The organism is Salinibacterium sp. G-O1 (assembly GCF_030063305.1).
Lineage (GTDB): Bacteria > Actinomycetota > Actinomycetes > Actinomycetales > Microbacteriaceae > Rhodoglobus.
This window is the reverse complement of record NZ_JASISV010000003.1, coordinates 282,789-339,135: the sequence shown is the minus strand read 5'-3', so window position 1 is coordinate 339,135 and position 56,347 is coordinate 282,789. Positions and strand designations below refer to the sequence as shown.

Below are 56,347 nucleotides of genomic sequence, written 5' to 3'. Positions count from 1 at the left end.
GATGTCTTCCTCACTCGAGCGTCCCTGGGCCTGCACAAGATCACTGAGGGTCGACATGCTTTCAGATTAGCCCGTGGCCCGCGCCCGCCCGAACCGATGGCGCAGGCTTCTCGGCAACGGCGGGGCCTCCGGCAGCAACCGCGAGGTCACCATCGACCGAATTGCCGCGCGCGCTGGCGAGCGCGGTGCCGAGTCGGCGAGCGTCCTGCCGCTCAACACCGCTCCGTCGAGGCCGCCCTGGTCATACGGCACCAACGCCGGCGACTCGATGCCGCCGAACCGCGACAACGTCTGGGTCACCTGAGCGTTCGGGTTCAACCCGATTGCGGATGCCCGAATCCGGTTCATGACGACCGTCACGTCGTTGGTCGACGCCGTCTCGACCATGTCGACGTGAGCCCTCAGGAATCGTGACAACCCCACCGGGTCGGCCGAGCCGACGGCCACGATGCTGTCGGCGTCGTGCACCGCGGTCACTGCGGCGGCGTTGCGACGCGGGGCGAACAGGTCGCTCGAGATCTCTTCATCGTTTTCGAGGCTCGAACTCGTGTCGAGGATCGTGTACTCGACCCACGAGCGGCACTGTCTGATCGTGGCCGCCACCCGCTCCCCCGACAGCTCAGGCCACCGGCTCGGTCGCCCGATGCCGGTGAGCACCCAGAAGCCGCCGAGAGGCGATTCGTATCGCTGGGCGATACGTTCAAGTTCCCGGTGCGTGAGCGTGTCGTTTCCCGCGAGGCGGCAGGCCGCGGCAAACCCGGGTGCCTCGTCGAGCATGCCCAGCGCGGGCGCGATGGAGGCACCGTGAGTGTCGACATCGGCAAGCGCCACTGAATGTCCGAGGGCGGCGAGTTCTGCGGCGATGCTCGTTGCGATGGTTGTGCGCCCGGGTGAACCGGAGGGGCCCCAGACGGCGATCACGGTTCCCCGCGCGGCCTCGGGCTGCGCAAGCGTCGGCTCGCGGCCAGAGCCTGTCAGCGCTGCCTCGATGTCTGGCCAGGGAGACGCGGCATCCATCGCCTCGAAGATGCCCAGCGTTGCCGCGTACCTGCGACCCGCATCGTCGCTGGCCAGCGCGACGAGCCGAACACCGGCATCGTCGCAGGAGGCAAGAACACGATCCGTGAGGTACCGCGCCTCGGAGGCCACGATCACCACGTCCGGTGCGAGCGGGCCAACGAGGGAAGCAAGCTCGAGCGCGCTCACGCATCGGCCGACGATGTCGTGGCCATGCCTCACGGCCTCGTCCGTCACCCGGTCTTCGAGCAACACCGGCAGCGCGATGACGATCCGTGCCATCTCAGCCCCGCCCCGGGAGGTCGGCGGGCACGATCGACATGGCATCGGAATTGGAGACCGCCTCGAGCACTCTCGCCACCCTGGCCTTCGGCACCAGCACCTCGACACCCACCGATTTACCCCCGGTCATGATCGTGTCGGACGTCACCAGCCGCACCACCGTCGCCCCAGACACGATCACGACGGGTGGCCCGAACTGGCCGTTCGAGACCTCTCTCGCCGACCACACGTCGACCGTCGAACCCGGCGCAATGGATGCCGCGAGCGCCCCATCCACATCGAGCACGAGTGAGGTCAGCCTCAGCCCGCTGACACTGCCGACCGCGGACGCCGGGATCAGCTCCCCCTCGTTCACCGCACGAGTCAGCACAAACCCGTCATCGGGGACGTCACCCGGCAGCAGGTAGAGCACGTCGACACCAGATAGCCTCACGCTGCTGGTGTCGAGGTCTGCCAACTGGATGCGATCGCCGGGGCTGAGGGGCGAGCGGGCGGAGTAGACCTGCACGGTCTCGTCGGCTGTCGACACAATCGCCACCACACCAGCGACCGACCCGACCACCAGAACGAGCCCGATAAGGAGCCTGGGGTCGACCGCGATGCCGCGGCCCCGCCGTGATCTGGTCTTCATCCGTCAACTCCCTGCGGCGATCCGACTGGCGCCTCGGGTCTATCGTCGCGAGTGCGCGATATTCGTGGCAAAAGTTATCCACATGTCTCCCACGGCGAGCCCTCCGGTTCCATACTCGACGAATGGATGACGCGACTTCTGCCGGGCACCTCGGGCGCTTCCTGACGCTCGGTGACACGGCCGAACTGCTCAACATCTCGGCGAATCAGGCGTACGCGCTGGTGCGATCGGGCGAGCTGCCGGCGATCAAGGTCGGTGCGAGCGGCCAGTGGCGCATCGAACGCACCGTACTCGAGTCGTACATCGCCGCGATGTACGAGCACACGCGGCGCATGAATCTCTGGCATCAGGCCGACTACTCCAACCTCACCGAGGTGGCGTTCGGCACCTCCAGCGAAAGCTGATCGGCTCAGAGCTTCACCATCATCACCGACACGAGCGGGATGAGGCGAAGCTCAGTCACCTCGGATGCGCGTCGCGGCGTGCCCGGCTCGTGCATCGCCAAGTCGACATGGTCCTTCCCGACCCTGTCGATGGTTCCGTGCAGCGAGCCTGCCGCGGTCACAATTTCGATCGCGCGGCGGCGGCGACACAGGTCGCGCAGCACGAAGGCGAGCCCCAGTCGGGCAGAGAGATCCGGATGACGGGCATCGTCGCCGCCGGCCAGGCTCGCTCGAACCAATGCGGGCGGCAGGCTGACACCCGTCACCGACTCGAGCGGGATGATGCACTGTCGTTGCTGGGTGGAGTCATCGATCACATCGGCCGAAAACCAGTCGCGTCCGATCAGCACCGGACACACAGTGATTCTCTTTCCGTCGGCGAGGATCAGCCCAAGGGCGGCGTGAGCTGCGGGCGTCACGGAATGCTGCAGCGCCACCAGCCGGTCGCGAAGGGAGAGCCTCCCGAGCCGCAACCGCTCTTCCTCGGCGTCCACGTCGCTCTCTTCGACCGAGATTTCGCGCTCAAGTTGACTCTCGAGGTCGTCGAACAAGCTGTCCCAGCGCATGAGCGCGACGCTACCCATCCTGAGCCGTCAGCGCGGACGTTATCCACAGTTGAAAAAAAGTCATGGACACGGAGGCTTGCCTACTGCTTTAGTATGCCTACCCCCGAATGGGGGTGGAAAGATTCGCATCTCCACAGATCGACTGATTGGGGCCGGGCGTGAGCGCAGCAGCACAACCTGATGAGCTCGCAATCGACCCCTCGTCGGCCTCAGCAACGGCACCGCCATTGCGCGTGATGCGCCAGCGGTTCGTGCCAGACGAGTTCTTCGGCCAGCAGCCCAGCAGCACATCGTCGCTTCCCGATCCGTCACCCCTGATCGAGAATCTCACCCGCGCTGTGATCGAGATCCTCGCGGGCGCCCGTGACCTCGAACAGATTTCACGCTGGGTCACCGACGACGTGTATCGACACCTCTTGAAGCGAGTCGTGCTGAGCGCGCGAGCCCGTCAGGCCACCGGCCGCAAGGCCACCCGGCCCCACTTCACGATCGGGTCGATCTCACAATTCGAACCACGGGATGGCGCGGTCGAAGCCGTCGTCATCGTGCACAACCGCGCGCGCACCAGGGCTGTCGCCCTCAGGCTTGAGGGTCTCGACAGCCGCTGGCGCGCGACAGCGATCAACGTGCTTTAGAGCTCGGGTCAGGCCTTGGCGCTCACCGTGGCCGAGGCGTTCGACTCGTACGACGTGTTGGTCGACTCGAAGAAGTTCACCAGCTGCAGGGTGTCGTTGGCTGCTGCCATCCACTTGGCGGGGTTCGACACGTTGTAGTGCGCGTCGAAGCCCAGCTCCTCGAGCCTGCGGTCGGCCAGGTACTTCACGTACTGGTTGATGTACGTGGAGTTCAGGCCGAGGATGCCGTTCGGCAGCAGGTCGCGGTTGTACTCCTCCTCCATCTCGACGGCATCCACGATCATCTGCTTGATCTCGGCCGCGAACTCTTCGGTCTGCAGGTCGGGGTTCTCTTCGAGAACCGTCAGGATCAGGTTGATTCCGAACTTGAGGTGCAGGCTCTCGTCGCGCACGACCCAGTCCATGAGCGAACCGAAGTTGCGCAGCAGGTTGCGCTGGCGGAAGCTCAGGGCGACCATGAAGCCCGAGTAGAACCAGACCCCCTCAAGGATGACGTTGTACGCAACGAGGTTGCGCACGAAGTCTTTCTTGCCCTCGGTGGAGTTGATGTCGAGGGTCTGCTCCGTCATGCGACGGATGTACTTGAGCTCGAACTCTTCTTTGCGCGCCATCGAGGGGATGTCGACGTGTGAGTTGTACGCGGCCTCCCGGTCGATCGGGAAGGTTTCAAGCACGTATTCGAAGCTCATGCAGTGGTTGGCTTCTTCCCACATCTGCTTCGCGAGGTACAGCGAGCACTCCGCGGCGGAGACGTAGGGGTAGACGCCGAACGCGAGAGCCTTGTTGACGAGCAGCTCGTTCGGGTTGAAGTAGCTCATCAGGAAGGTGACGGCGTGGCGCTCTTCGTCCGTCATCTTCTTGAAGTCGGCGATGTCTTCGCCGAGCTGGATCTCGTTGGGGAACCAGGTGTTGGCGACGGCCTGGTCATACAGGTCCATGGCCCACTGGTACTTGATCGGTTTGAGCAGAAGGCCGTCCTGCAGGCCGGTTCCGAGAATTCCCATTATTGGCAGCTTTCACATTGGAGGTCGTCCATCGGATCGACCGGTACGTAGTATTCGTCGGTTGCTGTGGCGGTCCGTGGCAGCACAGCTGCCCCGGCGCTGGCACGGCCTGCGGCCTGCTGCAATTGCTGCGCAATCTCCATAGCTCCAGCGCGCATCAGGCACCTGCCTTGGGTGCGAGTCCACCGAAGCCACGGCGGGCGGGCGCGGCTGACGACGCGGTAGCCGCGCTTGCGGCGGGCGCCGCGTTCGACGTCGAGATGTCTTCTGACTTGTTGACCTTCACCGTCGACTGCTCGGCGGTGTGGCGCGGCTTCATGTGCAGGTAGTAGGTCGTCTTCACGCCACGCTCCCATGCAGCGAAGTAGATGTCCATCATGTCTCCGAGGTCACGCGTCTCGAGGTACATGTTGCGGCTAATGGCCTGGTCGATCCACTTCTGGGCGCGGGCAGCCACCTCGAGGAAGGCGTACGGCGACAGCTGGAAGCTGGTCTTGTAGACCTCTTTAAGGTGGTCGGGGATCGCTGCCACATTCTGGATGTCGCCCTGGCTGCGCAGGATCGCCTCGCGGGTCGACTCCCAGATTCCGAGCTTCTGAAGGTCGGTCACGAGGTTGCGGTTGACCTCGAGGAACTTTCCGTTCGAGGTCGAGCGGCTGAAGATCTGCGAGAACTGCGGGTCGAGACCCGGGGTGGTTCCGGCGACAAGACCAATGGATGCGGTGGGCGCGATCGCCATGAGCGTCGCGTTGCGCATTCCACCCTTGACCTTGACTCGCAGGGCATCCCAGTCGAGGCGGGTCTTGCGGTTGACCTTGATCTCCATGCCACGGTCGGCCTCGGTGAGCGCGATCGAGTCGAGCGGAACGAGCCCCTCAGACCAGCGGCTGCCCTCGAAGTTCGCGTACGAGCCGCGCTCTTTCGCGAGCTCCGTGGATGCCTCGATCGCGGCGTACGAGACGTGCTCCATGATCTCGTCGATCAGGTCGTACGCCTCTTCGCTCTCGTAGCTGATGCCGAGCTTCTCGATGACATCGGTGAAGCCCATCACTCCGAGGCCGACGGCACGGTTCTCCTTGTTGGAGAAGTCGGCCTCCGCGACGCTCGAGCGGGTGATGTCGATGAGGTTGTCGAGCTGACGGACGGCCAGTCGCGCGCTCTCGGCGATCTTGCTGAAGTCGAGTCGACCAGCGTCGTCCAGGTGCTGCGACAGGTTGATCGACGCCAGGTTGCAGACCGAGACGTTGTCTTCGTCCTGCGGCAGGGTGATCTCGGTGCAGAGGTTGGAGAGGTGGATGGTTCCCGTGTTGTTGTTGAGGGCACGGTTGTTGATCGTGTCTTTCCAGGTCAGCCACGGGTGGCTGGTGGTCTGCAGAGAGATCAGGATCGACTTGAACTGCTCACGAGCGGTGATCTTCTTGAACATGCGCATTTCGCCGGCCTCGGCCATGGCGACGTACTCGTTGTAGCGGGCCGAGAAGGCTTTGCCGTAGAGCTCGTTGAGGTCGGTCACTTCGAGCGGGTCGAAGAGGTACCAGTCGTCGTCGTTCTGCACGCGCTTCATGAACTCGTCGCTGATCCACACGGCGGTGTTGGCGGTGCGGGTGCGGCGGTACGGGTCGCCGGAGTTGTTGCGGAGTTCGAGGAACTCCGGGAAGTCCATGTGCCAGTTCTCCATGTAGAAGCACAGCGCCCCGAACTTCTTGCCGCCACGGCTGACCGCGCGCAGGATCGAGTCGATGGTGTGCATGAAGGGGATGGGGCCGGTCGACGAGGTGTTGTTCGAGCGGATAGGCGAGCCCTGGGCGCGGAGTTTCGTCACCGAGAGCCCGATTCCGCCGGTGCCCTTGGTCAGCCACATGACATCGCGGGTGGTCTTCGCGATGTGCTCCATGTCGTCCTGCATCTCCATGACGAAGCAGTTGGCGAGCTGGGGATACACGGTGCCGGCGTTGACGAGCGTCGAGCCTGCCGCGAGGTATTCGAGGGTCGACATCTTCTTGTAGAAACCGAGCGCGGCCTGCGTGGGGTCTGCCTCATTGAGCGAGAGGCCCATGGCGATGCGCATCCAGAAGTACTGCGGAACCTCGAGCGCGTCACCGTTGCGGCCCTTGATGCCGTAGCGGTTGTTGAGCGTGACGACACCGATGTACTTGAGCAGCTCGTCATGGGCTGGCTCGAGTTGCGTCGAGAGGAAGTCAAGGTCGAACAGGTCGACGAGTCGTGAGTCGAGCAGGCCCTCTTCCACACCGCGAGTCACGTTGGCGGCGAAGTGCTGCTGGTGGAGATCTTTGAGCTCGGTCTCGGTCGTGTAGTCGCCGAGCACGCGCTTGTAGATGGTCTTGAGAAGAAGCCGCGCGGCGACGACATCGAAGGCAGGGTCATCTTTGACGTTCTGCAGTGCAACCTGGATGACGGCTTCGTCGAGTTGCTGCGTGGTGATGCCGTCGAACAGGGTCAGTTCGAGCTCCGAGGCGATCTGAGTCACCCAGGTGATGTTGTCGTCAAGGCCAACGGTCGCGGCTTCGATCGCGAGGTTGATCTTGTTCGCGTCATATGGCTCCCGCTCGCCACTGCGCTTTACGACTGTAATTCCCACTGAAATCTCCCTCGAATGCTCTCAAAAACCGAAGCCCGTGGCCCCAATAACGACTTTTTATCGCGACCCCCGGCCCGGCGGCTTCACCACTATATATCGTGCCACCGACATGGCGCCAACACCATATCTAGTGGGCGTGTCATCCACAGCTGTGCATAACTTCGCGGACTTATGCACAGCCTGTGGGGAACCTGGCTGGCCCTCGATACGCTCATGAGTTCGCCTCACTCGGCGCTAAGCTTGTGCTCTTGTGAAGAGCTACGTTGACCTCCTGAAAACCCCCGGTGTGGCCCGTATTATTGCGGCGCAGCTCACCGCGCGGTTTCCCGGTGGGATGCTCTCGCTCGCGTACCTGCTGCACGTCGAGCACATCTTCGATTCCTACGCCGCGGCCGGACTCGTCCTCGCCGCCACCAGCATCGGCCAGGCCATCGCCGGCCCGCTCACCAGCCGCTGGATGGGCGCGTGGGGAATGCGGCCGGTACTGATTCTGACGACGGTGGCGGCAGCGATATCCATGGGGATCGTCGCGTTCGTCGCCATGCCGCTCGTGGGCTACATGATCGTCGGGTTTCTCGGCGGCCTGAGCCAGCCACCCATTCAGCCCGCGGTGCGCACCATCTACCCCAAAATGGTGAACTCACGTCAGCTCACTCCACTGTTCTCACTGGATGCCTCTGCACAGGAGATCATCTGGATCGCCGCTCCCGTGCTCGTGACCTTCGTCTCGATTCAGATCTCGACCGTGCTCGGAATCGTCATCGCCATGGTCTTTTTGATCGGTGGCGGCGCGTGGTTCATTTCAAGCCCCGAAGTCGGGCGCGTGCGCATCCCGCGCAGCAAGCGCAAGCTTGGTGTCGTGCTGGGACGACCGCCAGTGTTGCTTGCTACCGTCGTGGGCTTCCTGCTCGTTGGCTCCTGTGCCGCGATCGAAACCGGCGTCGTCGCCCGCTTCGGCGAGGATGGCCCGCAGGCTGGCATCATTCTCGCGTTTTGGGCCGTGGCGTCGCTCGCGGGCGGCCTCACCTTCGGACATGTACCCGTCGGACCGTGGGCGCTTGCACGCCGCATGGGAGTCGTGTTCGCGGGCTGCGCGCTCGCTCTCTTCGCCTGGGACTTCTGGTCGCTGGCGCTCACTCTGCTGATTGCCGGGCTGTGCATTGCCCCCGCGCTTGCCGTGATGTTCGCCATCGTGTCAGCAAGCGTGAAGTTCAGCGACACGGCCGAGGCCTACGGCTGGGTTGGCACCGGGCAGCTGATCGGTGCCGCGATCGGTTCTGCGGTCGCCGGATTCCTGATCGACGCGAACGGGCCGATGGGCGGGTTTGTGACTGCGGCGATTTTCGCCGCGCTTGGATTCATCGTTCCGCTAGTGTTTCGACGGGCCCACCCTGACCTCCGCGGCAGGGACGCCAGCCCCATCCCGGACACCGAACCCGTTCAGGTTCAGCCCAGCTGACCCACTGACCTAGGCAGGCATCATTCTTCGCGCTCTCAAGTGGATCGTCTTCGTCATCATCGCGGTTCCCCTGGCGTTCGTGGCGGTCGGGCTGCCGCTCTATGTCGTTCCCTCCGTAAACACCCCCGAGAAGACCGATGTCATTTACATCATCGGCCCCCCAGACCCGTCCAGGATCGAGTTCGCGCTTACCCTCATCGAGCGGGGCATCAGCGACTCCCTGATGGTGTCGACGCCTGATCCCGATGACTATGCCGTGTGCCGTGAGCCTCAGACCTTCACGGTGTACTGCAAGCGCCCGTCCCCCTTCACCACGCAGGGCGAGGCGCGCGATCTTCGCGATCTCTCGGCGGAGCAGGGATGGACCAGTGCGACGGTCATCACCATGGTGCCCCACGTGACCAGGGCACGCATCGTCATCGAACGGTGCTTCACTGGCACGTTGTTGATGGTGCCGGACACGACACCGATGTCGATCAACAAATGGGTGGAGCAATACGTCTATCAGACCGCGGCTTTCGTCAAGGTCGCAGTCAACCAGGACTGCTAGAGCTCGTCGCGCTCGCGAGAGTGTCGCAAGATAGAGCTATCCGGGATTTTCTTCCGCCACCATTCACGAGGGAGCATGACATGACCAACACACGATCAGTCGCCGACACCGCACTCGCGTTGACCTTCGACACCGCCGCCAACCTCCAGCATGTGGCGAGCGATCTCGCGCTCACGGTTTCCGACACCTATCGCCTCAAGCCCCTGAAATTCTGGGGGCTGGTGGGTGCGGCTGTCGTCGCCATCGCGGCCACCGTGGCCGTCGCAAGACGCTAACATCCGACTGCCGTGCGGGGCTGGTGACAGTACCCCAATAACGTCGACCGGGGTACAGGAATCCTTGATTTCCGGGCCGTAGAGGGCTATAAAGGGTTGAGGAAATCGCATAATTACCCACCCGCAACCTCCTCGCCCCGAATCAAGGATTGGTCGCATGTTCCGTCGACCCCAGCACAACAGCACGCGCTTCAGCAGCGCTGTCACTCGCCCACTTTCGCGATGCGATCAATCCCGTGAAAGCTCGCTCGCCGAATTCTGCGGATAGCTGGTGCCGCCGTGAAGGTGATCGGCCGCAGGGCCGAGCTCGATCAGATAGCCCACATGAGCTCATCTCCCCATGAGAGTGCTCTGCTCGTGCTGGGCGATGTGGGCGTCGGCAAGACCAGGCTGCTCGAGGCAGCGGAGGAAGAATCCGGAATTGAGGCCGTTCTTCTCCGCATCAACCCGGCAGACGCCGGGTGGCCGCTCTCCGGATTCTTTACTGTCCTCGCCGCGATCAATAGCTCCAAGGTGCTCGACATCGGAACGAATGTCACTCTCTCAACGATGGAACCCGGCCAGTTGTTCGCCGCCGCCAGAGAAATCCTGTCGCTCATTCGCGCACTCGCGCTTCCACCCATGCTGCTTCTCGTCGACGACATTGACGCCATGGATGAAGCGAGCCAAATGCTCGTCGGCTTCATGGTGGGCAGGCTGGGCGGCACCGGCATTAGGTTCGTCGCTACATCCACCGGCGCAGACACCGGCGGCCAGTTCGGCGGACTGCCGCGCCTGCGCCTCGATCCACTAAACCGGCAGATGGCACTCGACCTCGCGCTTGCTGCACGGCCGGACTGCCGCCCGACGGGCACCCTCGGCATTGTGGTTGCCCAGACAGAGCGAAACCCCCGCGCCATTCTCGAAAGCCTGAAGGGGCTTTCGATCGAGCAGCTTGAGGGTCTTCATCCTCTGACACTGCCTCTCACTCCCGGCGCGACGGCCCGAGCGTACGCACGAGCGGTCTTGCCCACCCTCACACCAGCCCAATTGCTGTTGCTCGAACGGCTCTCTGCTGCGCCGATGCTGGATGTCAGCACGGCGACCCGCGGTGGGGTCAGCGATGAAGACGCATTGCAGGATCTGATTTTTCTCGGCATCGTCGAGGTGCGAGGGCGCGAGGTGAAGGTCAAGAGGCCGCTACTGCGGTCACACGTCTACTGGTCGATGACGTCCAGGGCGCGGCGCGAGCTGCATCTCGCGGAAGCCGAGGGGGCGTCGTCACGCTGTGCTCTGTGGCACCAGAGCTTCGGGCCGGCCGACCCCGAAATGGTGGATCGATTGCTGTCTGCAGCAGTGTCGTTCGTGCGGGAGGGGTCGACCCGAGTCGCGATCGAATTCGCAGACCGCGCACTCACCCTCAATGGCAACGGGCGGACAGAGCTCACAGGCATCTCTGAGCTCGCGCGAGTCTTGTTTGAGCGGGGCGAGTTGGCCCTCGCCACCCGCTATGCCACGGGCGGTCTGAACATCACCAGCAGCGACAGTGTTCACCTCAAGCTGACTCTGCTACGTCTTCTCATCGATTTCATGGATGACCAGCACTTGCCCGATAACGACCTCGACGCCTGGGAGGCGATGTACTCGGCGAAGTTCCCCGCGGAAACCGCAACAGTGCTCGCGGTGGCGGCACTGTGCCGGGCATTGCGCTGGGAATTGCCGACAGCGCGCAAGCTGCTCACGCGCGCAGATGGCATGGAGAGCCCGCCCTCCGGCCGGGCACGTAGCGTGTGCGACCTCGCCAACGAGCTCGTGGCAGCCACCGATGGGTTGGGGAGCGACGATGAGAAGCCGAAAACGCGTCATGCAGCCGACAGACTCGCTTCCCTGCCGACCATCGACCTGCTGATCGATGCACGCGCGCACACCATGCGCGAGGAGCATTTCGAAGCGAGTCGGCTGTGCGCGATCGTCCTGAATCGCCGACCTCAACCGGTCTGGGCGGATGCCGCGCGCTACCTACTGGCCGACGCCGACATCAGGTCTGGCGAGTTCGCTGCGGCGTGCACCACGATCGTCGAGTGGAAGGCACAATGCATCCCGGGCGCCCGCGCCGCGTTCCACTCGTACCTCGACTCGTGGCTCGCCTACGCCGAAGATCGACTTCCCGAGGCTCTGTCGATCATCGCTGCCGAGCTGGACGGCAACCGCCGCGACAGAAGTCCCGCGCTGGCGGCGAGCCTGCTCACCCTGAGGGGTGAGATCGGTCTGATCGACGGAGACGTCGAGGGTTCGCGCCGAGCGCTCATGATGGCGCACATCATCGACGGTCAGTTCGAGCACCCGGCCCTCGTTCGGCACGCTCCCGACCTCGTGGAGGTGCACCTTCTGGCTGGACGCCGGCGCGAAGCACGGGCCGTGCACGACAATTTCGCTCGTAAGGCGCACAACCATCCCTCTCGGTGGGCCAGGGTGGCGCTGTCACATACGACCGCGCTGATCACCGACGACAACAATTCCGCCCTCCTTCTCTTCGATGACGCGCTGAACTCACTCAGGCCAGGCGATTCCCTCATCCAAATCGCCCGAATCCACACCGCGAAGGCATCGCGACTGCTCGCGATGGGTCGCGCGATTGATGCCAGTGAGCCGCTGAGTGCGGCGCTGGACGCATTCGAGACTGCCGGTGCGCGCGCCTGGGTGAGGAAGGTCACAGCCATGATTACCGCACTCACCCCCGACACGGTGGCGGCGGAGGCCTGGCCGATGCTGGCGGGGCTGCACGTAGACGAGCGGGCGGTGGTGGAGCTGGTGTTGAAGGGATACCGCAATAAAGAGATTGCGGCAGAACTCTTCATCTCGCTGCGGACAGTGGAGGCGCGGCTCACCCACATCTATCGAAGCGTCGGCGCCAGCTCACGTTCGCACCTCGTCTCCATGATGTCTTAGGTTGCGGAAGCCGCCGCAGTCACCGACCGGCGGCTGGGGCTGGTCCACGTGCCCGACGTGGAGTGGCTGAATGCCCGCCCGAGGGCGCGCAGGCAAATAAAGGAGTCCACGATCCGCAGGGCTAGGAACGCCAGCCCCAGCACGAGCATCTCTGGCTTGCGCGACACGATCGCGGCAAAAACGGTCATGAGGTAGTCAGGCACGAAGACTCCGAGCAACACAGCGAGGGGCGGGATTGCCGCCACGGTCAACGAGGCGATGGTGGGCGCCGCACCGTCCAGCGAATCGACGACGACCAGCGTCAGCAGCGTCGCGACCAGGGGAACGAAGAGCAGCATCACCACGCTGGAGACGATCAGTTCGAGAACGAAGAAGAACAGCGCCGTCCAGAACCTGCCGACGTGCATCCCGTGGCGGCGAACCGTCTGCCACATGCCGAGGCTCCAGCGACTGATCTGTTTCGTATAGTCGAGCATCGTCGCCGGATCCTGGGTAAGCGCGATTGCCGCCCTGGGGTGGAACGCGATTCTTCCGAGTTTTTTGGCATGCACCTCGAAGGTCATGTTGTAGTCCTCGATGGTCAGCCCTGGCGCATCGATATCGATCTCAGACAGGATTCTGCTTCGATACATGCTTGCGAAACCCGGCACGATTGACACCACGTTGGCGCCCCGGGCGGCCTGCCCAAATTTGTGAAGGTACTGCACTGTGACGTACACACGCTCGCGGTAGGCCACCAGGATGCGACCGATGAGGGATGTTTCGGCAACCTCGGGCAGGCTGGTCGCCCTGCCGGCGACCGCCACGACACCGTCATCACTGAACAGCGGTAGCCCGGTATCGAAATAATCGGGAGCGAGCTGGGTGTCGGCATCGAGCAACAGCACCACCTCGAACCGCGAGGCGAGGTCGAATTCTTTGATCAGCGTCGACAGCGCCCCGGCCTTGCCACGGTTCGGATGAAGGTCGAGCACGGTAGCCCCAGCATCCATCGCGATCTCACTGGTCAGGTCGGTTGAGCCGTCGGACACCACAAAGATGTTCTCTAACGGCAGCAGGGCGGCCGCGGAGCGGATCGTGGTCGCAATGACGAGCTCTTCGTTGTGAGCGGCGACGATCACCGCCACATCGTTGCGCGTCGGAACGTTCGGTGCCACCTCCGGCTGTCGCTGAAGCCACGCCGTCATGACTCTCATCATGCCGACAGACGTCCACACGAGGGTATTGATGCCCACGACAACGAGCACAGCAATGATGAAGGTGGTCATCTGGTCTTTGCTCCCTCCGAGCCAACGGTAGTGCCCGAATCGGACGTGTCACCAGCCACTTCCGCAGAGGAACCGCAGTGTCGATGCGGTTAACCACACCGACCCGCGAGAAGTGCGGGTCGACCCGCACACGAGCCTGCGATCGCTTGACCGGCCGCGCTGACAGTTCGACAGTGGAGTTCCCGAATCCCCCGAACGGTCCGTCAGCGCCCCCGCGGCTGACGTCCCCAACTCTTTCAGGAGACACTGTGACGACCACAGATGCAACAAGAATGCCCGTGATCACCCGCGCACCTCGAACGGCTTTCGCTCCCGCACTACCCAGCGCCCAACTCGGAACGCCAACCGTGCCCGTGCAGATCGACTTCGACTATGACGTCGCGATCGTGGGTCTCGGGTACGTCGGCCTTCCCACTGCTCTCGCATTTCACCACGCCGGCAGCCGCGTTTTGGCGCTCGACAATTCCGCACAGCGCATCGATACCATCCGGGCTCATTCCGCAGACCTGCTCGATGACGACCGGACGCGGCTACTCTCAGCCCTCGACCATCCCGGCTTCGTGCTCACTGCAGATGAGGAATTGCTCGCCCGAGCCGAATCCGTGATCATTTGTGTGCCGACCCCCGTTGACGAACACCTCGTCCCCGATCTGACGATTCTGCGGGCGGCCTGCGCGATGGTGGTGGCAAACGCGGTCGAGGGCCAGCTCATCCTGCTCACCTCGACAACCTATGTCGGATGCACTCAGGACCTGATCGTCGACGCCTTGTCGAAGCGCGGACTCGAAGCCGGCCGCGATCTCTACGTCGCGTTCAGCCCCGAGCGAATCGACCCAGGAAACGCCGCAGTCTCACACGACGACGTACCTAGGGTCGTCGGCGGTACGACGCCGGAATGTGAAGTAAGAGCAGAGGCGCTGCTGAAGCGATATGCACGCAGCGTCCACGTCGTGCATTCCCTTGCTGCGGCCGAGATGACCAAATTGCTGGAGAACACATTCAGGGCAGTGAATATCGCGCTCGCCAACGAGTTCGCCGATATCTGCCGCGCGCTCGACCTCCCGATCACCGAGGTGATCGACGCGGCATCCACGAAGCCGTATGGCTTCATGAGGTTCATGCCGGGGCCAGGGGTAGGGGGGCATTGCATTCCGTGCGACCCGCACTATCTGCTCTGGCAGCTCAAGACGAAGCATGTCGAGGCGCCGATGATTCGCCAGGCGATGACCGAGATCGCTGGTCGACCCGGCCGGGTGGTTGATCGTGCTCGAGACGTCCTGTCAGATGCCGGACGCGGTTTGGTCGGCGCGCGGGTCGTCGTGGTGGGTGTTGCGTACAAGCCCAACGTCGCGGACCTGCGTGAGTCGCCCGCTATCGAAATTCTCGCCGGCCTTCGGGATCACGGTGCCGAGGTTGCGTATGTCGATGCATTGATCCCCTCGATTCGCATGCCCGGGGGCGGCATTCTCACAGCGACGTCAGATCCGTCGTCGTTCAATGCAGATCTGGTGATCATCCACACCAAGCACGACTGGGCCGATCTCTCCTGGATCAGTCCCAGCGCGATGGTGCTGGATACGACCTACCGCGAGTTGAGCATTCCGAGACGGATCCTCCTCTGATGAACGCCCATCAAACAAAAACTGTCGTCACCGGCGGCGCAGGCTTCATTGGCAGCCATCTGATCGAACGCCTGCTCGCCGCTGGTGACGATGTGGTCACACTCGACAATATGTCGACGGGAGACGCGCGAAACCTCGACGACGCCAAGGCCGTCAGCGACTCCGACGATGGTGGCACGCTCACGATTGTCGACGGATCCATTCTCGACCGCCAGACGCTCGATCAGCTGATCGATGGTGCAGACCGGGTGTTTCATCTGGCGGCGGCCGTCGGCGTTCGCCTGATCGTCGATGAGCCCCTCGCGGGCCTGCGCACGAACATCCACGGGACGGAGAACGTGCTCGATGCATGCCTCGCCCACGGTGCTCAGTTGCTGCTCGCCTCCACCAGCGAAATCTATGGCAAAAACACCTCGGACAGCCTCAACGAGGACTCCGACCGCATTCTTGGCTCACCGCTGCTGTCGCGGTGGACCTATGCGGCGGCCAAAGGCATCGACGAGGCGTTCGCGCACGCGTATTTCACCGAATTCGGGTTGTCAGTCTCGATTGTGAGGCTCTTCAACACCGTCGGTCCGCGCCAGACCGGACGCTACGGAATGGTCGTGCCCCAGCTCGTCGGTCAGGCGATGCGCGGTGAACCATTGACCGTCTACGGCGACGGCATGCAGACCCGGTGCTTCTCGGCCGTGCAGGATGTCGTGCCCGCGATGATCAGGATCCAGGAAAATCCTGAAACGGTCGGGCGTGCCTTTAACCTGGGCGGCGCGCACGAGATCTCGATCTTCGAGCTCGCCGAGCGCATCATCCATCTCGCTGGGAGCGAAAGCGAGATCAGGCTGGTTCCCTACGAGGAGGCATATTCCGCTGGGTTCGAAGACATGCGACGGCGGGTTCCCGACAATTCTCGCGCCCGCTCTGTGATCGGATTCGAGCCGACCACGAGCATCGACGAGATCATCCTCGGCGTCATGAACTACCTGAGCGGCCGGATCCCCGCAGTGGGTGCTTGATGTGCGGCATCATCGCGTGTCGAACAGCGTCGCCGGCGGCGCCGTTTCTGGTGCGCGGGCTGAGGCTGTTGGAGTACCGCGGCTATGACTCCATCGGGGTCGCGGTGCTGACCTCGGGCGGCTCCACAGCCGTCATCCGCTCGGTCAACCGGGTGGATGATCTCGCGAACATGGTCGACGGGTGGTCGGGCCAGCCACTCGGCGGGATCGGCATCGGGCACACCCGCTGGGCGACCCACGGTGCCGTGACTATGGCCAACGCGCATCCTCATCTGGATTGCACCGGCCGGGTTGCGGTCGTGCACAACGGCATCATTGAGAATGCGGATGAGCTGCGCCACGAGCTTTCCGCTGGCGGGCACGAGTTCGCCTCCGCCGTGGATTCCGAGGTCATCAGTCACCTGCTCGAAAATGAGCTGGAAACCGGGAAAGACCTGAACAAGGCGATGCAAGCGATCGTGCTCAAGCTGGCAGGGACGTGGGCGATGGTCGCGATGGACAGTCGGGACGGCCGGGTGGTGGGTACCGCGCACGGTTCACCGTTGCTGTTGGGCCACTCCGCGCACGGCGTGTTCTTTGCCAGCGATGTCTCTGCGATCGGCGACTGGGTCGACCAGTTCCAGGCGTTGGACGATGGTGACATCGTCGAACTTGCCGCCGAGCCGGTGTGGATCAGGAGCGGAGCCGCTCCACAGCCACCCCGGCTATGGAGCGCGGATCGTTCGACGCGTCAGGGTGGCCTCGACGGGCATCCGGACTACATGCATGCAGAGATCGATGAGCAGCCCGAGGTAGCTGCTCGCATTCTTGATGAGCTCGCCAACGGCATACCCACCGGATCTCTGTGGAGAAATCTGGATGGGCCCGCTTTCGAGCGCATCGCGGTTATCGGTTGCGGAACATCCCTAAACGCGGCTGCCGTCGTCGCCCAGGCGTTCGGGCGCCTGGGCGGCTTGTCGCACCGGTCGCTTGTCGCCAGCGAGGCGGTGAGCGCTGTCATCGAACCGGGAACGCTCGTGCTCGTGTTCAGTCAATCGGGAGAGACCGCAGACATCATGCGTGCGGTCGATCATGTGCAGACCTTCGGCGCCTCGATGCTCGCTGTCACCAACAATCCGCACTCATCGTTGGCGCGTCGATCCGACTCGGTCGTCACGTGCCAAGCCGGGCCGGAGATCGGGGTCGCCGCCACCAAGACCTTCACCGCGCAGGTGATCACCGGGGTATGCGTCGCGCTCTCTGCCCTCGTAGCCCAGGGGCGCCTCGATCGATCTCGCGCCAGGGAGCTCGCGGATGACCTCCGCCACCTTCCGGACATGCTCGCGCAGGCGCTCGTCGTGTCGAAGGATGTCATTCCCTCTCTCGTCGGGGACCTTGTCTCAGCAAGTGGTTTCCTCTTTCTTGGCCGCGGCCCCGGTGTCACCTTCGCCGAGGAGGGTGCTCTGAAGCTCAAGGAGCTCACCTATCGCTGGGCCGAGGCTTACCCCGCCGGCGAGTTGAAGCACGGCCCGCTCGCTCTCGTCGAGTCAGGGACCCCGGTCATCGTGGTCGACAACGACGATCGCCGGCTGCGAGGCAACGTCGCAGAGGTCGAAGCGCGCGGCGGCCGTGTGATCCGCATCGGGTCATCAGGCAGCACCATTCCCGCGCTCGGTCGCAGCATCGACTTGCCGTTGGCCGGCGGGATGGATCAGTGGGGGCCCCTCGAGTCAGTAATTCCGATGCAGGTACTTGCCCGAGAGTTGGCACTCGCTCTCGGTCGGGATGTAGATAAGCCCCGAAACCTCGCTAAATCCGTCACCGTCGACTAGAAAGAAACAGGAAAATGAAGCGCAAAATATTGCCAGTTGCGGTGATCCTTGCAGCGATAGCCATCGTTGTTGCCGGCATCCAAGGGCTACCATTCGACAGCACCGTCGCAGAACAACCCGTCGCGACGCCGGCCGCTCCGGCCCCGGCTGCGAAGGATCAGACAGAGCAGAAGGACCTTCCGACCGAGGCGCTGCCCCCTGCAGCCGCTCCAGTGGTGGAGGCCCCGGTCGTTTCTGCGCCAGGACCGGTCGTCGAGGCGGTAGCCAAGAAGGCCCCGCAGGCATCCAAGGCTCCGAAGCCAGAAAAGACGCCTAAGCCGCCGAAGAACCCGACTCCAACACCCACCCCTACGGTGACGGCAACGCCGACACCGACGGCGACACCCACGGCGACACCGACACCGACGCCGACACCCACGCCGACTCCAACGGCAACGCCGACGGCAACGCCGACACCCACGCCGACCCCAACGGCAACGCCAACGCCAACGCCAACGCCAACGCCAACACCTACACCCACACCCACGCCCACGCCCACGCCCACGGCAACGCCAACACCCACGCCGACGCCGACTCCGACGCCGACGGCAACGCCAACCCCGACGCCGACTCCGACCCCAACGCCGACACCATCACCTCGGCCGCAGACCATCGTGAGTCTCACGTTTGACGATGGCAACGCCGACCAGCTGGCCGGGGCGACGATCATGAACAACAACGGCATTCGTGGAACGTTCTATGTGGCATCCGGCAATATCGGTGTCCCCGGATTCCTCACGCAGGCTGACCTGCTCTGGCTGGCCGGTTCCGGTCAGGAGATCGCCGGTCATACTGTGACCCACGCTGACCTGCCGTCACTTCCCCTCGACGAGGCAAAGCGGCAGGTGTGCAACGACCGCGTCACTCTCGCCAACTGGGGATTCCCAACGCGCAGCTTCGCGTACCCGTTTGCTGAGAGCACCCCCGCCATTGAGGCGGTTGTCGCAGAATGTGGTTACAACTCGGCACGCATGCTGGGCGACATAAAGTCGCGATTTGGATGCTCAAGCTGTGCCTATGCGGAATCGACACCCCCGTCGAACCCGTTCTACACCAAGGCGCTCGACCAGTCTGAAATCACGTGGACGCTGCAGGACTACAAGGATGCCGTGACCAACGCCGAGACCACAGGAGGCTGGGTGCAGTTCACGTTCCACAACGTCTGCTCCACCTCGTGCGGCCAGCTCGCGGTGAGTCAATCCGTGTTCTCCGAGTTCGCCGCCTGGTTGGCGCCACGGTCGGCCACCATGAATACGGTAACGATGCCGGTGGGCGATGTCATTGGCGGGGCCGTCAAGCCGCTGGTGAACGGGCCGGTAGGTTCGCCGGTCACCGAGGTGCAGAACCCTGGGCTTGAAACCCCCGGCGCTAACGGGCAACCGCAGTGCTGGTTCCAGGGTGGCTACGGAGACAACGTCCCAGTGTTCTCGACGGTATCGCCCGGACACACAGGGTCGGTCGCGAACAAGATCACCATGACGAGCTACGTATCAGGTGACGCTAAGTTGCTCCCCACATTCGACCTCGGGTCGTGTGCCCCAGGAGCGAGCGAGGGCAGTACCTACAGCCTCGGCACCTGGTACACCTCCACGGTCGTGACCCAGTATGCGGTCTACCTACGAACCGGAACGGGGTCGTGGCAATACTGGACCTCGAGCCCGTGGTTTGCAGCTGCGAGCGCCTGGACACTGGCCGAATGGACAACTCCGCCGATACCAGCCGGGTACACCGGGATCAGTTTTGGTCTCAGCATCTTCTCCAACGGAGAACTTGTGACAGACGACTACTCGATCACTGAGGGTGTCGCAGCGCCGGCGCCGGTAGCCGCCGTCGTGACGGAGCCACCGGCCGAACCAGCCGCAGCGCCAGCACCCGAGGCAACGCCCACCGAGGCTCCACCCGCGGAGACTGCGCCAATCGAGGCTCCGCCGGCAGAAACTCCAGCGGTAGTAACTCCACCCGCGGAGCCGGTACCGGCGGAGCCGCCCGTCACGGCGCCTGTGGCTGAGGTCATCCCCGTGGCTCCCGTTGTGGTGGAGGTCGTAGCGCCGACACCGTGACCCAACGCACACCCAGACCGAGAGCAGCGCGCACCCGTCATACGGTGAGCGCTGCTCTTGGGGTGTGCCTGCTCGCCGCTCTCGCAGGGTGCGTGGGCGCACCGTCTGCACGGGAAGCATCCACCGCTCCCCCCAGGCCCACCACATCTGCACCGACCGCCACACCGACACCGACACCCCTGCCGCCGCCACCCGAGGAGCCCATCGTGCCCGCACCACCGGTGTCGTCGTATCCGTGGCACACAGGCATCGTGTCAACGACCTTCTGGGTGGGCGAAATCTTCGACGCGAGTGCCGCCGACGGCAGCCAGGAGTTGTCGACCTTCGACTCAAACTGGCTGGGCAGCTACGGCGGCTGCGACGGCAGGGTCGTCAACGGTGGATGCGAGACCGAAGCTCGCACCGCCGCCAACGGCTACTTCCCGACGTCGATGACACCGCTCGAGAACCCGTTCTATCTCGACCTGCCCTACGACGACATCAACGACAGCACGGGGTTCGCAAATCGCGATTCGGTCATACCGTGGGCCCTGGAGCCTGCATACTCGCTTCACCGCGGAGACAGTAACTTCAGCTACCTCAAGAATCGCTGGGTCGAACTGCACCGCGAGGGCCACACCTGCTACGGCCAGATTCAGGATGCCGGCCCCGGCGAATACCACGACTCCGCGTACGTCTTCGGCTCGGACGACGCGCGTCCGGTGAACCAACGCTACGGTGGCGCCGGTATGGATGTCTCACCGGCGATCACCGGATGCCTGCACTTTCCCGACATCAATGGCGAGACCGGCGGCATCAGCTGGCGCTTCGTTGACGCCGCGGACGTTCCGGCCGGCCCGTGGCTGTCAGTCGTGACGACGAGCGGGGTGCGTTAGCTCAGCGTGTTACCAGCGCTCGTGAACCTCGGCGCGGAAGTACCGGTCGTACAGCTCGCGAATCTGCGGAGTGAGGTCGAGCGGTGCGACGGCGCCCGCCGAGGCATTCGCCTCAGCCTGCGCAACGTTTCGCGCCCCGGGAATCACCGTGGTGACGCCGGGCAGCTGTGACAGCCACGCAAGGGCTGCGACCGGAGCGGTAAGTCCCGCCTCCTCTGCCAGCGCCGAGAACTCCTGCGCGGCAGCCACGCCCTTCTCGAAATCGACCCCCGAGAACGTCTCCCCCACATCGAAGGCTTCACCGTGGCGGTTGTACGTGCGGTGATCGTCGGCGGCGAAGGTCGTGTTCTTGGTGTACTTGCCGCTCAGCAGGCCCGAGGCGAGAGGCACCCGCGCGATGATTGCCACACCGGCGTCGATCGCGGCCGGCAGCACGGCATCCAATGGCTTGAGCCTGAAGGCATTCAGGATGATCTGCACGTTGGCCACGCCGGGGCGGGCGATCGCCGCGAGCGCCTGGGCCGAGGTCTCCACGCTCACGCCGTAACGCGCGATGACGCCGTCGGCGACGAGGGCGTCGAGGTTGTCGAACACGGCGTCGCTCTCGATGACGGCACTCGGTGGGCAGTGAAGCTGCACCAGGTCGAGGGTGTCCATGCCGAGGTTGGTGCGCGAACGGTCGGCCCAGGCCCTGAAATTTTCCATCGAGTAGTTCTCAACGGTCTGCTCAGCGCGGCGACCCATCTTGGTGGCGATAAACACGTCGGGGTGCGACTTTGCGAAGCGGCCGATGATCTGCTCGCTACGTCCGTCACCGTACACATCGGCAGTGTCGAAGATGGTCACTCCAGCGGCGACCGACGCCTCGAGGATTGCCGTGGCATCCGCCTCGCTGACGTCGCCCCAATCGGCGCCGAGTTGCCACGTTCCGAGGCCGATCGCTGAGACGGGACGGCCGAGCCTGGTGACGGGTGTTGTGCGCATCCCCCCACCATACGACGCCTGGCAGCCCCTATAGAATCGACGGGTCTGGTGAGCAGCCGGCGGGCTTCCCCGTCTTCGCCGGACCAGGAATGGACTCTCACTCGTGACCCGACGGTTGGTTCGCCCCTATCTCGATATTCTCGCCACCCCCGGCGCCTGGCGGTTCTCGCTGGCCGCGTGGTTCGGCCGCATCATGCGCTCTACGGCAGGGATCGGTGCCATCCTGCTCATCGCCGACAGCAGCTCCAACTACGCGCTGGCCGGAGCGGTCTCTGGCTGCGTCGTTTTGGGCGCTGCCCTTCTCAGCCCAATCTGGTCTCGCGTGGCCGACGCCAGGGGCCAGGGTGCCGTGCTGCCCCTCGCGATCGTCACCGCCGTGGTCTCCGCGGCCGGCCTCATCGCCGTGGTGCAGCTGGGCGCGCCATCGTGGACGTGGTTCGTGGCAGCGTTTCTCGTCGGCGCGAGTTCTGTCGACGCCGGCACGCTGGCCCGCGCCAGGTGGGTGCACCTGCTGCGCTCACCCCACGACAAGCACACGGCACTCGCACTCGAGTCGGTCGGCGACGAGTTCACCTTCGTGATCGGCCCACCCGTAGTCACCCTGTTGGCGGGTCTGATCTCGCCGGCGTTCGGTCTGGCGACCGGGGTTGCCATCTCGGTGACGGGGCTCGCTGTGCTGCTGGCCCAACGCTCGACCGCCCCTGCAGCGGTGCGCTCACCGCAGCGTCGGCGCGGCCTTCTGCCGGCGGGCATCGTGGGACTACTGCCCGCCTATGTCGGCGTCGGGCTCATGTTCGGCTCGGTCGACCTCACCGCCGTCGGGGTGGCCCGCGAGGCCGGCAGCCCGGCGCTTGCGGGAGTCTTGCTCGCGGCGCTTGCGGTCGGCAGTGTCGCCTCCGGGCTGGTGTTTGGAGCGATCAGCGGGGCGTGGTCGCCCATCAGACGCGTGCTGTTCGCCTCCATCGCCTTCGGCCTCGTCGTTCCGCTGCTGTTGGTGGTGCGTGACATTCCGACGCTCGCCGTCATCAGCTTCGCCGCCGGACTGGTGACGACCCCCGTGCTCATCTCCGGCTCATCGTTGATCGAGATCATCGTCGACCGTTCCGAGATCACCACGGCGATGGCCTGGCCGAGTGTGGCACTGTCGCTCGGTGTAACCATCGGGGCGACGGTCTCGGGTGAGTCGATCAACCAGGGCGGCGCGTGGGCGGGACTTCTGGTGTGCGGCGCCGCGGCCGTGCTGGTCGGCGGCTGCGGCATCCTGAATGCGATGCTGAGGCGGCCACATGTGGTGCTGCCCGACCCGACGCGGGTTACGGAGCCCGTCGACAGTTAGGTGACGACCGTCGCGACGGCGGTGGCGAGCCGCTTGCGCACGAGGTGATCGTTCAACTCGACCCTGTGCATGGTGACGTGCCTCATCTGCTCGATGATGCCCATGGTGTCTGGGTTGATGAACGGGTCGAGCGTGCCGTACACGACATCGATCGGCACCCTGACCGCGGCGATGTCGCTCACGGTGGTCTGAGACTCGATGCAATTTTGCAGGCTCAGGATGAACGGGGTCCAGTTACGCTCGGACACCTCCAGCACATCCTCCAGCTGGAAGAAGCTCGCGATTCTCTCGGTGCTTCCGATCGTGAACTCCTTGTTCGACCGCATGAACTCGTAAACGCGCAAGTACCTGCCCGCCCTCCGTCGTGAACGCGGATCCCCGATTTCGGCGGGTGACAGGTACACCGGCGGGCTGATGAGTACCAGCCGGGAGACGTGTTCGGGATGCACTGCCGTGTATCTGGCCGAGAGCAGGCTTCCCAGGGAATGGCCCATCAGAAGGAAGGGCGCCTTCAGCCGCAGGGAGCGGATCGTGCGGTGGATCGCCGCGACGTGCTCTTCGACCGTGTAGGTGGCGCGGGCCGGGGCGGGCGAGTCGCCGAACCCGAGAAGCTCGATCGAGATGCAGCGGTAGCGGTCAGACAGCAGGGGCACGAGTCGTTTGAAGGTGGCGGCCGAGGAGGCGATGCCGTGAATCAGGATGATGACGGGGCCATCCCCCACGTCTCCGGCGATGTTGAGCATAGGCGCCGTGGCGGGGCGCACCTTCTCGACCACCGTGCTCCACCAACCCATGAGCACAGCTTAACGATGAAGCCTCACATGAGGGTGGGAGCCACCCTGAGGCAGCTCCCACGGTCACACCAATCGCCTGCTAGTCGCGCAGGTTCTCCTTGAAGTCGTTCTTGGCGTGCGTGACATCCCGCTCGGCTTCTGCGCGCTTGACGTCACCCTCGGCGCGCCTCACCTCCGCGTCTGCCTGCACCTCGTCGACTTTGTCGCTGATGCGCTCCTTGGTGTCATCGGCCGCCTCGCCGATCTTCTTGCCGGTGGCTTCGGCTGCATCTTTGGCGTCATCCATGAATCCCATGTCTATCTCCTCAAATGTTGACTTCAGTGGTGTCGCGAGCAGTGGCTCGCATTTCCACCATAGGTCGGGCATTTGAGTGCCCGCGAGGGCTTGACAGTGGTGCTTTCGGGCACGACAAAGCCCCGACCTGGCACCCTGGGTTCGGGAGCGCTCGATCGGGGCTGATGTCTAGAAAAGCAGTTACGAGGCGTTGTTGCTGCGACGACGCGAGATCGTCATGACCAGCACGAGTGCGACACCGAGCGCGAGGGCGCCAGCGCCGACCCAGATGGCCAGGGTCGGGATCTCGGCGCCCGTGTTCGGCAGGGCTGAGCCGCTGCCGGTTGCAGCGTCTGCTGCCACGACAGTGAACGTTGCGACTCCGACGGTGCCCGAGGTCTGCCCGGTGGCGGTGACGCGGTACGAGCCGGCAGCTGCGCCGGTGACCGTGAAGGCCACGGCGCCGGTGGCGGAGGAGGTCTTCGTGACACTGCCCTGTACGGCGGTCTTAATGATCGCGATCGTGGCAGGCGAGTCGGCGTCTACTGTTCCGGTGACCGGCTCAAGCGAATCGAACGCGAGGTCGGTGAACGTGATGGTGACGGGCTCGCCCGGAGCTGGCGTGGAGTCACTGGTCTCGACCTTCGCCGGGTCGACCTAAGGGTCTGCTGCTACTGCGGCGAACGGCAATGCGAGCACTGTTGCAGTTGCGAGAACGGCAACCACCAGAGCTTTCTTGAACATATGAACCCCTTGCTGTGAGCCAAACTATGGCTGAAATTGATTTCAGGAATGGTGAAGCCACGCAACTGAGCGACATGACACTGACTCACTATAGGGGCAAATCAGCACGTCATGAGCATTTGTGATGTTTCGGGCGTATTAATTCCCGGAGTAATAACCGCGGCAACCTCTCCCGCGAACCTGGCCGGAGCCAGCATCGTCGTCGTCGCGGTGACACTCTCGCCCGGCGCGAGGTCGATCGTAAAGATCGTGACGGGGTAGGTGTCGTCCTCGGCCAGATACATCGCGAACCCTTCGGCCGGTGAGGTGGCGCCGAGGTTCACCGAGCCCGGTGGGCCGTAAATGCGAACGACGGTGCGAATGATGCCGGGGGGCACTCCGAACGCTCCTGCCCCGGTCACATACCCGGGCAGAGACGTGGCGGCGTCGGCCGGCGCGGTGCTGGTGAGTGTCAGTTGGGTGGCGATCGTGACTAGGCCATCGTTACGGCAAACCGCCTGCCCGACCTTTAGCTCAGGCGTTAGGTAGTAATCCATCTTCGAACCGGTGCCGTCGTTGAGGTAGACCCCGAAGTGCTGTGTGTCACTGTCACTCACGGGCAACTCGCCGGCGAGCGTGGTGCCGGCCAGCAGTGTCTGTTCCTCCGGGCGGGCGCTCCAGATGAGCGCACGACCCTCAGCGCCGGCGCGTGTCACAGCGGAAATCAGTTTCGGGGCATCCAACTGTCCGCTTGACAGCTTCGAGAACACGGCGGCCGCCGCGGCCGCAAAGAACGCGTCCTGGTCTGACGGCACTGTGTACCGCGCATAGACATCGCTCAGCAGCACCCGCACCGCATTCTCTGAGGTGAGTTGCTCGCCCGCGCCGACGTCCACCGGACCAGTGGCTTCCAGAAGATACGCAAGCATCACCGGGTCTGCCGACAACACCCCATCGACGTCGACCCCGAACTGGCGTTTCCACATCTCCCGCGCAAGGTCTGCCGTGATCGGGAAGCGTGGCGTGAGGGTCACATTTTGGATGTACTGCCCGATGGTGTCTCCGTAGATCCCGCGGGTGTCGGTCGGCACATCAAGCACCGGGGCCTCGAAGGCAGGGAAATCGGTGGACGACGCCTGTTGCACGAGATCGATGCGCCCGCCATCGGTGTGCACCAGCGCCAGAGCTCCAGGTATTCCGCCGCCGGAGCGCAACTCTGCGGGATTTTGGAAGAGCACGAGGTAATTTCGCGCGCCGTCGGCGCCCAGCATGGCGGGAAGAAGTTGCACCGCGCGGTCGACGCTCAAGGCCACCTCGTTTGCTTCGAGTACCGCATCCTGAAGCTGCACGGCAGCCGCCTGCAACAGCGGGATGCTGGCCGACGCGTCGATCGCCACGACCCGGTCGTTCGCGCTGGCGAGGGCCTCCGCGGCAGCGCTGATGTCGGGCGCCGCATCCATGAGCGGCTGCAACTGAATTGTGCCGTCGACGGGTTTGAAGCTGCCGACGTCAAGGTGACCAGCAGCACTAACGAGCGGCTTGATCGCCTGTCCAGACACCTGATTGACGACGCTCGCAAGCTCCCGGACAACGGTGAGGTTGGGCCCCACGAAAGGCACAATTTCGCCGAATCGCCAGATCGGATCACTTGTCAGAGAGGCGGCCGCGCTGGCGTGCTGGTCAAGGCTTGCGAAAGTTTTTTGTGCGGCTGCGGCATCACCGGCGATGAGCTCGCTCTGAACCACTCCCGCGAGGGGGACAGCAGCCTCCAACTCGCCTTTAGCGAGGAACCCGCGAATTCCGATCCACGCAGTGATCGCGACCAGTGCAACGGCAACCCCAACGACAATCGGCACCCACATCTTGGCACGGCGACGGCGACGAGACCGGGAACGCGTTCTGATCGGTGTCGTATGACTCGGCATTGATCCTCTTCAGTGGGCAGTGCGTGCTGACGCTTCGCAGCGAGCGGTCCAGTTGCCGATAATAGCGCTCCCCCGACGCGGCGCTGCCCCGCTAGTAGGCGCCTGCTCGACCCAGCACGGCACGTGCCGTGCGCCACAGGATCATCAGGTCGCCCGTCATCGACCAGTTTTCTACGTAGTAGAGGTCGAGACGAACAGTGTCTTCCCATGACAGGTTGGAGCGGCCGCTCACCTGCCAGAGCCCGGTGATACCCGGCTTCACAAGGAACCTGCGATGCACGTGATTCTCATAAACATCAACCTCCCGCGCGAGAGGTGGACGAGGGCCGACCAACGACATGTTGCCGCGGAACACATTGAAGAGCTGAGGCAGTTCGTCGAGGCTGAACCGACGCATGAACGCACCGATCGGTGTGACACGGGGGTCATTCTTCATCTTGAACATGACACTGTTGCCTGCAGCGCGGTCCTGATCCCGCAAAGCCTCCAGACGCTCTTCGGCGTCGGTGACCATGGATCTGAACTTGAGCATCGTGAAGGTGGTGCCGCCGATGCCCACCCTCTCCTGGCGGAAGAGAACCGGGCCGAAGGTGCCCAACCGCACGGCCACCGCGATGCCCGCCAGGATCGGCGACCCGATCGCGATGAGCAGCGCCGAACCCACGATGTCGAACGCGCGCTTCGCGAAATTTTTGAAACCTTCGTACCGCGGCGTTTCGACATGGATGAGCGGAAGGCCCGCCACCGGGCGGGTGTGGATGCGGGGGCCACCGACATCCGTGAGCGCCGGGGCCATCACCAGATGCTGGCGGCCGGGCTCAAGCGACCAGCTGAGTTCGCGCAGCTTTTGCGGAGGCAGTTCTGCGCTGCTGGTGATCACAACCGTGTCGGCGCCACTCGCTGCCAGCGCGTCGTGGAGGCTGTTGACATCGCCGTACACGGGGACGAGCGTGCCCGGCAGAGTATCGGCGAGTTGTCCCCGTGGCACGCAGGCACCGACGACCCGATACCCCGCCCGCGGATACCGAGCCAGCTCCGTTGCGAAGTGCAGCGCAGACGATTCAGACCCGATCAGCAGCACGGTCGACGAGTAGTTGCCATCCGCGCGCTGGGCGCCCAGCCACTGCCGCCACATCCAGCGGGAGAACATCAGCACGAGGAGCCCCATCGGGAAGGCGATGAGAATGTAGCCGCGGGCGAACTCGACTTGAAAAAGGAATGACACGATAGCCAGCAGTCCGAACAGGCGCAGGGTGGCATCGGCGATCAACTTGTATTCGGTGCTGCCGGTGCCCACCACGCGATAGCCACGCGTTCCGTACATGCTCAGCGCGAGCATCCAGCAGCCGATGATCGCCACCGACACGACGGTGTAGTTGAGCGCAACCTCGTGAAAGTCGCCTCGAAATTGCACGTCGGCGACGGTGATGCCGAACCACGCGATCTGCACTCCGAAGACGACCCAGATCAGCACGAGCGCGTCGGTGATGACCAACCGGTATGCGTAGCGGTCACGCCAGTCGCGCGCCACACGCGACCTGCTCACCCGCACCTGCTCGGTCATCTATTTCCCTGCTCCATCTGATGGACAGGGCCGCCCTGACCTGAGGAATCCACTATACCGGGCATCGCGAGCGTTGCTCAGCTCCAGCTCGCTCCACCGTCTGATGACACAAATACGCGGTCACTGGTCCAGAGCCAGACGTCGCTCCCCGCCTGCGCGACGCTTACCTGCGTTGGCGCGACCTCCAACTCGACGCATCCCACCGCTGCGGGCGGACCTGTTCCAATGGGGGCCGGCAGGGTCTTGATCGACACACCGGCGCAGTCGGCATCGCCGGACACTGCCAGCGTGTAGCCAGCATCGCTCACTGTGACACTCAGCAGTCCGGGCACGGCCGCAACGGACCAGTCGGCGTTGGCATTAGGTTTCTCAAACAGTTCGTTATCGCAGGCAGCAAGTATCGCGTCATCGCGCCGCTCGACCTCCTTTATCGCTGCGCACGGCGCGCTCACCGAACCTCCAGGAGTCTGCACAGACGCGGGCTCGGCGGGATCGAGATACGTGTAGCTGGCAATCTCATCGGGGTAGGACTTCCAAAACTGTCCTCCAGTGAAGCTCTTGAGCACCTCCAGCGCACAGGCATCACCCGTTTTCGCCACGACCGTGACCAGCGAAGCGTTGGCCGACAAATACAACACCTCGTGTACACCGGGCGGGTTTACGTGCTTCCAGGTTGCGCCACCGTCGTTTGTTGACTCCACGGCCGCGCTTTGCCCCTGGCAGGTGCCTGTAGTGGACCGCCACCCAGCGCTCGCACCTGTGACCACGAGGTGGCGAGGCTCGGCCGGTACTGCCACTGGGTCGGCCGTCGGCGTTGGTGCGGTGGTGTTCGGATCGGACGAGCCGTACGTCGGGATCGGGCCGGGCGTTGCACCGGGGCTGGGTGGGTCGCTGCGCATGACGGCATAGCCAATGAGGGCGACGTCGACGATGACGAACATCGCCACCACGACCGCGATCACCACGGCGCGGGGCCTGCGCCGGCCCTGCCCTTCCCGCGATCCGCTACGTGCCATCGTCGCGCCTTCTTGCCCTATGAACCGGCGCCAGCAGCCCCTTCGCGATGGTGGTGATCGCGGCGTCGATGGCCACTCCAGCTTTGTCGTATTCCTGCTGCGGTCGACGGTACGGGTCCGCGATGTCGTCGTGTGCCGCATCGTCGGGGGGCGGCAGATACCCTCGCTGGTCCGCGGCATCGGCAGTCGCCCCCATCAGCAACTCTCTGATCGAGACGGCTGGCGGGCGGACCGGCTGGGCTGCGGCCGCATCCCCCTCGAGCGAGCGGATGAGACGTGCAAACTGTTTCAGCGTGAAAGTCGTTCGCGATGCTTTGGGCGCGAGGGACACAACCTTTGCGCGGTGCTCGCGCTCGGCCGTCAGAATCAGATCAGCGGCAGCTACCAGCTCGGCGGTGAGTGGATGGGCACGGTGGCCCTCGGGGTCACCGCCATAGCGAATCGACACCCGCTCGGCCTCGACCGGCATGCGATCACCCTCTGTTGCCATCGTGCCGGCACCGATGATCGCAATCCCCGCACCCAGCTCGGCCAGGCGCACTCTCAGCAGTTGGGCTGCCACCGCCGACCGCACGAGATTTCCCGTGCACACCACCAGAATGCGAAACGGCTCGTCCTCGCTCATGTCTTCACTCCCATACTCATGCGTCTGGCCGAGAGGCACGGCTAGGCGCGTTGTGTGGTCTTCTTGTCGGGGGTTTCGTATGTGTAGCCATAGTGGCCGTAGCCGTAGGCGTCTGGCCCCTTAACGGGCAGCATGGTGAGCACCACGCCAGAGACACGCGCGTCGACATTTTGCAGGGCGGCGAACGCCCCAACCACCTGGTTCTTGCGCGTGTAACCGGCGGCAACGACGAGAATCACGCCGCCCGCACGCTTGGCCAGGATGGCGGCATCGGTCACCGGCAGCAGTGGCGGCGAATCGAAGATCACGGCGTCGAACTCTTTTTCAACTGTGACAACGAGCTGCTGCATCGCTTTGGATCCCAGCAATTCACTCGGGTTGGGCGGGATCTGCCCCGCGGGCAGCACATACAGGGATGCGCGTCCCCAGCGCTGCACGGTGTCGCCAAGAGTCGCCTGCCCGATGAGCACGTCTGTCAGCCCCACCGCGCCCTCAAGGTCGAGATATTGGGCCACCTTCGGACGGCGCAGGTCGGCGTCGACGAGCAGCACCCGCATGCCTGCATCCGCCATCGCGATGGCGAGGTTGGTGGCCGTGGTGCTCTTGCCTTCACCCTGGATCGAGGAGGTGACCACGAAGCTGCGCGCGCCGTCGATCTCCAGAAACTGCAGGTTGGTGCGCAGCGTGCGGAATGATTCTGCGCGTGGGCTGCGGGGGTCAACCTGCACAATCAGAGGGCGTTCGGCGGCCTTGGGGTCGAATACGATCCCGCCCATGATGGGCGTGTCGGTCAGCTGTTCCATGTCCCGCTCGTTGCGGATCCGGGTGTCGAGAACCTCCCGCAACACGGCCAGCCCTACTCCGATGGCAAGTCCGACCAGTGCACCAAGGGCGATGTTCAGCGGAATGTTGGGGCTGACCGGGATGGTGGAGACCGTCGCATCTTCGACCCTCGTGAGCTTTACCGGCGAGCCGGTGCTCCCCTCGGTAGTTTCGATTTTGGACACAACGGCCGTCAGGCTCTGCGACGTGGCATTGGCAATGTCCGCCGCGACCACGGGATCTTCGTCGGTCACGTTGATCTCGATCAGCGTGGTGTCGAGTTGCGCGGAGGCGCTCACCCGTTGCGCCAGCTCTTCGGCCGTGACATCCAACCCGAGTGAGGCGATGACGGGCAGCAGCACGATCGGCGTGGTGACCAGCGAGGAATAGGTCTTGACCCTGGACTGGGTGAATGAGCTGCCCTGAAGCAGCTCCGTGGTCGAGTCGGCGGACTGACTGGAGACGAAAACGCGCGTCGACGCGCTGTATTCCGGGGTCTTCACTATCGAATAGACGGCGGCGGCTGAGACTGCAACGAGCGTGAGAAGCACGATCAGCACCCAACTCTTGCGGAGGATGCGGATGTAGTCGCGAAGTTCCACGCGGCTGCCTTTCAGAGTCATGGGAGATGCCCACGCGGTTACCGGCGTCAGGCTCGCGACCATCGTGTCATAGATATTTATCTGTTCAGGGCGAGGAGGAGCGTTTTCCGACAAAAACTCGCTCACTCGCCGCGCTCCCCTATTCTCGAATGATGCAACGCACCGAGGCTGAGACCGCACGCCCGGCGAATAGCCCCCGCGCCGTTGCGGTGGCCCTGCTGGCGTTGGTATCAGCGGTTCTGCTGTCGGCCCTTCTTACTGCGCTGCACAGCTCAAGTGTGGTGACCGACCGATTCGCGATCGAGTCGCTCAGCTACCTCGTGTTCTGGGCGCCTCTCGTCATAGCCATTGTGATTGTGGGCCGCACGGGGGCTGCGATCCCATTCCGGTTTCGTTGGATCGACGGGCTGTGGGGACTTAGCGTCGGCCTTCTGGCGCGGGCGATCTCAACCGGGATCGATCTGACGGTGTACGGGACGACGGGATCCAGCTACCTCGGCAGCCCGGCAGATAACAGCGCCGGCGCTATCGTCTTTTTCGCATTGACTGCCTTCATCGCACCGCTCGTACTCGGGCCTGTGATCGAGGAGATGTTCTTCCGGGGCACCGTTCTCGGTGCCCTCCGAGGAGACACAGCAACCTCCAAGTCGATTGCGGTGGTCATCAGCTCGCTCGTTTTCGCCCTGATGCACGTCCTCGGCACCTCGACGGCCGCGTCAGCTCTTACCATCGGCTTGTCAACGTTCCTGTTCGCGCTCGGAGCGGGCGCTCTGGCAGTCACCACCAATAGGCTCGGTGGCGCGATCACCGCACACGTCGTCTTCAACGGCTCGGTTATCGCGCTCGCTCTGGCCGCCTAGCGTCACGGCGGGCCATCTCGCCCCGACAGGTGACGCTCGAATCGGCAAAAACGTTGGGTAGTACCTTCCGCGCCGCCTCAGTACGGTGATGCCATGAGGCGAATACTGATCTTCCCAGCAGCAGCAATCCTGGCCACTCTTGCCTTGGCGGGGTGCACAGCAAACTCCGGCGCCAGCGACCAAAGCGGCGGCTCGATGTCGAGCGAAGGCGCGCCCATGATCTCCGTCGAGGGCGACAAGATGGTGTCAGACTCGATCGCAGAGTCGCCCCGCCAGGTCATCACCACCGGATACGTCACCATCACGGTCGATAAGCCGGTGGATGCCGCGGCAGAGGCCGTGCGCATCGTCGAGCAGTCTGGAGGCCGGGTCGACGGCCGCTCCGAATCCGCTCCCGTCAACGGCAACGCCGGCAGCGCCACCCTCACCCTGCGCATCCCGTCGAGCACCCTCACCGCCACCCTCGACAAGCTGAGGGCACTGGGCGCCGTGCAGGAGGTGTCGCTGAACTCCGCGGATGTGACCATGGAGACCCAGGATCTTGACGCCAGGATCAAGGCGATGTCGGCATCCGTCGACCGCCTGCTCGCCCTGCTGTCGACGGCCACCGACACCGAGAACCTGATCACCCTCGAGACCGCGATCTCAGACCGGCAGGCCCAGCTGGAGAGCATGGAAAGCCAGCGTCGCTATTACGCAGACCAGGTCAGCCTCTCGACGATCACGGTGAACCTGATCTCGGAGTTCATCGCGCCCACCCCTGATCCCGACAACTTCTTCGATGGGATCGCCGCAGGCTGGGCATCATTCGTGGCATTCTTCGCCGGTCTGCTGGTGGCCCTCGGTGTGGCGCTGCCGTGGCTGGTCTTCCTGGGGCTCATCGCCCTGGTCATCGTGGTGATCGTCAGGCGACGCACCAGGAAGGCCTAGGCCAGCATGTCTTTGACCATCGGGATGACCTTCGACCCGTAGAGCTCGATCGAGTGCATCATCAGCTCGTGCGGAAGGGTGCCGGCGCTGTACTTGAGGTCGAAGCGCTGGATGCCGAGAGTCGAGATCGTCGTCGCCAGTTTGCGGGCGACGGTCTCGGGTGAACCGAGGTACAGCGAACCATGCTCGATCTCGCCCGCGTACTCGGCTGTGCTCGTCTCCGGCCAGCCACGCTCGGCACCGATGCGGTCGCGCATGACCTTGTGGTGCGACCAGTACTGCTCGGCCGCCTCGTCGTCGGTGTCGGCGATGAAGCCGGGCGAGTGCACGGCGATCGGCAGGTCTGGCTTCTCGAGCTGGGCGAGCGCACGGTGGAACAGGTCGACGTATGGCGCGAAGCGGGCGGGGTCTCCCCCGATGATGGCCAGCACCAGCGGCATGCCGTAGCGCGCGGCCCGCACCACCGATTCGGGGCTGCCGCCAACTCCGATCCACGTCTTGATGTGACCACCCTCGGTACGCGGGTAGACGTTCTGCTCGGTGAGCGGCGGGCGCAGCTCGCCGCTCCAGGTGACGGGTTGCTCTTTCAGCAGCTCGGAGAACAGGTCGAGCTTCTCCTCGAAGAGCTGCTCGTAACGGCTGAGATCGAAGCCGAACAGGGGAAAGGACTCGGTGAACGATCCGCGCCCCAGGATGACCTCGGCGCGGCCGTTCGAGAGCGCGTCGACGGTAGCGAAACGCTGGTACACCCGGATCGGGTCATCAGAACTGAGCACTGTGACGGCCGACCCGAGATGGATGTTCTTTGTGACGGAGGCGATGGCGGCGAGCACGACCTCGGGGGCCGAGACCGCGAAATCCTGCCGGTGATGCTCACCGAGCCCGATGAAGTCGATGCCGAGTTCGTCGGCCAGCACCGCCTCAGACACCAGATTTCGGATGACCTGCGCCTGGCTCACCGCGGCACCATCCAGGTCCATCGTGACGTCTCCGAAGGTGTCTAATCCGAACTCAATCTGCTGTGCCATCGTCGCTCCCAAAGTTTCTATGCAAATGTATCGTTCCTGACAACCGCGGAGGCCGCTCCCCTATTCCACACGACGAAGGCCCCGACCCGCGTGAGCGGGCCGAGGCCTCCTGTCATCAACCGGCCACCACGACCGGCTGAAGGTTAGTACGTAACCGTCAACGTGTTCGTGACCGAGATGATGGTCACGATCGCGGCGTTGATGAAGCCCGCGATGTACGGGTTTCCGGTGACGCGGTAGAGCTTGCGCGAGATGACGACCGTCAGGATCAGGATCAGGATGACGGGGAACAGCCAGATGCTGAAGATGCCGCCGAAGCCCGGGATGGTCTGACCCGTGATGAAGAACGTCATGTACTGCACGATGACGAGCACGATCGCCGCGAGAGCGGTAAACAGTGCGATCGCCGCCGTGTTGCCCCACTCCTTGCCACGAATCGTGAACCGGTTGAAGACGTTGACCGCGACGGAGCTTGCCACGAAGTACGCCAGGAAGAACGGCACGTAGAGCAGCGCGATCCACAGCTTGTCAGGACCGAACGCCTTGATCGCGATAACCCAGAACCGGAAGTCGGTCTTGAAGAAGTAGTCGACGATGAAGACGAGGCTGAACGAGGCGGCCACCACCACGGCGGCGAGACCGATGCCGTGGAAGAACGTGCGCCATCCCGGCAGCAGTCCGGCAGCGCGCAGATCCATACCGTTCTTGCGGCCGTACGCGAAGTACGAGACCGCGAGCACGATGGCCACTGCGACGGCGTTGATCAAGGCCCATAGCGCCACGAAGAACACGGCACCCTGGGTGAAGATGGTCGGCGTCGCGTTGAACGCGATTCCCTGAATCCACGGCGTCTGGCTCATCAGCACCCAGCTGGCGCCCGAGATGAAGGCGAGAACAACCAGACCGCCCCAGAACCAGGTCAGGCCCTTGCGGGTGTTGGCGACGATGGCGCGGGGTTCTGCGATCCGCAAGCCGGCGAAAGCGCGCGTGTGAAGCATGGCGCGAGCGAAGGCGAGCACGAAGATCCAGAAACCGATGATTCCCAGGGTCGTGAAGGCTTCCTTGACCTGCCAGATCTGGCTTCCGGACGCGATGGGGTTCGGCGCACCGAACGCCTCGTTGAAGAACTCGATCTGGCTGGCGACGGTCGTCTTCGAGATGGTTCCCCACGGGTGAGTTTCGGCCGGGGTGTAGACGACGCGGAATGCATCCTTGCCGTCGACCTTGTCGTCGTAGAACGTGCCGGCCTCGCGGGTCTCTGTGCCCTCGGCGCCGAAGTTCAGGAACGACTGGGCGTTCGGGGTGTCGATGTACTCGCGCGGCGGGGTGAGAACCGCTCCCTCAGGGCTGTAGCTGCGGAAGAAGAACTCGTCGTACTGGTCGGCGACGATTCCGACATCGCGGGTGCCGTACACGTTCGTGTACGCACCGTCGGCGTCGGTGTAGACACCGTCGTTGTCGACGAGCAGCACTGCGGCGATGAGCGGCTTGTCTGCCGCGTCATCCAGCGGGATCGAGAAGTTCGCAGCACGCGCACCGTTCGAGTGACCTGAGACACCGATCTTGTCCTGCTCCACGTACGGCAGGTTTGCGACCAGCTTGACCGCGTCGTACATTCCGGTACCACCGGCGGTGATATCTGAGTTCACCAGGTAGTCGGAGTCACCGTGGCCGTACATGTCGATGGAGACCACGACGTAGCCGCGACGAGCGAGCTCGACGAAGTTGGCATCCTGCATCTCCTTGTTGTTCCACCACCCGTGGGAGACGATGATCGCGGGGGCAGGGTTGTCGGCGGACACGCCATTCGGCTTGTAGAGCAGCGCGCTGAGCGACTCACCGGTGGAGGTCTCCCAGCTCATGTCCTTGACCGTGATGGTGTACGCCGAGGTCTGGACGAGGGATGCCCCGACCGCAGACAGCAGCACCAACACCAGCGATAAGGCCAGCCAGAACTTGTTCTTTTTATACAGTGCGGGTTTCATTCCACTCCTTTGTGATTGGGTCATTGCAAAATTCCTCTAGATTTCCACGTCGTCGTCGACCCAGCCCATGGTCTTGGTCACGGCTTTCTTCCAATTCCGGTAGAGCTGGTCTCTCTCAAATCCGGGCATCTCGGGCGTCCATCGCTTTCCTTCCGTCCAAATATCGATGACGTCCTGCTGCCCCTTCCAGAAGCCGACGGCGATTCCGGCAGCAAACGCAGCACCGAGAGCTGTGGTCTCGGTGACACGGGGGCGGATGACATCCACCCCGAGCTGGTCGGCCTGGAACTGCATGAGCAGTTCGTTGGCGACCATTCCCCCGTCGACCCGAAGTTCGGCGAGGTCCACCCCCGCGTCCGCGTTCATCGCGTCCATCACCTCACGGGTCTGGAACGCGGTTGCCTCGAGCGCGGCACGGGCGATGTGGTTCTTGGTGACGTACCGGGTCAGTCCGAGCAGCGCGCCTCGGGCATCCGGTCGCCAATATGGTGCGAACAGGCCGGAGAAGGCCGGCACGAAGTAGGCGCCGCCGTTGTCGTCGACCTCGCGGGCCAGCTTCTCGATGTCCGGCGCATCGGCGAACATGCCGAGGTTGTCGCGCAGCCACTGCACGAGAGAGCCCGTGACGGCGATGGAGCCCTCGAGCGCGTAGACCTGGGGGGCGTCGCCGATCTTGTAGCAGACAGTAGTAAGCAGGCCGTTGGTGCTGTCGACGCGACGCGTGCCCGTGTTCAACAGCAGAAAATTGCCGGTGCCGTAGGTGTTCTTCGCCATGCCCTCGCTGAAGCACGCCTGGCCGAAGGTGGCCGCCTGCTGGTCGCCCAGGATGCCCGCGATCGGCACACCCGGAAGCATCCCGTGCTGGCGACCCACGCCGTACACCTCGGACGACGACCTGATCTCGGGCAGCATCGACATCGGGATGCCCATGTCTGCGGCGATGTCCTCGCGCCACTGCAGGGTGTCGAGATCCATGAGCATCGTGCGCGACGCGTTGGTGACGTCCGTGACGTGGATGCCACCTTCGGTGCCGCCCGTCATGTTCCACAGCAGCCAGGTGTCCATCGTGCCGAACAGCAGCTCGCCCTTCTCGGCCGCCTGGCGGGCGCCGTCGATGAACTCGAGGATCCACGCGATCTTCGGGCCGGCGAAGTAGGTGGCCAGCGGCAGCCCGACGATCTTCTTGTAGCGATCGGGGCCGTGCTCGCCGGCGAGTGTCTCGACGATCTTCTGGGTGCGGGTGTCTTGCCAGACGATGGCATTGGTGACCGGGACGCCCGTGTGCCGGTTCCACACCACCGTCGTCTCACGCTGGTTGGTGATGCCCACGGCTACGAGGTCGTCTGAGGTCAGGTTGCCCCGGGTGAGGGCGATGCCGGTCGCCTCCCGCACCTTCGCCCAGATCTCGAGCGGGTCGTGCTCGACCCACCCGGCGCGGGGGAAGATCTGCTCGTGCTCGAGCTGGCCGACGGAGACGATCTCTCCGGAGTGATCGAACACCACTGCCCGGGAACTCGTGGTTCCCTGGTCGATCGACATCACGTACTTCTGCATAAGTTCTTATCTCTCCGTTGAGCGTGTATGTGGTGTCGCGCGTTAGTGGTGCGCGGTGGCGCCCAGGTCGACCATCGGCACGATCTCGACGGCGGCCGCCCTGGCGCGGGAGGCGCTTGCGTCGTCCGGCTGGGTGGCGGCGTCCGCATCGGCGGCTGCCCTGAGGCGGTAAAGCTCGGTCTCGCGCGCGGCCTGCTCGTCACTCCAGCCCAGCGTGACCCTGGCCAGCTCGGCAACCTCGGGCAGGGCATCCATGCCCTCGTTGAGGTATTCGTAGACCATGCGCGTGCGGCGCATCATGAGGTCGTCCAGGTGCAGGGCACCCTCGTGGGTCATCGCGTAGACGAGCTCGGCGCGCAGATAGGCGGGTGCGTGCTCGAGGGGCGTGGCGAGGTCGGGGTCGCGCAGGGCGATCTCGGCGATGTCGCGGATGTTCGCACCGTAGCGGTGGAAGAGGTGATCGGTCATGGCGGCGCTCCAGCCGAGGCCGGTAATGATCGACTTCAGCTCGCTCTTGGCAGCAAGGAAACCCTCGGCGCCCACCAGCGGGATGTGGCGGGTGACCGACTTCAGGCGCTTCGCATCTGATCCGATCGCAAAGTCGACGGCATCCTTGGCCATCACCCGGTAGGTCGTGAACTTGCCGCCGGCGATCGAGACAAACCCGGCAACTGTCGAGGCGACGGTGTGCTCGCGCGAGACCTTCGCCGACTGGGTGCCCGATTTGGTGCCCGGCTGCAGCAGCGGTCGAAGCCCGGCCCACGTGCCGACGATGTCGTCGTGGCTGATCGGACGGGCCAGCACCTTGTTGGCCTCGGCGATGACGTAGTCGATGTCGGCGGCGGTGGCCACCGGGTTCATCAGGTCTTCGGTCCACGGGGTGTCGGTCGTGCCGATGGCCCAATACCGCGACCACGGGATGACGAACAACACACTCTTGGAGGTCTGCAGGATGAGCCCGGCGTTGCCGTCGATGCGGTCGCGGGGAACGACGATGTGGATGCCCTTGGACGCCAGCACCCGCAGCCCGCCGTCCTTATCGGCGAGTGACTGCGACTCTTCGGTCCAGACACCGGTCGAGCTGATGACCGACTTCGCCTTGACGGGGAAGGTGACGCCAGTCTCGAGGTCCATCAGAATGGCTCCGTCGACGGCCCCTGCCGCGTTACGCGTGAGCTCAACCACCTGGGTGCGCGAGGCAGCGTGGGCGCCGCGCTCAACCGCCGTGCGCATCACGGTCAGCACGAAGCGGGCGTCGTCGACGTTCGCGTCCCAGTACTCAACGGCGCCGACCGCAGCGGTCTGGGCGAAGTCCGGGAACGTCTCGGTGAGGGCAGCGCGTGACAGGTGGCGGTGGAACGGAAGCGCCCGCTTGCCCGTCCTGATCGTGGCGAGCAGGTCGTAGAGCAGGATGCCGGCACCAACGAAGATGCGCTCAAACACCCTGCGACGCAGCGGGTACAGGAACGGCACCGGGCGCACGAGGTGGGGCGCGATCTCGGTCAGCAGCAGGTCGCGCTCCTTGAGCGCCTCGAGCACGAGCTTGAAGTCGAGCATCTGCAGGTAGCGCAGGCCACCGTGCATGAGCTTGCTCGAGCGGCTGGAGGTGCCGGACGCCCAGTCCTGCGCCTCGACGACCGCGGTCGACAGACCACGGCTCACGGCATCCAGTGCAATACCGGCGCCGGTCACTCCCCCACCGATGACGAGGATGTCGAGCTCTTCGCCGGGCGTTGAGCTCGCCACGAGACGGGCGAGAGCCCGGTCACGCGACTCTGAAGTGAGGCGGCTGTCAGTCATGGGGAAGATCCTGAACGTCAAATCAAGGTGCGCCGTCTTCGGCGCCGTTGCCCACCGTACTACGCTGTACCCACTGCTTGGCAAATTGAGCAGCTAACTTGCACGTATGTGCAGAAAGGGCCCGATGGACCGCGAAGAGACTCTGCTGGCCGCGTCATCCATGTATTACCTGCAGGACCTGAAGATGGAGACGATCGCCAGCCGGCTGCACATGTCACGCTCGAGCGTCTCGCGACTGCTGAAGCAGGCGAGGGCGAGCGGACTCGTCGAGATCACCCTCCGCCCCACGCCCAGCCGCGCCCCAGGAGTCGGCCAGTACATCTCAACCCAGTTCGCCGTGGAGGTCTATGTCGTGCCGGTGCTCGATACCGCGACCGTGGAGGATCGGCTCGAACAGGTCGCCATGACCACCGCGCGAATGCTCACCGGGTGGATGGACTCCGACATGATCCTCGGCGTCGCGTGGGGCACCACTCTGAGTGCCATTGCCCAGCATTTGGGGCGGAAACCGACACTGGGGAGCGCGATCGTGCAGCTCAACGGCGCGGCCAACAACCGAACATCCGGAGTGGAATACGTCGGAAGTCTCATCTCACGATTCGGGGAAGCGTTCGACGCGAGCGTGCATCTGTTCCCCGTTCCCGCGTTCTTCGACTACGCCAAAACCCGCAAAGCCATGTGGCGCGAGCGCTCCATCGCGCGCGTGCTCGACGTGCAGCGCCGCGCCGACATTGCGCTGTTCTCGATCGGGGCGGTGGCCGGCGAGGTGCCCAGCCACGTTTACTCCGCGGGGTACCTGGAGAGCGACGACATCCGGACCCTCGAAGCCGAGGGCGTCGTGGGCGACGTGTGCACGGTGTTTCTGCGTGCCGACGGAACGTACGAAGACCTCTCGCTGAACGAACGTGCAACCGGGCCGACCCCCGCCGAGCTCAGGCGAGTGCCGCGGCGGGTATGCGCCGTCGCCGGCGACAGCAAGGTCGTGCCGCTGCTGGCTGCCCTTCGCGCCGGAGTCATCACGCACCTCGTCGTCGACGAGCTGACGGCGACCAAACTCGTGCAGCTGGATGCTGGGAGCTGAGGGGCCCACTACGACCTCGCAGGGGTTAAGCAAAGAACGCCGCCAGAGCCTGGCGGCGTTCTTTTATGCGGTGGACCCTAGGAGATTTGAACTCCTGACCTCCTCGATGCGAACGAGGCGCGCTACCAACTGCGCCAAGGGCCCCTGCGCCTTGCGGAGCAGTGCGTTAGCAAGGTTATCACCTGCCGACGGACCGACGAATCAGCCCGAACCTCAGCCGACGGCGCGACGGCGAGCGAGCACGGCGTCGATATCCGGCGCGGCGGTGGTGGCGTCATCCACGATGCCCATGCGGGCGAAGCGGCTGGGTGCGGCGACCGGGGCGGGCGGTTCGACCTGGACGGTCGTGACCTCCTGCTGGGCCGAGCGCACCGCATGCTCAGCCTGCGCCGACGCGAGCTTGAGGGCGGCAGACGGGTCGGCGACGGCCGCCGTCGGCGCGAGCGAACGCGAGAGGTACAGCGGCTTGGGAACGGGAACCGGTGTCCAGCTCGCCTCACGCTCGGCAACCACCTCGGTGCGAGCAGGTGCACGGCTCATCGACGTGCGGCGGGCCCGCGGAGTGCTGACGATCTCCCGGTCGTGGGCGGCCGCTGCGAGGCGACCCAGGAGCGACAGCGAGCCGAGGCCAGCAGCCGTGCTCACGGCAAGAACGACCCAGGACGCGACAACAGCGCCGGCCGTGACGATCAGCGCGAGCTGCACCACCGTCGCCACGATCGCCACCAGCAGCACCGCCGCGAAGACGGCACGACTGCGGCGCAGGCGGCGCGCGGCGAGCGCACGAGGATCCTCTGCCGGTTGTGCAGGGCGCACCGGTCCGACCGCAACCGGGCCCTGCCTCAGCTCGGCACGCTGAGCCTGGGCAAGCTGCTTCGCCGCAAGGTTGGCCCTGACGGCATCCGGAATCTCGGCACTCTCAGCCAGCACACGGATGGTCTGCTGCAGGCGCACGGCGTTGCGCTCGGTGGCCAGGTATTCGCGGCGCTTGAACCAGTTGGGCACGAGGTAAGCCAGCCAGAGGGCAGCGGCGATCGCGAGCATGAGCCCGCCGCCTGCACCCGTAAGTTCCATAGCCATACGGTACGAGCCGGGAGGCCTCTTGACGCGGCACCACGCGGATGCAACACGCACCTTCGTTCATAACTCCTGCAAATCGCGGGATGGCGCAGCGCACTACCCCGGCATTTTGGGCCCGCGGTGGTGCGGCCGGCTCGGCGAGAGTTACGAACATCGCGCGGCGGCGAGTGCGGCGGGGCGGAACGTCAGGGAAGCAGCGGTCGCGCTGCCCTGGCGCGGTCGGCCGCAGGAACCTCGGCGTCGGCCGGCACGGCCTTGCCGTCGAGCCAGCGGCGAAGCACGCCGGTGGGCAGCTCATCCACGGTCAGCGCGAAGCAGAAATGGTCGCGCCAGTCACCGTTGATGTGGATGTAGCGCCGCCGAAGCCCCTCGTATCGGAAGCCGAGCTTCTCGACGACGCGCAGGCTCGGCTCGTTCTCGGGCCGGATGCAGATCTCCATGCGGTGAAGCCCCACGCCGAAGAAGCAGTGGTCGGTCGCCAGCGCCACCGCGGTCGGGGTCAGGCCTTTTCCGGCGAACCGCTCAGAGACCCAGTAACCGATGGTGGCCGACGACAGCGATCCGTAGGCGATGGATGACACGTTCAGCTGCCCGGCAAGCTCACCGTTGTACTCGATGACGAACGGCAGCCCGAAACCGGCGCGCGCATTCTGCTGCAGGCTCCGGATGCTCGACCGAACGTCGAACGACATCGGGCCGTGCGGGTTGGTGGCCTCCCACTTGCGCAGCCAGGCGCGGTTCTCTGAGAGCTCACGCTCGAGAGCCCTGGCGTCGCGCAGCCGGATCGGGCGAATCGTCGTCCGGCCCTCGGTCAGCGTGGGGATATTTGAGGCCACGTCAGTCGAGATCGGCCGAGAACTGCTTGAGCCACGGCCGGAGCTCCGGTCCCAGGTCGTCACGCTCAACGGCGAGCTGCACGATCGCCTTGATGTAGTCGACCCGGTCACCCGTGTCGTAGCGTCGTCCGCGGAAGACGACCCCGTACACGCCGCCAGCGATGTTATCGGTCGCCATCGTCTGCAGGGCGTCGGTCAGCTGGATCTCGTTGCCCTTACCGGGCGCGGTGTGCTCGAGCACATCGAACACGTCCGGCTGAAGCACATAGCGGCCGATGATGGCGTAGTTGGAGGGGGACGTGCCCGGTGCCGGCTTCTCAACCAGCCCGGTGATCTTGACGACGTCGGGCGTTCCCGTGTTTTCGACGGTGGCGATGCCATACAGATGGGTCGACGAAGGATCGACCTCCATCAGCGCGATCACGCTCGCGTTGCGGCTGTTCTGCTCCTCGATCATCCGCGAGAGCAGCACGTCGCGGCTGTCGATGAGGTCGTCGCCGAGCAGAACGGCGAACGGCTCGCGGCCGACGTGCATCTTCGACCGCAGGACGGCATGGCCGAGCCCGCGAGGGTCGCCCTGGCGCACGTAGTGCATGTCGGCGAGGTCGTTGGAGAACTCGACCTGCTTGAGGCGCTGGGTGTCGCCCTTCATTTCGAGCGTGGCCTCGAGCTCGGTCATCCGGTCGAAATGGTTCTCGAGCGCGTTCTTGTTGCGGCCGGTGATCATGAGTACGTCGGTGAGGCCGGCCGCGACGGCTTCCTCTACTACGTACTGGATTGCCGGCTTGTCGACCACCGGCAACATCTCTTTCGGCATCGCCTTCGTTGCGGGTAGAAACCTTGTTCCAAGGCCCGCTGCGGGGACCACTGCTTTTGTTATGCGAAATGCCATGAGCACAGGTTACCGGCAGTCTGCTCATAGTATGAGTGGGTGTCCGATGACCTCAGTCTCGAAAAGCGCGCGATGCGCGCGGAACTTCGCGAGCGTCGTCGCATCCTGACGACGACCGGCCGCACCGATGCGAATGCCGCGATTACGCAGAACCTCATCGCCCTCGCAACCAGGCTGGAGGCGCGCTCACTCTCCGCATACCTGTCGACACCGGATGAGCCGAGCACCCGCGAGTTCCTGGCGTGGGCTCACTCCCAGTCGATCAGGGTTCTTCTGCCCATCTCCCGCTCCGACGGGCTGCTCGACTGGGCCGAGTTCGATGGCTCGGACGAGTTCGAGGACGACCTCGGCATGCCGGCGCCGACCAGCGAACCGCTCAGCCCCAATGCGCTCGACGAGATGGATCTGATCATCGTGCCCGCGGCATCCGTCGACCGCACAGGAATGCGCATGGGCTGGGGTCGCGGCTACTTCGACAAGACCCTCGGATCGATGCAGCAGTGCCCACCGGTCTATGCTGTGATTTTCGACGATGAGCTTGTGGATGCCGTCCCCAGCGAACGGCACGACCAGCGCATCAACGGCGTGGTGACCCCCTCAGGCATCGTAGACCTCTGATTTTCTAAGGATTTCGTGTGCCCACATACTCTTACCGCTGCACCGAGTGCGAGCGCGCGTTCGACATCGTGCAGGCCTTCACCGACGACACCCTGACGGTCTGCCCGACCTGCGGAGGCAAACTCCGGAAGGTGTTCTCGCCGGTGGGCGTCTCGTTCAATGGGTCGGGCTTCTACCGCACCGATTCGCGGTCGGGATCAACCGGCGGCGCAACCTCCGCTGCCCCCAAGACCGAATCGTCGAGCTCGTCCACCGAGAAGTCGGCGCCCAAGAAGGATGCGACCAAGCCGGCCGCATCCACAGGCAGCTCCTCGGGGAGCACAACAAGTTAGGAAGCACCATGCTGAAGGGTTTCAAGGAGTTCATCCTTCGCGGCAACGTCATTGACCTCGCCGTCGCCGTCGTTATCGGAACTGCTTTCACCGCAATCGTCAGTGCAATCGTCGACGGTGTCATCAATCCTGCGATCGGCGCACTGTTCAACGCGTCGGATCTGGCCAAGGCCTTCCCGCTCACCATCCCGACTCTGTCCGGCGGCGAACCGGCGGTCATCTACTTCGGCGCCGTGCTCGCGGCGGTCATCAACTTCCTGCTGGTCGCCTTCGTCGTCTACTTCGGGCTCATCGTGCCCGTCAACGTGCTCAAGAAGCGCGCTGAAGCCCGTAAAGCCGTCGGTGGAGAAGTTGTCGAGACCCCTGTTGAGGCCGAGGTCGCTCTTCTTACCGAGATCCGCGACCTTCTCGCCAGGCCCGTCGTCGATTCGGGCAAGCACACCGAGAGCTGAGTTCGCGCCGCCAGACGGCGTCGAGACCTCCACTTTTGTTGCGTCATCCTGATCCCAGACCGCAAAAGTGGAGGTCTCGGCAGGCTCAGCCCCAGTGGGGTGGCTTGTCGCGGCGCAACTGCTCGTCGTTCTCCGTCGACGCGTGGCGCGGAGGCTCCGGCAGCGGTGTCGGGTCTGATCCTGGCGGCGGTTTCGTGCTGGCACGGCGACGACGGATGCGCGGGGCTGGCGTAGCTTCGTCACCCTCGTCGGGCGTGACGTCGCCCGTCATCAGGAGTTCTTGGGGGCGGGACCGATCACCGTGATCGGCTCGGTCACCGGCGACGGGTCAGCACCGAGCAGCACCGCGACCTTGGCGGCCACAGCCTCCGGGTCGCTGAACAGCTCGAAAGCGTGCACGCGCAGGTAGTGCCATCCGAGTCGCCGAAGCAACTCAGGGCGCAGGCGCAGCGATTCGCGCAGGCTCGACTTGTGCAGCACGGTGTCGGTTTCGATCGCGACACACATCCCACCCCGGGATGCCACCAGCCCCAGTTTTCCCCGATGCCCGAGTGCGACGTTGAGCCCTCTAACTCTGAGTCGCTGGGCCAGATCGACAAGCATCGGCTCGCTGTCGTCAGGAACGGGCACTGCCGCCTGACGTGCGCCGACCTCGCCGAGGATTTCTGCCAGGGCAACCGCGCCGTGACGCATGCGGCCGTCGTCGAGGTCATCCGGCTTGAACGAGCTGACGATGACCATCGAGCGGCGTGCCCGAGTCATGGCGACGGCCAGCAGACGCTCGCCGCCAGGCTCGCCCAGCGCGCCGAAGTCTGAGAGAACCCGACCGTGCGGGGTGCGGCCGTAGCCGATGGAGAAGATCACCCGGTCGCGGCTCTGCGCGACGGCATGGTCGATCGTCGACACGGCGAACGGCTCCGGGCGGTCGTTGATGACGAAGTCGACCAGGCTTGAACGGGTTCCCGCGGCATCCAGCACCGCCTGCATCACCCGGTCGGCATGCTTCTGGCTCGCCGTGATCACCATCAGTGATTCGTGCGGGCGCTTCATCGCGTGGTCGAGCACCAGGTCGACGACCCGCTCGACCTCGGCGTCGGGGCTCTCCACAGCGCCGGAGTCAGGGTCGGGCATGCCATGACCATTAACCACGTAGTCGAGCGCCAGGCTGCCGTGACCGAGGAAGCTGCCGGCCCACGGGAGGGAGACGATCTTTCCACCGTAGAAACGGCGGTTGACCAGCTCGGCGAGATCCTCGCCGCCCGGGCGGTAGCTGCGGGTGAGCGACAGGGTCGGCAACAGCCCGCCGAGGCGGGCGAGGGCGGAGTTGGAGTGCAACTCATCGCGAGACTCGTCGGTGTCTGTGGCCGCGTCAGCGTCATCCGCTGCCCGATCGAAGATGCCGATCTCGAACGCGGCCGGGGTCTGCGTGACGGGGTCACCGAACGCAATGACCTGCTTGGCACGGCGGATGGCACCGGCGTTCTCTGCGATCGTCGTGGCTCCGGCATCCACCACGATGACCACGTCGAACGGCATGGTGTCGACGATCGACGGTGTCTCGTACGGCGAGGCGAGCCACACGGGCGCTACCGTGCGCGATAGGTGGGGCGCCGTCGTCTGCAGGTCGAAGGCCGAAACCGTCTCGCGCGCGAGCATGCGCTTGAGCAGCGTGGCCTCGTCCGGCCAGTCGACGAGACCGATCTTCCAGTTCTCGGCCAGCTGCCAGCTCAACTGCTGCGCGTTGCTCTGCGCGTGAGCCTCATCGACGAGCCGGAAGTCGGCCTCGAGACGGTCGAGCACCGGGGTGTTTGCACCCAGCAGCGCTTTCTCACTCTCGAGCATCGACTCAAGCGCCGACTTCCACCACGAGAGTTCGAGTTCGGCGGCCACGTCGTTCTCGGGCACGTGGCGGCGGGCAAGATCCTCGATCAACGGGTCGAGTTCGAGCTCCCGCAGCGACGCCATCAGGGTGGTGCGCTCCTGCAGGTTGTGCAGCACATCAGACTCGGCGGCCAGGCTCGACAGCTTCTCGAGCAGGAAAGGAATCTGCAGCGCACCAAGCTGGGCTTCGCGACTGGAGAGCCCCAGTGGCTGATCGAGCTCGGACAGGTCGTGCGCGACATCGTTGAACGCGGCCTGCACGTGACCGATACCGACCGGAACCTCCGGCGTCGCGCCCTCTGCCACGAACCGGTGCCAGAGCACACGCTGTTGCTGGATGCGCACCAGAGCCTGGTTGAGGTCAGGAACTCGAACGCCGGGGCGAACGTACTCCATGGCGAGCTTCTTGAGCCTGCGACGGTTGCCGCGAGCCATGTCAGGGAAATCTTTCCTGGGGGCGGTGGCCGCAATCAGCTCGGTGATCGATCGGTCGAAAACCCGGGGCAGGAACTTGTCGAGGGTGTCGCGCAGGTCGGTGAGCAGTCGCAGGTAGATGCCGAGCTCGCTGATGTTCTGGAACGGGCGCATGTGGGTTTTCGAGATGAGGTGCATCCCGGCCTCCACGAGCTCCGGCACGCTCAGGTGGAGCCGCTTGGCGATCTCGTGCGCACGGAGGGCCTCTTCGCCGCTGGAGAACTGGGCTCCGTACCACGGCGAATCGCCGGGACCGTAGCGGAACTCGCCGAGCCTGGCGGCGGCGACCATGATCTCTGCCGCTCGGGAACGATCGCCCGCCAGCAGCTCGACAGAGCGGCGTGACAGTCGCGCGGTGGTGGCCGGCGGGTTGGGCAGCAACGCGAGTCTGCTCAACTCGGTAACGCAATCGAGCACCGAAATTCCGAGCCCCGGATCGCTCTTCGACAACCCGAGACGGTAGTCGAGCAGCACCTTGCGCAGCCTGACCAACGCCTCATCGACCTCACCGACGGCCGGATGCGTGGCCTTCTCGCTGCGCGAGATCGAGCGGATGATGTCGCGACGCAGCGTGCGCGGTGACACGGCGATGCCGGGAAGCCCGATGTCGCTGAGGCGGTCGGAAATCGACAGAAGGGATGCGCGGCGCGCACTGGAGACGAGAACACGCTTGTTCTGCGCCACCAGGGTGCCGATCACGTTCACGATCGTCTGCGTGCCGCCGGTGCCGGGCAGGGTCTTCACGACGATCGAGTTGCCCGCGGCGATCTGGGCGATCACGTTCTCCTGCTCGGAGTCGGCATCCAGCAGCAGGCTGTCGGTCTGCGGAGCGCGCTCGTCTGCGGCGATCGACTGCACGGGGGCGTAGCCCTCTTCGATGGTCCAGCGGGCGGAGGTGTTGCCGGCGAGCGCGTCGAGCACCGGGTGGTCGAGGAGCACCGCGTCAGAGCTGAGGCCGCTTGCGACGTCGGCGAACGACGAGACGATGAGCCGGGGGCTGACGGTGAAACGCTCGAGGTGCGAGGTCAGCCCTCGAAGGCGATCGATGACCGGATTTGGCTTGAAGGTGCCGTCGTCGTCCGTCAGCGCAACAAAGGCGTGCGCGTCAAGCCGCAGGTCGAACTGGTCATCCAGCGCCTTCGCGAGGGCGGGGTTGAGGTAAGCGGAGCCTCGCAGCTTGACCTCGAAGTCGCGACCGTGGCGTCGGATGGCGAGTGGCCGCAGCAGCACAGGAGCACGGAAGTCGCTGACGCCGTGACGCCACTCCGCGATGCCGATGCCGAGGTGAACCGAATCGATGCCACGCGCGGTCTGCAGCTCCAGACCCTTGGCCGCGATAGCGCCAGCGGCGAGCTTCGCCGCCCGAAGGGCGAGGTCATCCCGAATCAGATTCGACAGCAGCGTCGTCTTGCCGGTGATGAACTGCGCGAGCCCACCCGGATGCGTCGCCGAAAGTTCGATGTGCGTGCGCGGCGAGTCGTCGAACTGCAGCAGGGGGTTGCGGCCACCCACGTCGGCAAGTTCGGCACGCCACTCGGTCCACACCGGCTCGGCCACATTGCCGGCGACGAGGTTCGGATCACCCAGACTGACGACGTGCGGCGCAGTCACCTGCGGCGGAACGACAACGTGATTCGCGGCGGGGTCGTTGGAGCCCGCCTGCTGCTCATCAGGGTCAACAGTGAAATCTTCGGAAGGTTTGTTGGCGCGCCACACATCGCAACCTTAAGTCGCCTCTGCGCGAAAAGCCCGCTGGCACACCCGGGTTTCGCATAACCGTGGCGCCGTACAATACGAATCATGGATGTGGTCACGGGCATCGTGGTAGCCGTAGTGACAGCACTGTTGTTGGTTGGCGGCGGTGTCGCCGTCGGTTTCACCGCCCTTTTTCGCCGGCGCGGTGATCGCAGCATTGCCGCGTCGACATCCACTGGCTCGCCCGCGTTCGGCTTCGGGTCGGCCTCCATCGCGGAGCTGAGCACGCGGGCCGGCAGCGCGCTGGTGCGACTGGATGACGCGGTGCGCACCGCCGATCACGAGCTCGGATTCGCGATCGCGCAGTTCGGCGCCGAGCAGTCGCGAGAGTTCGGACGGTCGATCGCCGCAGCCAGGGCCAAACTCGCCGAGGCATTCCGTCTGCGCCAGGCACTCGACGACAGCACGCCAGACAGCGAGCGCCAGCAGCGGGAGTGGACCCTGCAGATCATCGCCCTGTGCGACCAGGCGGAAAAGATTCTTTCCGATCAGGATGCCGCGTTCACTGTTCTGCGCCAGCGCGAGGTGGGCGCGGCCGACGCCCTGACCGAGCTGCGGTCGCGCATCGCGGCCACACGTGAGCGGCTCCCACCGGCACGTGCGACCGTTGAGCGGCTGGCATCCCGCTACTCCCCCGCGGTCGTGGCTGGGGTCTCCACCAATGTCTCGCGGGCCGAAACGGTGCTGGCGGAGGCGACGTCGCTGGCGGATTCCGCGGCACCAGCCGTGACGGAGACCGGGGTCAGTGCGGTCTCGGCCACGCTTCAGGATGCCTCGCAGGCAGCCCACCGCGCCGAAGAGCTGCTCGACGCGATCGACCTCGCCGAGCGCGACCTCGCGGCCGCAGACCAGGCGTTGGAGGCGCTGCGTGCCTCCACGCGCTCCGACCTGGACGAAGCGCGGCGGCAACGAGACACCGCGCCCGACGCCGAAACGGGTCGCGCGATCATCAACGCGATGGCGGAGGTCGACGGTGTCATCGAGGCGCAGGGCGGCCCGCGGGATCCGGTCTCAGAGCTGGACAGATTGGGGGCGGCCGTGGCCCACCTCGACCTCGCGCTGGCAAGCGCACGCAACCAGGCAGATCGCCTCACGCACGCTCGCGCCGCGTATGCGGGAACGCTCGTGTCGGCCGCCAGCCAGATCGCCGTCACGCGGGAACTGATCGGCTCGCGGGGTGGCGGGGTGAGTGCGCGCACGAAACTCGCCGAGGCCGAGCGGCAGTACGCGCTCGCCCAGGCGGAGACAGATCCCGTCGAGGCGCTCGACGCGGTTCGCCGCGCCGTCACGCTCGCGCGCGATGCGGACGCCCTGGCGCGCTACAGAAGTTAGGCGTTCCGGGTCGAGCGCGCCGGTTGGGCGCCACGGCGTGCGTGCGCACGGCCGCGGCGACGCCGAACCGGCGCGCTCGGGGGTGGGAGCTTTAGCGGGAAGTCAGCGCAAAGGTGACAGCGCCTTCGGCTGTGACCTCGGCGTCGAGCACCTTGTCATCGAGAGCCTTGGAGGCGTTCGGCTCGAGGAACACGCGGGCTCCGGATGTCTCGACAACCGAGTCACCGGGCTCGGCAGCGGCGACGACCGCGACGGTGAAGTTGGTGGCGTCCTCGGCGGTGCCGTGGATGCGCAGGCCGGCCGCATCGGCCTCTGGCGCCTTCTCGACGATGGATTTGACGACGGTCGTGGCTGTATCTGTGAGTGTGAGCATGGAATTCGTCCTCCCGTTTGGCAAGCATTGTCGTGCTGTGAAGTCAGCCACGCTTCCGCACTTGGCGACGAGCCTCAAGCTGAGAGCCAGACTCGGAGGGGATACACATGTTCGCGAGGTGGGCGCACGGGCGTGGTGAATTTCAACGGTCGCGATATTTTTCTTGCGCTCGACTGCACCCAGTCGTACCGTAGTTTCACGCGACCAGCGAAGGGAGGCCACCATGTTCATGATCCGATTCTCGGCATCAACTCGCACCCCAGGCTTCCTGCGGAGCGCAGGCGACATTCGCCGCGCACCCCGCCCCCTCGGCTAGCGAACTCGGCCACCCGCAGGTGGCTCGCCCCGAACCAGCCCCCAGATCAGCACAGCATTTTTGCAGTCTGCGAGCCGCATCCTCTTCCGGCCGCTCGTTCGGCATCCCAGCGTCACCCCGGGCACTCGCACTGGGTGGGCGCGCAGTTGCACACAGAAAGCACGCTCATGCGTACAACCACGACGACCGTCCACGGTCGTCACATCCACCCATCACCTCAACCCGTCGCCCGACCGCTGCCGCCACAAAGGGTCGCGTTGCTCGACAGGTTTGCCCTGCACGTTGGTCTCGCCCTGATCAGGTGGGGTCGCCGATCGCACTCCAGCCTGACGCACGAGCACGGTGCCCATCGCGTCGAGCAGGCCCTCGCGATCCGGTCGCGCGAGCTCGCGTGGGAACGCTCTGCACGGCTCACCCTGCCGCCGCGGTAGTCCGCGGTGGCAGGGGCACCGCCTAGCGCGAGAGCCGCTCCACCTCGTCGTCGGTGAGCTGGAGTTCGGCTGCCTTCACGGAGTCAAGGATGCTCTCGGGGCGCGATGCACCCGGAATCGGGATGACGACCGGCGCAAGGGCGAGCTCCCAGGCGAGGCAGACCTGCTGCGGGCTCACGCCGTGCGCGTCGGCCACGTCCTGGAAGTGCGCCCACTTTCCGCCGAGCTCTTTCGCTCCGGAGATGCCGCCGAGGGGACTCCACGGCAGGAAGGCGATGCCGAGCTCCGCACACAGCCTGAGTTCGGGCTCGCTGGAGCGGAACTTCGGCGAGAACTGGTTCTGCACCGAGACCAGCCGACCGCCGAGGATGTCGCTGGCCAGCCGAATCTGATCGGGATCTGCATTCGAGATCCCGGCCATGCGGATCGTGCCGTCGTCGAGCAGGTCGCGGATCGCACCGACCGAGTCCGCGTAGTCGACCTCCGGGTCGGGGCGGTGAAACTGGTACAGCCCGATCGACTCGACTCCGAGGCGTTTCGCTGAGGCTTTCGCGGCATCCTTCAGATACTCGGGATGCCCGTCCTGCGCCCAGGGGCCGGCGGTCGGTCGCAGGTGTCCGCCCTTGGTCGCCACGAGAATGCCGGACGTGTCCGAGCCCCACGACGCCAGCGCCTCCGCGATGAGCGACTCATTGTGCCCAACGTCTACACCAACCAGGTGGTACGAGTCTGCGGTGTCGATGAGCGTCACACCAGCATCGAGAGCGGCGTGAATCGTGGCAATCGAGCGCTCACGATCGGGCCGCCCCTCGATCGACATGGGCATGCCGCCCAGTCCGATCGAGCTGACCTGTACGTCGCCAATGGTGCGTTGCTTCATGGATGACCATCCTTCGGTGTCACGGAGAATTCCGTACCTTCACACTAGGTTCGACACCGTCACCCGCCGGGGGCGTTGACGCCGTGACGGTTTTGGCCTACCGCAGCCTCGGCTGCTACTTCTTCGCGCGCTCCTGAATGTGCGCGATGGCGGCGCGGATGAGATTCTGCAGCGACTCGGCGGAGGTCGCATCATCCTCGAAGAAGTCGATGGCCCGGCGCTTGTTGCCCTCTAATTCGGCGTTGAAGAGCCCGTCGGGGTCGGCGAGAGCCGCGCCATCCATGAAGACCAGCTTCGCCTTGTTTTTGTGGATGTTGCCGACGCAGATGATGCCGCCGAGCTCCCAGACGGGAGAGCCCATCCACTTCCAGGTTTCGACGATCTGCGGGTCTGTCGCCAGGATCGTCGCGCGCAGCTTTGCCAGCATGTCGCCGCGCCAGTCTGGGTTGTTCGCGATCAGGTTGTCGATCTCTTCACCGGGGGTCACGGTGGGAATCGTACTCCCCCGCCGACAGCCGCGAATTGCCCTCGAACGGGCGCCCGGCCACGATGGGAGCATGAGCACAGCCGACCGCACTCCGACAGCCGCCGAGTATTGGGAGAATCGCTACCTCGAGGGCGGCAAGACGTGGAGCGGCAACGTCAACGCCGCGCTGCAGCGTGAGGTCGGCGGAGTCGCGCCCGGCACCGCCCTCGACCTCGGCAGCGGCGAGGGTGGCGACGCCCTCTGGCTGGCCCGAAACGGCTGGTCCGTGACGGCGGTGGACATCGCGCCAGCAGCGCTCGCGATTGGTGCCGCGGCCCAGCAACCCGGCGACGACATCACGTGGGTGGCCGCAGACCTCGGCGCGTGGCATCCACCGACCACCTACGACCTCGTCACCGCCTGCTTCCTGCACTCGAGCGTCGAGCTGCCGCGCGACGAGATTCTGCGGCGGGCTGCCGAGGCCGTGGCTCCCGGTGGGCTGCTGCTGATTGTGGGCCACTCCGGTGTGCCGCATTGGGTGGATGCCGATGCCGCAAACCACCACCACGCCGCCGCCGAAGAGCTGCCGACGCCCGACGAGGTGCTCGCCGTGCTGTTCGACGACAACCCGCGCCTCGCGCTGTCCGACTGGACGGTGCTCACAAACGGCCTCATCGAACGGCCGACCGTGGCGACGGACGGATCCGCCGCCACGATGGTCGATGGCGTGCTGAAGCTGCGGCGTAACTAGCTAGCGCGCGGAACTGAAGTCGGGGACTGGGCGCTGGTCGGCCTCCTCCTGTGTGGTGGCCTTGCCGTTGGCAGCGATGTCGTCGACGAGCCAATTCATCTCGGCGATCTCCTTCTCCTGCGCGTCGATGATCCCGTCAGCAAGCTCGCGAACCCGCACGTCGTCGAGGTTGGCCCGCCCACTGGTCAGGATGGCGATTGAGTGATGAGGAATCATCCCATCCATGTAAGCCACGTCGCCGACCAGTGCCTGCGACCGGGACAGCCCAAGGCCCGCCCCGCCCAGAACCAATGCGACCAGGATGATCGCGATGTTGACCTTGACGTTGCGGTACATCATGGCCCACATGAAACTCAGCATGATGATCGCCATTGCCGAGCCCATCAGCAGAGCCATGTAAAAGCGCTCCTCGCTCCACCGCACGTGATCGATGCTGAAAACGTTGGTGTACGTGAGCAGAAACATCACCGTCGTCGAGGTGAGAATCATGGCTCCGAACAGCAGGTACATCCGCCGCTGGTTGTGTTCGCCGCCCTGATGCTTGTCGGCGGTTGTCTTGCTCTGCTCGCTACTGCTTTCGGGGTTCATCGAAATGTCCTTTCGCTTGTCCGGTTCTTCGATCTTTCGCCGCGCCAGCCTCATCGCTCAAGGCGTTGACTGAACCGCGGCTTTACGCAACTACGGTCACCGCGACCCACGTGGCTCCGGCATCCTCGGTGAAAGAGATGCCGCGGTCATCTGCTACGTACACACGCTCACCGTCGGTGGCGAGGGCCTGCGGCATCCCGGTCACCGCGCCGCCCATGGTCCACGTGCCGGCAGCGTCATGCACCCAGATCCTGCCGGCGGTGTCCACCCCGGCGAGCGCGCCCACCGAGTCTGTCGCCAGGAGGTACAGCGCGGGGGCAGAGGTGTCGACGGTGAAGGTGGCTCCATCATCCATGCTGGCGGCGAGGCCCTCGGCGGTGGTGGCGTAGAGCACGTCGCCTGCGGCAAGGATGTCGCGGGCGACCAGTTCGGCACCGTCGCTCCAGGTGAGGCCGCCATCCAGACTGCGTTGGAGGTTCTGACTGGATGAGTCGATTCCGAACACCCGCGGCGAGCCACCACCATCCGTCATCACGGTGAGGGCGTGGAAATCGGTTTCGCCGGTTAGCGACACGTTGGTCCAGGTCTCGCCGAGATCGGTGCTCGTGATCAGCCCAAGGTTCGGGCTGCCGAACTCGTCGGGGGTGGTCGGCCCGGGATGTCCCGAGGCGTACGCAATACCGTCTGCAACGGCGAAGCCCATCGGGTCGAAGTCCAGACCGCCGACCGGTCCCGCCGCCGTGGAGTCGCCGTCCGGGCCGACGGTGAGCCGGTAGAGCCCGTCGTGCGTGGCGACCAGCAGTGTGCCGTCGCGCTCATCAGGCTGGAGTTCGTGGATGTGCTGGAACGGGGCGCCTGCCGTCGGTGACGCGGTGGGCACTGTGCTGGCGGAGGTGCAGCCGGTGAGAAGAAGGGTGGCGCTGAGGATGGCCGCGAGGCCGGAGCCGGCCAGGAGAGCGTGATTGCTGTTTCGGTGGAGCATGAGGATTCCGTTTCACAGTTCGGAGGTCGGTGTGGTGCGCGCTGCGGCGACCCGTGAAGGATCGCCGCAGCGCGCACAGTGGCATCAGCTAGAGCGAGCCGAGCAGCGTGTTCATGGTCGTGACCTCCGTGGTTTGACCGGACACGATCGCCTCTGCCAGTTCGATCGCGGCGGGGTTGTTTCCATTGTCGATCTCGAGCCCGGCCATCATGATCGCGCCCTCGTGGTGCACGATCATCTGCTCGAGGAAGAGTCGGCTGGCCTCGTCACCGGTGGCCCGGTCGAGTTCATCCATGTCGCTCTGCGACATCAGCCCGTCGCCGTGATCCATCCCCTCCATGCCGACCATGCCCTCCATAGCGGACTCGTCGTACTCGATGCCCCACTCAGTGAGCCAGCCCTTCATCGTGGTGATTTCGGGATCCTGGGCCGCCTTGATCTGCTGCGCCAGCTCGATCACACGCGTGTCGATGCCGTCTTTCGCCAATACGACGTCTGCCATTTCGACAGCCTGCTGGTGGTGAGGAATCATGCCGGAGGCAAACATCACGTCGGCCGAGTTGAACACCGCCGATGCTTCCGCGGAGGAGCTGGGGCTGGGGCTGGACGCCGAGTCTGCGGCCGAGCATCCGGCGAGAACAAGGGCGCTTACGAGGGCGCTGGAAATTAGCGCGATAGTGCGGAGTTTCATCATCGTCTTTCTTCGTTCAGTAGGTGGAGCTGATTCGGTGACCCCGATCCGGGGTTTCATGCGTGTTCTGGGCGCGCCAGAGCAGGCGGAATCAGGTTCTACTGATGCACAGAGCGTGAAGAGAGGGTGGGGCGGGCAGCGAAAGGGCCACCGCCTGGTCGACAATCGCGGCGATGCGTCTGCGCACGGGCGCCCAGGAGGTGATTACGCGCATCGCGCCGATCAGCAACACGGAGA

General features: G+C 64.7%; 55 protein-coding genes and 1 tRNA gene (2 of these 56 only partly in view). 22 read left to right on the top strand and 34 right to left on the bottom strand.

Annotated features, from left to right (window positions below):
- The 3 genes in view from QMG83_RS13270 to QMG83_RS13260 are tightly spaced (at most 9 nt apart) and all read right to left on the bottom strand, a layout consistent with a single transcriptional unit that may run on beyond the window.
- Positions 1 to 57: the start of a sensor histidine kinase gene (locus QMG83_RS13270; protein WP_283505881.1), read on the bottom strand. It extends 1,440 nt beyond the left edge of the window; only the first 57 of its 1,497 coding nucleotides appear in the window; it begins with the start codon at positions 55 to 57; its stop codon lies off the left edge, out of view.
- A 9-nt stretch (positions 58 to 66) separates the two neighbouring features.
- Positions 67 to 1,299: a CpaE/TadZ family protein gene (locus QMG83_RS13265; protein WP_283505880.1), complete on the bottom strand. Its 1,233-nt coding sequence runs from the start codon at positions 1,297 to 1,299 to the stop codon at positions 67 to 69.
- A 1-nt stretch (position 1,300) separates the two neighbouring features.
- The gene (locus QMG83_RS13260) at positions 1,301 to 1,930 is read right to left on the bottom strand and encodes a hypothetical protein (RefSeq protein WP_283505879.1); all 630 of its coding nucleotides are present in this window, start codon (positions 1,928 to 1,930) and stop codon (positions 1,301 to 1,303) included.
- A 122-nt stretch (positions 1,931 to 2,052) separates the two neighbouring features.
- On the opposite strand from QMG83_RS13260, the gene QMG83_RS13255 reads away from it, so the two are divergent.
- The gene (locus tag QMG83_RS13255) at positions 2,053 to 2,334 is read left to right on the top strand and encodes a helix-turn-helix domain-containing protein (RefSeq protein WP_283505878.1); all 282 of its coding nucleotides are present in this window, start codon (positions 2,053 to 2,055) and stop codon (positions 2,332 to 2,334) included.
- A 5-nt stretch (positions 2,335 to 2,339) separates the two neighbouring features.
- Here the strand turns inward: QMG83_RS13255 and QMG83_RS13250 are convergent, their stop codons facing one another.
- Entirely contained in the window at positions 2,340 to 2,939 is a 600-nt protein-coding gene (locus QMG83_RS13250) for a hypothetical protein (protein ID WP_283505877.1), read from the bottom strand.
- A 158-nt stretch (positions 2,940 to 3,097) separates the two neighbouring features.
- Here QMG83_RS13250 and QMG83_RS13245 point away from each other — a divergent pair, with 158 nt between their 5' ends.
- Complete coding sequence (locus QMG83_RS13245) at positions 3,098 to 3,574, top strand: Rv3235 family protein (protein ID WP_283505876.1); 477 nt, start codon at positions 3,098 to 3,100, stop codon at positions 3,572 to 3,574.
- A gap of 8 nt (positions 3,575 to 3,582) precedes the next feature.
- Here QMG83_RS13245 and QMG83_RS13240 read toward each other — a convergent pair whose 3' ends face one another.
- A complete protein-coding gene (locus QMG83_RS13240; RefSeq protein WP_283505875.1) occupies positions 3,583 to 4,578 on the bottom strand; it encodes a ribonucleotide-diphosphate reductase subunit beta in 996 nt (331 codons plus the stop codon).
- A gap of 157 nt (positions 4,579 to 4,735) precedes the next feature.
- Entirely contained in the window at positions 4,736 to 7,177 is a 2,442-nt protein-coding gene (locus QMG83_RS13235; RefSeq protein ID WP_283505874.1) for a ribonucleoside-diphosphate reductase subunit alpha, read from the bottom strand.
- Positions 7,178 to 7,427: 250 nt separating this feature from the next.
- On the opposite strand from QMG83_RS13235, the gene QMG83_RS13230 reads away from it, so the two are divergent.
- From QMG83_RS13230 to QMG83_RS13215, 4 genes are all read left to right on the top strand, one after another.
- Positions 7,428 to 8,636: an MFS transporter gene (locus tag QMG83_RS13230; protein WP_283505873.1), complete on the top strand. Its 1,209-nt coding sequence runs from the start codon at positions 7,428 to 7,430 to the stop codon at positions 8,634 to 8,636.
- Positions 8,637 to 8,715: 79 nt separating this feature from the next.
- Positions 8,716 to 9,186, top strand: a complete 471-nt coding sequence (locus QMG83_RS13225) for a YdcF family protein (RefSeq protein ID WP_283505872.1) — start codon at positions 8,716 to 8,718, stop codon at positions 9,184 to 9,186.
- A gap of 80 nt (positions 9,187 to 9,266) precedes the next feature.
- Positions 9,267 to 9,461 carry a hypothetical protein gene (locus QMG83_RS13220; protein ID WP_283505871.1) on the top strand — a complete coding sequence of 65 codons (195 nt, stop codon included), beginning with the start codon at positions 9,267 to 9,269 and terminating at the stop codon, positions 9,459 to 9,461.
- Positions 9,462 to 9,740: 279 nt separating this feature from the next.
- Positions 9,741 to 12,389: a helix-turn-helix transcriptional regulator gene (locus tag QMG83_RS13215; RefSeq protein ID WP_349358024.1), complete on the top strand. Its 2,649-nt coding sequence runs from the start codon at positions 9,741 to 9,743 to the stop codon at positions 12,387 to 12,389.
- Here the strand turns inward: QMG83_RS13215 and QMG83_RS13210 are convergent.
- On the bottom strand, positions 12,386 to 13,657 hold the full coding sequence (locus QMG83_RS13210; protein WP_283505870.1) for a glycosyltransferase family 2 protein: 1,272 nt from the start codon (positions 13,655 to 13,657) through the stop codon (positions 12,386 to 12,388). The genes QMG83_RS13215 and QMG83_RS13210 overlap by 4 nt on opposite strands.
- Positions 13,658 to 13,905: 248 nt before the next feature.
- On the opposite strand from QMG83_RS13210, the gene QMG83_RS13205 reads away from it, so the two are divergent.
- The 3 genes from QMG83_RS13205 to glmS are packed head-to-tail and all read left to right on the top strand — an operon-like array spanning position 13,906 to position 18,103.
- A complete protein-coding gene (locus tag QMG83_RS13205; protein WP_283505869.1) occupies positions 13,906 to 15,279 on the top strand; it encodes a nucleotide sugar dehydrogenase in 1,374 nt (457 codons plus the stop codon).
- A complete protein-coding gene (locus QMG83_RS13200) occupies positions 15,279 to 16,292 on the top strand; it encodes an NAD-dependent epimerase/dehydratase family protein (RefSeq protein ID WP_283505868.1) in 1,014 nt (337 codons plus the stop codon). The genes QMG83_RS13205 and QMG83_RS13200 overlap by 1 nt, the downstream gene beginning before the upstream one ends.
- Complete coding sequence (glmS, locus tag QMG83_RS13195) at positions 16,292 to 18,103, top strand: glutamine--fructose-6-phosphate transaminase (isomerizing) (protein WP_283505867.1); 1,812 nt, start codon at positions 16,292 to 16,294, stop codon at positions 18,101 to 18,103. Before QMG83_RS13200 ends, glmS begins: the two co-directional genes overlap by 1 nt.
- Before the next feature lie 157 nt (positions 18,104 to 18,260).
- On the opposite strand, the gene QMG83_RS13190 is transcribed toward glmS, so the two are convergent.
- A complete protein-coding gene (locus QMG83_RS13190) occupies positions 18,261 to 18,767 on the bottom strand; it encodes a hypothetical protein (RefSeq protein ID WP_283505866.1) in 507 nt (168 codons plus the stop codon).
- Between QMG83_RS13190 and QMG83_RS13185 the strand changes: the two genes are divergently transcribed.
- Complete coding sequence (locus QMG83_RS13185) at positions 18,757 to 20,202, top strand: polysaccharide deacetylase family protein (RefSeq protein ID WP_283505865.1); 1,446 nt, start codon at positions 18,757 to 18,759, stop codon at positions 20,200 to 20,202. The genes QMG83_RS13190 and QMG83_RS13185 overlap by 11 nt on opposite strands.
- Positions 20,203 to 20,408: 206 nt before the next feature.
- Positions 20,409 to 21,077 (top strand): hypothetical protein, encoded by a 669-nt coding sequence (locus QMG83_RS13180; RefSeq protein WP_283505864.1) that lies wholly within the window; start codon positions 20,409 to 20,411, stop codon positions 21,075 to 21,077.
- Positions 21,078 to 21,086: 9 nt separating this feature from the next.
- Here QMG83_RS13180 and QMG83_RS13175 read toward each other — a convergent pair whose 3' ends face one another.
- A complete protein-coding gene (locus QMG83_RS13175; protein ID WP_283505863.1) occupies positions 21,087 to 22,061 on the bottom strand; it encodes an aldo/keto reductase in 975 nt (324 codons plus the stop codon).
- A 103-nt stretch (positions 22,062 to 22,164) separates the two neighbouring features.
- Between QMG83_RS13175 and QMG83_RS13170 the strand changes: the two genes are divergently transcribed.
- Positions 22,165 to 23,397 (top strand): MFS transporter, encoded by a 1,233-nt coding sequence (locus QMG83_RS13170; protein WP_283505862.1) that lies wholly within the window; start codon positions 22,165 to 22,167, stop codon positions 23,395 to 23,397.
- Here QMG83_RS13170 and QMG83_RS13165 read toward each other — a convergent pair.
- The 3 genes from QMG83_RS13165 to QMG83_RS13155 all read right to left on the bottom strand — a co-directional run bounded on the left by QMG83_RS13165 (position 23,394) and on the right by QMG83_RS13155 (position 24,924).
- Positions 23,394 to 24,191: an alpha/beta fold hydrolase gene (locus QMG83_RS13165; protein WP_283505861.1), complete on the bottom strand. Its 798-nt coding sequence runs from the start codon at positions 24,189 to 24,191 to the stop codon at positions 23,394 to 23,396. The two genes, QMG83_RS13170 and QMG83_RS13165, sit on opposite strands and share 4 nt — an antisense overlap.
- 79 nt (positions 24,192 to 24,270) lie before the next feature.
- Positions 24,271 to 24,477 carry a hypothetical protein gene (locus QMG83_RS13160; protein ID WP_283505860.1) on the bottom strand — a complete coding sequence of 69 codons (207 nt, stop codon included), beginning with the start codon at positions 24,475 to 24,477 and terminating at the stop codon, positions 24,271 to 24,273.
- Between the two features lie 189 nt (positions 24,478 to 24,666).
- Positions 24,667 to 24,924, bottom strand: a complete 258-nt coding sequence (locus tag QMG83_RS13155; protein ID WP_283505859.1) for an LPXTG cell wall anchor domain-containing protein — start codon at positions 24,922 to 24,924, stop codon at positions 24,667 to 24,669.
- Here QMG83_RS13155 and QMG83_RS13150 point away from each other — a divergent pair.
- Positions 24,908 to 25,126 (top strand): hypothetical protein, encoded by a 219-nt coding sequence (locus QMG83_RS13150; RefSeq protein ID WP_283505858.1) that lies wholly within the window; start codon positions 24,908 to 24,910, stop codon positions 25,124 to 25,126. The two genes, QMG83_RS13155 and QMG83_RS13150, sit on opposite strands and share 17 nt — an antisense overlap.
- A 184-nt stretch (positions 25,127 to 25,310) precedes the next feature.
- Here the strand turns inward: QMG83_RS13150 and QMG83_RS13145 are convergent, their stop codons facing one another.
- From QMG83_RS13145 to QMG83_RS13125, 5 genes are all read right to left on the bottom strand, one after another.
- The gene (locus QMG83_RS13145) at positions 25,311 to 27,044 is read right to left on the bottom strand and encodes a DUF4012 domain-containing protein (RefSeq protein WP_283505857.1); all 1,734 of its coding nucleotides are present in this window, start codon (positions 27,042 to 27,044) and stop codon (positions 25,311 to 25,313) included.
- A gap of 160 nt (positions 27,045 to 27,204) precedes the next feature.
- Complete coding sequence (locus QMG83_RS13140; protein WP_283505856.1) at positions 27,205 to 28,677, bottom strand: sugar transferase; 1,473 nt, start codon at positions 28,675 to 28,677, stop codon at positions 27,205 to 27,207.
- A gap of 77 nt (positions 28,678 to 28,754) precedes the next feature.
- Positions 28,755 to 29,693 carry a hypothetical protein gene (locus tag QMG83_RS13135; RefSeq protein WP_283505855.1) on the bottom strand — a complete coding sequence of 313 codons (939 nt, stop codon included), beginning with the start codon at positions 29,691 to 29,693 and terminating at the stop codon, positions 28,755 to 28,757.
- The gene (locus tag QMG83_RS13130) at positions 29,683 to 30,318 is read right to left on the bottom strand and encodes an arsenate reductase/protein-tyrosine-phosphatase family protein (RefSeq protein WP_283505854.1); all 636 of its coding nucleotides are present in this window, start codon (positions 30,316 to 30,318) and stop codon (positions 29,683 to 29,685) included. The genes QMG83_RS13135 and QMG83_RS13130 overlap by 11 nt, the downstream gene beginning before the upstream one ends.
- Before the next feature lie 41 nt (positions 30,319 to 30,359).
- Positions 30,360 to 31,763: a tyrosine-protein kinase domain-containing protein gene (locus QMG83_RS13125; protein WP_283505853.1), complete on the bottom strand. Its 1,404-nt coding sequence runs from the start codon at positions 31,761 to 31,763 to the stop codon at positions 30,360 to 30,362.
- 128 nt (positions 31,764 to 31,891) lie between these two features.
- Between QMG83_RS13125 and QMG83_RS13120 the strand changes: the two genes are divergently transcribed.
- On the top strand, positions 31,892 to 32,602 hold the full coding sequence (locus QMG83_RS13120; RefSeq protein ID WP_283505852.1) for a CPBP family intramembrane glutamic endopeptidase: 711 nt from the start codon (positions 31,892 to 31,894) through the stop codon (positions 32,600 to 32,602).
- Positions 32,603 to 32,695: 93 nt separating this feature from the next.
- Entirely contained in the window at positions 32,696 to 33,532 is an 837-nt protein-coding gene (locus QMG83_RS13115) for a DUF4349 domain-containing protein (RefSeq protein ID WP_283505851.1), read from the top strand.
- Here QMG83_RS13115 and QMG83_RS13110 read toward each other — a convergent pair.
- The 4 genes from QMG83_RS13110 to QMG83_RS13095 all read right to left on the bottom strand — a co-directional run bounded on the left by QMG83_RS13110 (position 33,529) and on the right by QMG83_RS13095 (position 39,899).
- Positions 33,529 to 34,560 carry an LLM class flavin-dependent oxidoreductase gene (locus QMG83_RS13110; protein WP_283505850.1) on the bottom strand — a complete coding sequence of 344 codons (1,032 nt, stop codon included), beginning with the start codon at positions 34,558 to 34,560 and terminating at the stop codon, positions 33,529 to 33,531. The two genes, QMG83_RS13115 and QMG83_RS13110, sit on opposite strands and share 4 nt — an antisense overlap.
- Positions 34,561 to 34,703: 143 nt before the next feature.
- Positions 34,704 to 36,545 carry an alpha/beta hydrolase family protein gene (locus tag QMG83_RS13105; protein WP_283505849.1) on the bottom strand — a complete coding sequence of 614 codons (1,842 nt, stop codon included), beginning with the start codon at positions 36,543 to 36,545 and terminating at the stop codon, positions 34,704 to 34,706.
- Positions 36,546 to 36,581: 36 nt separating this feature from the next.
- The gene (gene glpK, locus QMG83_RS13100) at positions 36,582 to 38,099 is read right to left on the bottom strand and encodes a glycerol kinase GlpK (protein WP_283505848.1); all 1,518 of its coding nucleotides are present in this window, start codon (positions 38,097 to 38,099) and stop codon (positions 36,582 to 36,584) included.
- Between the two features lie 42 nt (positions 38,100 to 38,141).
- Positions 38,142 to 39,899, bottom strand: a complete 1,758-nt coding sequence (locus tag QMG83_RS13095; RefSeq protein WP_283505847.1) for a glycerol-3-phosphate dehydrogenase/oxidase — start codon at positions 39,897 to 39,899, stop codon at positions 38,142 to 38,144.
- A gap of 124 nt (positions 39,900 to 40,023) precedes the next feature.
- Between QMG83_RS13095 and QMG83_RS13090 the strand changes: the two genes are divergently transcribed.
- On the top strand, positions 40,024 to 40,980 hold the full coding sequence (locus QMG83_RS13090; protein WP_283505846.1) for a sugar-binding transcriptional regulator: 957 nt from the start codon (positions 40,024 to 40,026) through the stop codon (positions 40,978 to 40,980).
- Between the two features lie 71 nt (positions 40,981 to 41,051).
- Here the strand turns inward: QMG83_RS13090 and QMG83_RS13085 are convergent.
- From QMG83_RS13085 to galU, 4 genes are all read right to left on the bottom strand, one after another.
- Positions 41,052 to 41,124 (bottom strand) — tRNA-Ala (locus QMG83_RS13085).
- Between the two features lie 69 nt (positions 41,125 to 41,193).
- Positions 41,194 to 42,054 carry a hypothetical protein gene (locus tag QMG83_RS13080; RefSeq protein WP_283505845.1) on the bottom strand — a complete coding sequence of 287 codons (861 nt, stop codon included), beginning with the start codon at positions 42,052 to 42,054 and terminating at the stop codon, positions 41,194 to 41,196.
- Between the two features lie 191 nt (positions 42,055 to 42,245).
- A complete protein-coding gene (locus QMG83_RS13075; RefSeq protein ID WP_283505844.1) occupies positions 42,246 to 42,896 on the bottom strand; it encodes a GNAT family N-acetyltransferase in 651 nt (216 codons plus the stop codon).
- Position 42,897: 1 nt separating this feature from the next.
- Positions 42,898 to 43,788: a UTP--glucose-1-phosphate uridylyltransferase GalU gene (gene galU / locus QMG83_RS13070; RefSeq protein WP_283505843.1), complete on the bottom strand. Its 891-nt coding sequence runs from the start codon at positions 43,786 to 43,788 to the stop codon at positions 42,898 to 42,900.
- A 39-nt stretch (positions 43,789 to 43,827) separates the two neighbouring features.
- Here galU and QMG83_RS13065 point away from each other — a divergent pair, with 39 nt between their 5' ends.
- The 3 genes from QMG83_RS13065 to mscL are packed head-to-tail and all read left to right on the top strand — an operon-like array spanning position 43,828 to position 45,190.
- Entirely contained in the window at positions 43,828 to 44,406 is a 579-nt protein-coding gene (locus QMG83_RS13065; protein ID WP_283505842.1) for a 5-formyltetrahydrofolate cyclo-ligase, read from the top strand.
- A 17-nt stretch (positions 44,407 to 44,423) separates the two neighbouring features.
- The gene (locus QMG83_RS13060; RefSeq protein ID WP_283505841.1) at positions 44,424 to 44,738 is read left to right on the top strand and encodes an FmdB family zinc ribbon protein; all 315 of its coding nucleotides are present in this window, start codon (positions 44,424 to 44,426) and stop codon (positions 44,736 to 44,738) included.
- An 8-nt stretch (positions 44,739 to 44,746) separates the two neighbouring features.
- Positions 44,747 to 45,190, top strand: a complete 444-nt coding sequence (gene mscL / locus QMG83_RS13055) for a large conductance mechanosensitive channel protein MscL (RefSeq protein WP_283505840.1) — start codon at positions 44,747 to 44,749, stop codon at positions 45,188 to 45,190.
- A gap of 85 nt (positions 45,191 to 45,275) precedes the next feature.
- Here the strand turns inward: mscL and QMG83_RS13050 are convergent, their stop codons facing one another.
- Together QMG83_RS13050 and QMG83_RS13045 are read right to left on the bottom strand one after the other, a co-directional pair.
- Entirely contained in the window at positions 45,276 to 45,461 is a 186-nt protein-coding gene (locus tag QMG83_RS13050) for a hypothetical protein (RefSeq protein ID WP_283505839.1), read from the bottom strand.
- Positions 45,461 to 49,261, bottom strand: a complete 3,801-nt coding sequence (locus QMG83_RS13045; RefSeq protein ID WP_283505838.1) for an AAA family ATPase — start codon at positions 49,259 to 49,261, stop codon at positions 45,461 to 45,463. The genes QMG83_RS13050 and QMG83_RS13045 overlap by 1 nt, the downstream gene beginning before the upstream one ends.
- A gap of 84 nt (positions 49,262 to 49,345) precedes the next feature.
- Here QMG83_RS13045 and QMG83_RS13040 point away from each other — a divergent pair, with 84 nt between their 5' ends.
- A complete protein-coding gene (locus QMG83_RS13040; RefSeq protein ID WP_283505837.1) occupies positions 49,346 to 50,632 on the top strand; it encodes a coiled-coil domain-containing protein in 1,287 nt (428 codons plus the stop codon).
- Between the two features lie 91 nt (positions 50,633 to 50,723).
- Here the strand turns inward: QMG83_RS13040 and QMG83_RS13035 are convergent, their stop codons facing one another.
- Complete coding sequence (locus tag QMG83_RS13035; RefSeq protein WP_283505836.1) at positions 50,724 to 51,005, bottom strand: iron-sulfur cluster assembly accessory protein; 282 nt, start codon at positions 51,003 to 51,005, stop codon at positions 50,724 to 50,726.
- Between the two features lie 483 nt (positions 51,006 to 51,488).
- On the opposite strand from QMG83_RS13035, the gene QMG83_RS13030 reads away from it, so the two are divergent.
- Positions 51,489 to 51,752, top strand: a complete 264-nt coding sequence (locus QMG83_RS13030) for a hypothetical protein (RefSeq protein ID WP_283505835.1) — start codon at positions 51,489 to 51,491, stop codon at positions 51,750 to 51,752.
- A gap of 22 nt (positions 51,753 to 51,774) precedes the next feature.
- Here QMG83_RS13030 and QMG83_RS13025 read toward each other — a convergent pair whose 3' ends face one another.
- The gene (locus QMG83_RS13025; protein WP_283505834.1) at positions 51,775 to 52,632 is read right to left on the bottom strand and encodes an aldo/keto reductase; all 858 of its coding nucleotides are present in this window, start codon (positions 52,630 to 52,632) and stop codon (positions 51,775 to 51,777) included.
- 115 nt (positions 52,633 to 52,747) lie between these two features.
- Positions 52,748 to 53,119 carry a DUF1801 domain-containing protein gene (locus tag QMG83_RS13020; RefSeq protein WP_283505833.1) on the bottom strand — a complete coding sequence of 124 codons (372 nt, stop codon included), beginning with the start codon at positions 53,117 to 53,119 and terminating at the stop codon, positions 52,748 to 52,750.
- Positions 53,120 to 53,189: 70 nt separating this feature from the next.
- Here QMG83_RS13020 and QMG83_RS13015 point away from each other — a divergent pair, with 70 nt between their 5' ends.
- The gene (locus tag QMG83_RS13015; protein ID WP_283505832.1) at positions 53,190 to 53,849 is read left to right on the top strand and encodes a class I SAM-dependent methyltransferase; all 660 of its coding nucleotides are present in this window, start codon (positions 53,190 to 53,192) and stop codon (positions 53,847 to 53,849) included.
- On the opposite strand, the gene QMG83_RS13010 is transcribed toward QMG83_RS13015, so the two are convergent.
- The 4 genes from QMG83_RS13010 to QMG83_RS12995 all read right to left on the bottom strand — a co-directional run.
- Entirely contained in the window at positions 53,850 to 54,437 is a 588-nt protein-coding gene (locus tag QMG83_RS13010) for a DUF305 domain-containing protein (RefSeq protein ID WP_283505831.1), read from the bottom strand.
- An 82-nt stretch (positions 54,438 to 54,519) separates the two neighbouring features.
- Entirely contained in the window at positions 54,520 to 55,419 is a 900-nt protein-coding gene (locus QMG83_RS13005) for a F510_1955 family glycosylhydrolase (RefSeq protein WP_283505830.1), read from the bottom strand.
- Between the two features lie 88 nt (positions 55,420 to 55,507).
- Complete coding sequence (locus QMG83_RS13000; RefSeq protein WP_349358007.1) at positions 55,508 to 56,113, bottom strand: DUF305 domain-containing protein; 606 nt, start codon at positions 56,111 to 56,113, stop codon at positions 55,508 to 55,510.
- Positions 56,114 to 56,201: 88 nt separating this feature from the next.
- A protein-coding gene (locus QMG83_RS12995) for a DUF6153 family protein (RefSeq protein ID WP_283505829.1) crosses the window boundary here: on the bottom strand, positions 56,202 to 56,347 show its 3' portion. 292 nt of this gene lie beyond the right edge of the window; the window shows 146 of its 438 coding nt (coding positions 293–438); its start codon lies off the right edge, out of view — the gene reads right to left on this strand; it ends in the stop codon at positions 56,202 to 56,204.

Excerpts from the sequence above, each read along its gene's own strand:
- QMG83_RS13165 (WP_283505861.1), bottom strand. The coding sequence starts at position 24,191 with ATGGGTTGGTGGAGCACGGTGGTCGAGAAGGTGCGCCCCGCCACGGCG.
- QMG83_RS13050 (WP_283505839.1), bottom strand. The coding sequence starts at position 45,461 with ATGACGGGCGACGTCACGCCCGACGAGGGTGACGAAGCTACGCCAGCC.
- QMG83_RS13030 (WP_283505835.1), top strand. The coding sequence starts at position 51,489 with ATGCGTACAACCACGACGACCGTCCACGGTCGTCACATCCACCCATCA.
- QMG83_RS13260 (WP_283505879.1), bottom strand. The coding sequence starts at position 1,930 with ATGAAGACCAGATCACGGCGGGGCCGCGGCATCGCGGTCGACCCCAGG.
- QMG83_RS13025 (WP_283505834.1), bottom strand. The coding sequence starts at position 52,632 with ATGAAGCAACGCACCATTGGCGACGTACAGGTCAGCTCGATCGGACTG.
- QMG83_RS13135 (WP_283505855.1), bottom strand. The coding sequence starts at position 29,693 with ATGGCACGTAGCGGATCGCGGGAAGGGCAGGGCCGGCGCAGGCCCCGC.
- QMG83_RS13250 (WP_283505877.1), bottom strand. The coding sequence starts at position 2,939 with ATGCGCTGGGACAGCTTGTTCGACGACCTCGAGAGTCAACTTGAGCGC.
- QMG83_RS13240 (WP_283505875.1), bottom strand. The coding sequence starts at position 4,578 with ATGGGAATTCTCGGAACCGGCCTGCAGGACGGCCTTCTGCTCAAACCG.
- QMG83_RS13125 (WP_283505853.1), bottom strand. The coding sequence starts at position 31,763 with ATGACTCTGAAAGGCAGCCGCGTGGAACTTCGCGACTACATCCGCATC.
- QMG83_RS13160 (WP_283505860.1), bottom strand. The coding sequence starts at position 24,477 with ATGGATGACGCCAAAGATGCAGCCGAAGCCACCGGCAAGAAGATCGGC.
- QMG83_RS13120 (WP_283505852.1), top strand. The coding sequence starts at position 31,892 with ATGATGCAACGCACCGAGGCTGAGACCGCACGCCCGGCGAATAGCCCC.
- QMG83_RS13130 (WP_283505854.1), bottom strand. The coding sequence starts at position 30,318 with ATGAGCGAGGACGAGCCGTTTCGCATTCTGGTGGTGTGCACGGGAAAT.
- QMG83_RS13210 (WP_283505870.1), bottom strand. The coding sequence starts at position 13,657 with ATGACCACCTTCATCATTGCTGTGCTCGTTGTCGTGGGCATCAATACC.
- QMG83_RS13015 (WP_283505832.1), top strand. The coding sequence starts at position 53,190 with ATGAGCACAGCCGACCGCACTCCGACAGCCGCCGAGTATTGGGAGAAT.
- QMG83_RS13140 (WP_283505856.1), bottom strand. The coding sequence starts at position 28,677 with ATGACCGAGCAGGTGCGGGTGAGCAGGTCGCGTGTGGCGCGCGACTGG.
- QMG83_RS13035 (WP_283505836.1), bottom strand. The coding sequence starts at position 51,005 with ATGCTCACACTCACAGATACAGCCACGACCGTCGTCAAATCCATCGTC.
- QMG83_RS13095 (WP_283505847.1), bottom strand. The coding sequence starts at position 39,899 with ATGACTGACAGCCGCCTCACTTCAGAGTCGCGTGACCGGGCTCTCGCC.
- QMG83_RS13000 (WP_349358007.1), bottom strand. The coding sequence starts at position 56,113 with ATGATGAAACTCCGCACTATCGCGCTAATTTCCAGCGCCCTCGTAAGC.
- QMG83_RS13200 (WP_283505868.1), top strand. The coding sequence starts at position 15,279 with ATGAACGCCCATCAAACAAAAACTGTCGTCACCGGCGGCGCAGGCTTC.
- QMG83_RS13115 (WP_283505851.1), top strand. The coding sequence starts at position 32,696 with ATGAGGCGAATACTGATCTTCCCAGCAGCAGCAATCCTGGCCACTCTT.
- QMG83_RS13175 (WP_283505863.1), bottom strand. The coding sequence starts at position 22,061 with ATGCGCACAACACCCGTCACCAGGCTCGGCCGTCCCGTCTCAGCGATC.
- galU (WP_283505843.1), bottom strand. The coding sequence starts at position 43,788 with ATGGCATTTCGCATAACAAAAGCAGTGGTCCCCGCAGCGGGCCTTGGA.
- QMG83_RS13040 (WP_283505837.1), top strand. The coding sequence starts at position 49,346 with ATGGATGTGGTCACGGGCATCGTGGTAGCCGTAGTGACAGCACTGTTG.
- QMG83_RS13220 (WP_283505871.1), top strand. The coding sequence starts at position 9,267 with ATGACCAACACACGATCAGTCGCCGACACCGCACTCGCGTTGACCTTC.
- QMG83_RS13005 (WP_283505830.1), bottom strand. The coding sequence starts at position 55,419 with ATGCTCCACCGAAACAGCAATCACGCTCTCCTGGCCGGCTCCGGCCTC.
- glpK (WP_283505848.1), bottom strand. The coding sequence starts at position 38,099 with ATGCAGAAGTACGTGATGTCGATCGACCAGGGAACCACGAGTTCCCGG.
- QMG83_RS13255 (WP_283505878.1), top strand. The coding sequence starts at position 2,053 with ATGGATGACGCGACTTCTGCCGGGCACCTCGGGCGCTTCCTGACGCTC.
- QMG83_RS13080 (WP_283505845.1), bottom strand. The coding sequence starts at position 42,054 with ATGGAACTTACGGGTGCAGGCGGCGGGCTCATGCTCGCGATCGCCGCT.
- QMG83_RS13110 (WP_283505850.1), bottom strand. The coding sequence starts at position 34,560 with ATGGCACAGCAGATTGAGTTCGGATTAGACACCTTCGGAGACGTCACG.
- QMG83_RS13090 (WP_283505846.1), top strand. The coding sequence starts at position 40,024 with ATGGACCGCGAAGAGACTCTGCTGGCCGCGTCATCCATGTATTACCTG.
- glmS (WP_283505867.1), top strand. The coding sequence starts at position 16,292 with ATGTGCGGCATCATCGCGTGTCGAACAGCGTCGCCGGCGGCGCCGTTT.
- QMG83_RS13265 (WP_283505880.1), bottom strand. The coding sequence starts at position 1,299 with ATGGCACGGATCGTCATCGCGCTGCCGGTGTTGCTCGAAGACCGGGTG.
- QMG83_RS13105 (WP_283505849.1), bottom strand. The coding sequence starts at position 36,545 with ATGAAACCCGCACTGTATAAAAAGAACAAGTTCTGGCTGGCCTTATCG.
- QMG83_RS13010 (WP_283505831.1), bottom strand. The coding sequence starts at position 54,437 with ATGAACCCCGAAAGCAGTAGCGAGCAGAGCAAGACAACCGCCGACAAG.
- mscL (WP_283505840.1), top strand. The coding sequence starts at position 44,747 with ATGCTGAAGGGTTTCAAGGAGTTCATCCTTCGCGGCAACGTCATTGAC.